This window comes from Pseudomonas sivasensis (genome assembly GCF_013778505.1).
In the GTDB taxonomy this organism is placed as follows: domain Bacteria; phylum Pseudomonadota; class Gammaproteobacteria; order Pseudomonadales; family Pseudomonadaceae; genus Aquipseudomonas; species Aquipseudomonas sivasensis.
The window spans coordinates 56,671-111,713 of the sequence record NZ_JAAOWU010000016.1; the positions used below are offsets into that span (position 1 = coordinate 56,671).

The window sequence follows — 55,043 nt, forward strand, 5'->3', positions numbered from 1 at the left end:
AGGACATCAAGAAAGTCTCCCTGGAACTGGGCGGCAACGCGCCGTTTATCGTGTTCGACGACGCGGACCTGGATAAGGCCGTCGAAGGCGCGATCATCTCCAAGTACCGCAACAACGGTCAGACCTGCGTCTGCGCCAACCGCTTGTACATCCAGGACTCGGTCTACGACGCGTTCGCCGAAAAACTGAAAGTGGCGGTGGCCAAATTGAAGATCGGCAACGGTCTGGAAGACGGCACCACCACCGGCCCGCTGATCGACGAAAAAGCCGTGGCCAAGGTTCAGGAGCACATCGCGGATGCCCTGAGCAAAGGCGCCAAGTTGTTGGCCGGTGGCAAGGTGATGGAAGGCAACTTCTTCGAGCCGACCATCCTGGTCGACGTGCCGAAAAACGCCGCTGTCGCCAAGGAAGAAACCTTCGGCCCGCTGGCGCCGCTGTTCCGTTTCAAGGACGAAGCCGAAGTGATCGCGATGTCCAACGACACCGAGTTCGGCCTGGCTTCCTACTTCTACGCCCGCGACCTGGGCCGTGTGTTCCGCGTGGCTGAAGCCCTGGAATACGGCATGGTCGGCGTCAACACCGGGTTGATCTCCAACGAAGTGGCGCCGTTCGGCGGCATCAAGGCCTCGGGCCTGGGCCGTGAAGGCTCCAAGTACGGGATCGAGGATTACCTGGAAATCAAATACCTCTGCCTGGGCATCTAGGCCCAGGTTTGGCATTGCAGTAAACGCAAAGGGCACGAGAGCGCTGACCCTTTGCGTGTTTCACACCGTTATTCGTAGTGGCCGGGAAAGCTGTGGCAGTCGATCATCGCATGCTGCCGTAGTTGCTTCCCCGCCACGTATTCCTTGGACCACGCCACCCGATGAGTGGCGAATGAGGACTTTATGAGCAAGACCAACGCATCCCTGATGAAACGCCGCGAAGCCGCTGTACCACGCGGTGTTGGCCAGATTCACCCGATCTTCGCTGAGTCGGCGAAGAACGCCACCGTGACCGACGTTGAAGGTCGCGAGTTCATCGACTTCGCCGGCGGTATCGCCGTGCTGAACACCGGCCACGTGCACCCGAAAATCATCGCCGCCGTGACCGAGCAACTGAACAAGTTGACCCACACCTGCTTCCAGGTACTGGCTTACGAGCCGTACGTAGAAGTGTGCGAAAAGATCAACGCCAAGGTGCCAGGTGATTTCGTCAAGAAAACCCTACTGGTCACCACCGGTTCCGAAGCCGTTGAAAACGCCGTGAAAATCGCCCGTGCCGCCACGGGCCGTGCTGGCGTGATCGCTTTCACCGGTGCTTACCACGGCCGTACCATGATGACCCTGGGCCTCACCGGCAAAGTCGTGCCTTACTCGGCCGGCATGGGCCTGATGCCAGGCGGCGTGTTCCGCGCGCTGTACCCGAACGAGCTGCACGGTGTGAGCGACGACGATTCCATCGCCAGCATCGAACGCATCTTCAAGAACGATGCCGAGCCGCGTGACATCGCAGCCATCATCATTGAGCCGGTGCAGGGCGAAGGCGGTTTCTACGTCGCGCCTAAATCGTTCATGAAGCGCCTGCGCGAGCTGTGCGACAAGCACGGCATCCTGCTGATCGCTGACGAAGTGCAAACCGGTGCCGGCCGTACCGGTACCTTCTTTGCCATGGAACAGATGGGCGTTGCCGCCGACCTGACCACCTTCGCCAAATCCATCGCTGGCGGCTTCCCGCTGGCCGGTGTGTGCGGCAAGGCTGAATACATGGACGCCATCGCTCCAGGCGGCCTGGGCGGCACCTACGCCGGTAGCCCGATCGCGTGCGCCGCTGCGCTGGCGGTGATGGAAGTGTTCGAAGAAGAGCACCTGCTGGACCGCTGCAAAGCAGTGGGCGAGCGTCTGGTGACCGGTCTGAAAGCTATCCAGGCCAAGTACCCGGTGATCGGTGAAGTGCGTGCCCTGGGCGCAATGATCGCGGTCGAGCTGTTCGAAGACGGCGACAGCCACAAGCCAAACGCAGCGGCCGTTGCCTCTGTAGTAGCCAAGGCGCGCGACAAGGGTCTGATCCTGCTGTCCTGCGGCACTTACGGCAACGTGTTGCGCGTCCTGGTCCCGCTGACCTCGCCGGACGAGCAGTTGGACAAAGGCTTGGCGATCATCGAAGAGTGCTTCTCGGAGCTGTAAGCGCAAGCTGACCTCTGCGACAGAAAAAACCCGCTTCGGCGGGGTTTTTTGTGCCCGTTGCCGCGTATTCAGGCCTTGTTCATTGTACGTATGGGCTTGCGTTGTCTAAGGTTGCAGCATTGCCGATGGAGCGTGCTGGATGACTGCTGTTGATTTACCGGCTGTACCCCGCGTGTTGATTGCCGAGGCGGATCCCTGGTCGCGGGATCTGCTCAAGCAAGTGCTGTTGAATGTGCGTTGCGACGCGCGGCTGGATGTGTGTGCCGATGGGCAGCACGCGGCTACGTTGCTGCGCGAAAAGGGCTACGACCTGATCCTGGCGGATTGGGAGCTACCGGGCATCGACGGCCTGAGCCTGCTGCGCAATGTCCGCCAGCAACGCCGCTCGCCCGCGTTACCGTTTATTTTGCTGAGCAGTCGCAATGACAGCGCCAGCGTGCGTGAAGCCTTGCCCCTGGCGCCCACGGCGTACCTCACCAAACCCCTGAACATGGAAAGCCTGACCCAGCGCCTGCAGGATCTGCTGCTTAATGAAGGCGAAAACGTGTACTGCGAAATTCCGCCGCTGGCGCCCGGCATGACGTTGCCCGTGTTCCTGGAGCGTCGTCGCGAAGCGTCTGATGGCGCGCCGTTGCGGGTCGATGTGAAAGCTGCCGTACAAGCCAGCCTCGGGCCTGATGGCCTGGACCTCAAACGCCTGGAAGACCTCGTGCGCATGGACCCGCAGATCACCGCCGTGCTGGTCGCTGCCGCCAACAGCGCCGGCCATCACGGCAAGCCGGTGCAGACGCTACCGTCGGCCTTGCATAAGCTCGGCGCTGGGCAAAGCATGAACCTGATCCTCGGCCTGGCTCTCAAGCACAATGTGGTGCTGGGCGAGCCGGGCTTGGAGGCCTACGCCGAGCGTCATTGGCAGGTGTCCCAGGACACCGCCGACTTTGCCGGTCGCCTGGCGCGCATGTTGGAGCTGGATCACGAGCGCTGCTACGCCGCCGGCATTCTGCATCGGCTGGGTGATTTGGCATTGCTGCGCTGCCTGGAAGACTGGCGCCAGGGCGGTGGGGCGTTGGATGACGAAGCAATTGGTGAGTCCCTTTACACCTTCGGCGCCGCCTTTGGTTCGGCGTTGCGGGCGCGCTGGCGCTTGCCGCTGGAGTTGCGCCAGCTGATCGCCGCGATTTATTCACTGGAGGGCGGGGTGTATGCCCGGGATGCGCTGGTGGTGAACCTGGCGGCGCAGATGGCACGACTGACCGAACATGAAGGTCTGGAAGAGCTGGCCGTGAGCAAAACCGCGCGCTTGCTCAAGATCGGTTTGTCTGAGCTGACGCGGGTGCGCAAGGCCTAGAGGGTGATGACATTCAAGCCCCTCCCACAGGTCATCTCTGCTGTTGCATAGAGTAGGGGATGAGCCTAACCCGCAATTACGCGGTTCTTGCCCTGGCGCTTCGCCTCATACATGGCGGCATCGGCCCGGGCGAACAGGCTGTCCAGAGTCGAGTCTTCTTCAGTGAGGCTGGCCAGGCCCTGGCTGATGGTCACGCCGAACGCTTGGCCTTCGTAGCTGAAACTCAGCTCTTGGATTTCCTTGCCCAGGCGCTCAGCCACTTGCAAGGCCATCTCCGGCGCGCAACCCGGCAGTACGGCCGCAAATTCTTCGCCGCCAATGCGCCCGAACAGATCACCACGGCGTAATACGCCACGACCACTCTCGGCGATACGCCGCAGCACCTGGTCGCCTTCCAGGTGGCCATAGGTGTCGTTGACGTCCTTGAAATCATCAATGTCCAGCAACAGGAAGGCCAGTTGCGCGCCTTGGGCACAGGCGGTGTCGAAGGCCTGGTTGGCGCATTCGAAGAAGTGTCGGCGGTTGCTGCTCTGAGTCAGAACGTCGGTGGTGGCGAGACGGTGCAGCTCCAGTTCCAGCTGCTTCTTGTCAGTGATGTCTTCGGCCATACCCACGACGATCAGCGGCTCGCCGGGCTCAGCCTGCTGGTTGATGTAGCACTTGTCGCTCAGCCAGCGGATCTGACCGTCGGCGGTGATAATGCGGTATTCGCGATCTTCCACGGCGCCCTGTTCCAGCACGCGGGCCAGGCTGTGTTCGGCGTAGTCGAGGTCTTCGGGGTGAATGCTGTTGCGCCATTCCCGATGATCGGCCAGTAACAGGCCGGTCGAACGGCCGAATATCCGCTCGTAGGCCGGGCTCACGTAGAGCACGCGGCGGGTCTCCCAATCGATGGCCCAGAGCACGGCATTCACACTGACCAGCAGTGAGCTCAGCAATTGCTCGCGCTCGCTCAACCGCTCGACTTCGCCCTGGGCATGCACCAGTGCCAGCAGGGTCGCTGCCGCAGCCGGACGCGGGGGGTCAGCGGTAGCGATGTCGGTAGGAAAGGGCATTTCGTGAACCATCGGCACAACTCTCTCTGGGCGCGCCGCAGGATTTAGCAGCGGTCACAACAAGGGGCCACCATGATGGCGAAGTGTTCATTGAGAGAGGGTAAATGCGATGAAGTTCCGTGAACGGTGCCGATTGGCGGTGCCCGGAAAATGACGCCAAAAAGAGGATGCGTGGGAGGGCAAGCCCTCCCACGGCTTTGTCAAACTACCGCAGGACGCAGCGAATAGGTCTTCAATTGGTGGGCGAAATCCCGCAGGGACTGGATGCCGCTGGCCTCGGCCTCGTGCACCCATTCCTTAATGGCGGCGAGCATATCGTGGCCGTTGGTGCTGGTCTTGAGCCAGATCTGCTGCAATGCCAGGCGCTTTTCGTAGATCACTTTCAAGGCCTGGCTGTGTTCCAACATGCTTTGGATGCGTAGGTGGTGGCGGTCATCCAGCAGGCTGGTTTCCCGCGACAGCAGGCGTTTGGCCCGGTGGAACTGGTGGCGCACCGAGTGATCGACCTTTTCCAGCTCCTGCTTGACCAGCGGGCCGATCACCAACTTGCGGTACTGGGCCATGATCTGGAAGCGGTTGTTGAGGATCGCCATGGCAGTGTCCATGTCCAGATGGCCTTTGCCCTCGACGCGATGAGCAATCGGCGCCACACGCTGGACCTTGGCCAAGCGCAGGAAACTGAACAGCTTGATCCACGCCCAGCCCAGGTCGAACTCCCACTTCTTAACCGACAGCTTGGCCGAGTTGGGATAGGTGTGGTGATTGTTATGCAGCTCTTCGCCGCCGACGATGATGCCCCACGGCACCAGGTTGGTCGCCGCGTCACGGCATTCGAAGTTGCGATAGCCCACGGCATGGCCCAGGCCGTTGATTACGCCGGCGGCCCAGAACGGGATCCACATCATCTGGATCGCCCAGATGGTGATGCCGATGGTGCCGAACAGCAGGAGGTCGATTACGCCCATGATCGCCACGCCCAGCAGCGGGTAGGGGGTGTAAATCTTGCGTTCGATCCAGTCATCCGGGCAGTTCTTGCCGTAGATGCGCAGGGTTTCGGGGTTTTCGGCCTCGGCGCGGTACAGCTCGGCACCTTTGCGCAGCACCGTGGACAGGCCCTTGATCACAGGGCTGTGCGGGTCGTCGACGGTTTCGCACTTGGCGTGGTGCTTGCGGTGGATAGCGGTCCACTCGCGGGTGTTCTGCGCCGTGGTCAGCCACAGCCAGAAGCGGAAGAAGTGTTTCAGGCCGGCATTGAGCTCCAGGGAGCGATGGGCTGAATAGCGGTGCAGATAAACCGTGACCCCAACAATGGTCACGTGGGTCATCAACAGAGTGACTGCAACCAGTTGCCAGGCTGACAGGTCAAGAAAACCGTTGTACCACATAGGCTGTTTGGCCCTCTGATAAAGAAAAAAATAGCACCCGCATTATCACTGGCTTTAAGGATAAAACCAGTCACCGTTTCAGATAAGACTTACAAGGTGTTTCCTAATCTATAATCTCGGCGCGTTGTAGGACGATTCTGTTTTTTTAGTAAGGACTACTGGCCATATGCTGTTTTCATACCGAGGTGCCCTGCGTGTGGGGCTGGTATACCTGCTGGTTTCGATTGTGTGGCTCCAGCTCAGCAATCAGATATTGATCAACTTTCTCGATGAACGGGGGGAGTTGGGGTATTGGCTGCAGATGCGCGGCTACGTGTGGGTGGCCCTGAGTGCCTTGGCCATTTACTTCTTATGCGCGCGCTTTGCCCGGGCCCAGCAGTTGCAGCAACCCCTGAAGGAAAACCTCGATCGGTTGCGCCAGGCGGCTGCGGTCTTCGACTGCACCCGTGAAGGCGTGTTGGTCACTGACACCAGGGGCCTGATCGTGCACGTAAACCGGGCATTCATGGAGATCACCGGCTACCAGCGCGCAGACGTCATGGGTCAGCAGCCCAGCCTGTTCAAGTCCGGGCGCCATTCGTCGAATTTTTACCAGCAGATGTTCCAGACCCTGGAGCGCACCGGTGAATGGAGCGGAGAAATCTGGAACCGGCGCAAAAGCGGCGAGATTTATCCACAGTGGCAAACCATCCGTGTGATTCACGATGACCAAGGCCACATCAGCCATTACGTTGCGGTGTTTTCCGACATCAGTGCCATCAAGGATTCCGAGCACGAGTTGGCGCACCTGGCGCATCACGATCCACTGACCGACCTGCCCAACCGCCTATTGTTCACCGACCGCGCCGAGCAGGCGCTGGCCTCGGCGCAACTGCACAAACGCGGCTGCGCGCTGCTGTTGTTGGACCTGGACCACTTCAAGATTATCAATGACAGCCTTGGCCATAACGTCGGCGACCAGTTGCTCAAGCTGGTGGGCGAGCGGCTCAATACGCTGTTCGGCCCCGGTGTGACCCTGGCGCGACTGGGCGGCGATGAGTTCGCGGTGCTGGCGGAAAGTTATTCACAGGTGATGCAGGCGGCGGCATTGGCGCAGCGCATGCTGGACGTGATGAAGCAACCGTTCATCTTCGACGGTCATCAACTGTTTATCAGCGCCAGCATCGGCATCAGCCTGTTTCCCAACGATGCATTGAGCGCGGAACAACTGCTGCGCAACGCCGACTCTGCGCTGTTCAAGGCCAAAAGTGTGGGCCGCGAGGGCTATGCCCTGTACACCGAAGAACTCACCGCCCACGCGCAGAACCGTGTGGAAATCGCCAGCGAACTGCGCCGCGCCCTCGACCAGCAGGAGTTGCGCGTCTACTACCAGCCTGTACACGACCTGCAAGGCAGCCGTCTGGTCGGCGTCGAAGCCTTGGTGCGCTGGCAACATCCGGAACGTGGCCTGGTGCCTCCGGGCGAGTTCATCCCCATCGCCGAACGTACCGGTTTGATCGCCGATATCGACGCGTGGGTCTTGGAGCAGGCCTGCCGCCAGATGTGCCAATGGCTGGCCGATGGCGTGCTGCTGAGTTTTATTGCGATCAACGTGTCCAGCCGTCTGTTTGCCCGTCGCGAACTGTACGAGCAAGTCGCCCAGGTGCTGCACGCCACCGGCCTGGATCCGGCTTTCCTGGAGCTGGAAGTCACCGAGAGTGCAGTCATGGACGACCCCGAGGAAGCCCTGGAGCAACTGCATCGCCTGCGTGAGTTGGGCTTGCGCCTGGCCATTGATGACTTTGGCACCGGCTATTCGTCCCTGCTGCGCCTCAAGCGCCTGCCGGTGCAGAAGCTGAAGATCGACCAGGGCTTTGTTGCCGGGGTGCCATGGGATGACGACGACGCGGCGATTGTGCGCGTGGTGATCGCATTAGCGAAAAGTATGGGCATGCAGGTACACGCTGAGGGAATTGAGCAGATGGAACAGGCGAGGTTCTTGTTGGAGCAGGGCTGCGATTTGGGGCAGGGGTATTGGTTTGGAAAGCCGGTGCCGGCGCAGGACGTTGACTGGGACCGCGCGCCCACCATCCAGACTTGAAACGCATTCCAATGTGAGAGGGGGCTTGCCCCCGATTTCGGTGTGTCAGGCCGAACATTGGTACCTGATTCACCACCACCGGTGGCAAGCCCCCACCCGCATTTTGGAACTTCACAAGGCGTTATTTCGGCGCTCGGGCGCAAAACCCTCTCGCAACCCCACGTCCCATCAGAAAATTCTTTCTGGTTATATAAACATTCTTAAATAGTATTTTTAAGAATATCTGCGCTTATCTACTATCGCCCTACGCCGCAAGCAGTGCCGCCACTGCCAGGCACTATTCATTTAAGGAGCGAGACCATGAGCGCATCTCTACGTAGCGTCGACGGCCAGGACGAAGCAGCCATTTTGCGTGAGATCCAGAGCGCCCTGCGCGATCTGCGGTTTGGCGCGGTGGAAATCACTGTGCATAACGCCCAAGTGGTCCAGATCGAACGCAAAGAAAAATTCCGTCTGCAGAACCCGGGTAACAAACCGAGCTAAGCAACCGCGGCGATAGACCCGTCACTATAAGAAAAAGCCAACACCCCAGAATTTCAGGAGCTTCTATGTCGTCGATTCGCCGTTATGCCCTGGCCGCACTGGCCAGCGCCGTGTTTGCCGGTTCCGCTGTTGCCAAGGACTACGAGTTGCTCAACGTCTCGTACGACCCGACTCGCGAGCTGTACCAGGATTACAACGCTGAGTTCACCAACTTCTGGAAGCAGTCCCACCCTGGTGACACCGTTAAGATCCAGCAGTCCCACGGTGGTTCGGGCAAGCAAGGCCGGGCGGTGATCGACGGCCTGCGCGCCGACGTAGTGACCCTGGCCTTGGCTGGCGACATCGACGAAATCGCCAAATTGGGAAAAACCCTGCCGGAAAACTGGCAGACCCGCCTGCCGGATGCGAGCACCCCGTACACCTCGACCATCGTGTTCCTGGTGCGTAAGGGCAACCCTAAAGGCATCAAAGACTGGGGCGACCTGATCAAGAAAGACGTTTCCGTGATCACGCCGAACCCGAAAACCTCCGGCGGTGCGCGCTGGAACTTCCTTGCTGCGTGGGCCTACGGCCTGAAATCCGGTGGCAGCGAAGCCAAGGCCCAGGAATACGTGAAAGAACTGTTCAAGCACGTGCCGATCCTCGACACCGGCGCGCGCGGTTCGACCATCACGTTCGTCAACAACGGTCAGGGCGACGTGTTGCTGGCCTGGGAAAACGAAGCCTTCCTGGCCCTGAAAGAAGACGGCGGCGCCGACAAGTTCGACATCGTTGTACCTTCCCTGTCGATCCTCGCAGAGCCGCCAGTGGCCGTGGTCGACAAGAACGCCGAGAAAAAGGGCAATACCGAGATCGCCACTGAATACCTCAAGCACCTGTACAGCCCGGCTGGCCAGGAGATTGCGGCGAAAAACTTCTACCGCCCACGCGATGCAAAAGTAGCCGCCAAATACGCCCAGCAGTTCCCGAAACTGGACCTGGTGACTATCGACAAAGACTTCGGCGGCTGGAAAACTGCCCAACCGAAATTCTTTAACGACGGTGGCGTGTTCGACCAGATCTACACGGCGCAGTAAGCCGAGAAATACACACCCACGGAGCCCGCATTCAACTGCGGGTTTTGTGTGTCAGTTCCGCTAACCAAGGACTCTTATGTCGCGTCGTATTTCCCCCGTCATACCCGGCTTCGGGCTGACGCTGGGCTACACCGTGGTGTACCTCAGCCTGATCGTACTCATCCCCCTCGCGGCGATGTTTGTACACGCCGCTCAACTCACCTGGGATCAGTTCTGGAACATCATCTCCGCACCCCGTGTGCTGGCGGCGTTGAAACTGAGCTTCAGCACCGCGCTGTACGCCGCCCTGATCAATGGCGTGATCGGCACGCTGCTGGCCTGGGTGCTGGTGCGCTACACCTTCCCCGGCCGCAAGATTATCGATGCGATGATCGACCTGCCGTTCGCGCTGCCCACCGCTGTGGCCGGTATCGCCCTGACGGCGCTGTACACGCCGACCGGGCTGGTGGGCCAGTTCGCCGCTGACCTGGGCTTCAAGATCGCCTACAGCCCGTTGGGCATCACCCTGGCGCTGACCTTCGTGACCCTGCCGTTCGTGGTGCGCACGGTGCAGCCGGTACTCGCCGATATCCCCCGGGAAATCGAAGAAGCCGCTGCCTGCCTGGGCGCCAAGCCGTTGCAGGTGTTCCGCTACATCCTCGTCCCCGCGCTGCTGCCCGCCTGGCTGACCGGCTTCGCCCTGGCGTTTGCCCGTGGCGTCGGTGAGTACGGCTCGGTGATCTTCATCGCCGGCAACATGCCGATGAAAACCGAGATCCTGCCGCTGCTGATCATGGTCAAGCTTGACCAGTACGACTACCGCGGCGCCACCTCCATTGGCGTGCTGATGCTGGTGGTTTCCTTTGTCCTGCTGCTGCTGATCAACTTGTTGCAGCGGCGCATCGAACGTCCATAAGGAGGCGCGGAACATGTCCCAATCGTCTATTTCCGCCGCGTCCTCGGCCAACGCTGCCCGGCGTGGCAGTGCGGTGTCGCGACGTATCCTGATCGGCCTTGGCTGGCTGGTGTTTTTCCTGTTTTTGCTGCTACCGCTGTTTATCGTGGTGTCCCAGGGCTTGAAGAACGGCCTCGGTGCGTTTTTCACCGCGATTCTTGAACCGGACGCGTTGTCCGCGCTGAAACTCACGGTGATCGCCGTGCTGATTTCGGTGCCGCTCAACCTGGTATTCGGCGTCAGCGCCGCCTGGTGCGTGAGCAAGTACTCGTTCCGTGGCAAGAGCATCTTGGTGACGCTGATCGACCTGCCGTTCTCGGTCTCCCCGGTGATCGCAGGCCTGGTCTACGTGCTGATGTTCGGCGCCCAGGGCCTGTTTGGCCCGTGGTTGCAGGAGCATGACATCCAGATCGTGTTCGCCTTGCCCGGCATTGTGCTGGCGACCATCTTCGTGACTGTGCCGTTCGTGGCCCGTGAACTGATCCCGCTGATGCAGGAGCAGGGCACCCAGGAAGAAGAGGCCGCACGCCTGCTCGGCGCCAATGGCTGGCAGATGTTCTGGCATGTGACTGTGCCGAACATCAAATGGGGCCTGATCTACGGCGTCGTGCTGTGTACCGCGCGGGCCATGGGTGAGTTCGGCGCGGTGTCGGTGGTGTCCGGCCACATTCGCGGCGTGACCAACACCTTGCCGCTGCACGTCGAGATTCTCTACAACGAATACAACCACGTTGCCGCGTTTGCGGTGGCCAGCCTGCTGCTGATCCTGGCGCTCTTCATCCTGCTGCTCAAGCAGTGGAGCGAGAACCGTATCAACCGCCTGCGCAAAAGTGCCGGTGAGGAATAAGTCATGTCGATCGAAGTCCGTAATGTCAGCAAGAACTTCAACGCCTTCAAGGCCCTGAACAGCATCAATCTGGATATCCAGAGTGGCGAGCTGGTGGCGTTGCTTGGCCCATCCGGCTGCGGTAAGACCACCCTGCTGCGCATCATCGCCGGCCTGGAAACTCCGGATGACGGCAGCATCGTGTTCCACGGTGAAGACGTCTCCGGCCACGACGTGCGCGATCGCAACGTCGGGTTTGTGTTCCAGCACTACGCGCTGTTCCGCCACATGACCGTGTTCGACAACGTCGCGTTCGGCCTGCGCATGAAGCCCAAGAACCAGCGCCCGAACGAAAGCCAGATCGCGGCCAAGGTTCACGAGCTGCTGAACATGGTGCAACTCGATTGGCTGTCTGATCGTTATCCGGAACAACTCTCCGGTGGTCAGCGCCAGCGTATCGCCCTGGCCCGCGCCCTGGCGGTCGAGCCGAAAGTGCTGCTGCTGGACGAACCGTTCGGCGCCCTCGACGCCAAGGTGCGTAAAGAACTGCGCCGCTGGCTGGCACGCCTGCACGAAGACATCAACTTGACCTCGGTGTTCGTGACCCACGACCAGGAAGAGGCCATGGAAGTTGCCGACCGTATCGTTGTGATGAACAAGGGCGTGATCGAGCAGATCGGCTCACCGGGCGACGTCTACGAAAACCCGGCCAGCGACTTTGTTTATCACTTCCTTGGTGACTCCAACCGCCTGCATCTGGGTGAAGACAAGCACGTGCTGTTCCGTCCCCACGAAGTGTCGCTGTCGCGCCATGAACTGGAAGATCACCACGCGGCCGAAGTGCGTGATATTCGTCCATTGGGCGCGACCACGCGGGTGACCTTGAAGGTCGAAGGCCAGACAGACCTGATCGAAGCCGAAGTGGTGAAAGACCACGACAGCCTGACCGGTTTGGCGCGGGGCGAAACCTTGTTCTTCAAGCCCAAGGTCTGGCAAAAAGCCTGATAACCCCGCATTACCTAATGTGAAAATAGGGCCAATGTGGGAGGGGGCTTGCTCCCGATAGCAGTGGGTCAGCTGATAAATATGTCACTGACCCACCGCCATCGGGAGCAAGCCCCCTCCCACAATTAGACCTCTCTCGGCTTCAGATCGCGTCGAACCACCGGCCCCGAGCGCTCTTCAATCTGTTGTTTCAAGCCTTGCCGCAACCCCAGCAAAAACGCCACCTCCGCCACCACAAACAACGGCCCTACGATCAATCCCGACACATCATCCACAAACGCCGGCTTCTTGCCTTCGTAGTAGTGCCCGACAAACTGAATCACCCAACCCACCACGAACATGCCGATGCCGCTGCTGAGCCACACCATCGTGCTCTGCGCCGCCAACTCATGCCCGGCCCATACCGACAAGCCCATCAGCACCGTCATCAGCACGCCCAGGGCCAGTTCCAGGCGCAGGTAAAACCACGCCGAAAACAACGCCACGATTACCGCCGGTGAAATCCATAGGCCTCCCACGGTCCATTCGGGACGCGACAGCAGCACGGCTACTGCCACCACAATCAGCGGGATACCAATAAAGTGGCTGGCGATATTGCGCGGGTCGCGGTGGTAGGCGGCGTATTGACTGAGGTGGTCGACGAGGCTTTTCATTGTTGTTCCTCCTGTAGGATGTTTGATCATGCCCTGTCAGCCTGCGCCTGACTGTCAGCTGGGCGACAATCTTCGGAGTTCTCATGGACGCAGAGAAATGGCACGCCCGCTTGGCCAGCGGCCATTGGTTCAGCCATCTGCCTGTAGATCTACAGCGTAGTCTGCTGGCGGCGGCGCGGCTGCGCACGCTCGCGGCGGGGCAGTGCCTGTTCAAGCGCGGCGACCCGCCTTGCGGCCTTTATGCGGTGCTGGAAGGTGCGGTGCGCATCAGCGCGGTGAATGCCCAAGGCAAGGAGGCAGTATTGAGCCTGGTGGAAACGCCTTACTGGTTCGGCGAAATCTGCCTGTTCGATAACCTGCCGCGCACCCACGATGCCCTGGCCATGGGGCCCTGCACGTTGTTGCAGGTGCCGCAGGCGGCGATGCTGGCCATCCTCGAAGACCATTCGGCGTATTGGCGCGATGTGGCCTTGTTGATGAGCCACAAACTGCGCCTGTCGTTGATCAATATCGAACAGATGAGCCTGATGCCCGCGGCGGCGCGTCTGGCCCATCGGCTGCTGATGATCGCGCAGGGCTACGGCGAAATAGACCAGGCGCGCCGCACCTTGCAACTGCCCCAGGAGGACTTGGCCGCGATGCTGGGCCTGTCGCGCCAGACCACCAACAGTCTGCTCAAGGCGCTGGAGCAACAAGGCCTTATCGGCCTGAGTTACGGCGCGATTGAAGTGCTGGACCTGCGCGGTTTGCAGCAGGCCGCTGGTCTATGAACTACGACCCGCGATAGGTGGAGAAACCGTAAGGGCTGAGCAACAACGGGATGTGGTAATGCTGGTCCGCCTGTTTCACCTGGAAGATCACCGGCACTTCAGGGAAGAACGTCTCGCGGTTGGCCTTTTTGTAGTAGTCGCCGGTCTTGAACACCACGCGGTACTCACCCGGCGTCATGCTGCGGTTGGCGGGGAACAGTTCGGCGATGCGCCCCTGCTGGTTGGTGACGCCTTCGGACAGCGACTGCCATTTGTCGCCTACCTGCTGTTCCAGGGTGACGCTGACACCGGCGCTCGGCAGGCCGTTTTCCAGGTTGAGCACATGCACGCTCAGAGGGTTGCCGTCGGCCAGGGCCAGGTTGCACAGGCCGCTGAGGCTGAGGGCGGCGAGGGTCATGCTGAGGGTTTTCATCGAGAGATCCTTTGGAGGGGAATCAGAGGGAAGTTTTCAGGCCCAGTTGCTCGGCGGCTTTTATTGCGCAGGACTCGTCCTGGGCTGCGCCGCCGGCACCGGCGATGCCCAGCGCGCCGACCAGTTCGGCCTCGGCAAACAGCGGCACGCCGCCGCCGAGTAACAGCAACTCGGGCAAGCTGTTAAGGTTGGCGGCCTCGGGGTTGTTACGCGCGCGCTCGGCAAACAGCCGCGTCGGGGTTTTGGTCGACAGCGCGGTGTACGCTTTGCGCTGGCTGGCGAGGCTGTTATGCGGGCCGACGCCGTCGGCACGCAGGCTCAGCAGTAGGTTGCCGCCCCGGTCCAGTACCGTCAGCGCGGCGCTGCAGTGGGCAAGGCTGGCATCGGCCAGTTGGCGTGCGGTGTGCAAATCGAGGTCGGCATGGCGTGGCAGCTGCGGTGCAGCGAACGCACCGGTGCAGACGGCGAGGCTCAAGAACAAGGCATGGCGGGACATAAAGACGACTCCGGAAAACAGGCCGCTACCGTAGCCAGTCAACAGGGTCAGAAACCGCACAATTTGATGACAGGTTTGTAATCAAACCCAGAGGTAAGGCATGCAGGTGTTGTTAGTGGAAGACCAGCCGCAACTGGCGCAGCTCATGGCTCAAGGCTTAAGCGAGGCCGGTTTCGCGGTGGAAGTCGCGGCCAATGGCATGGCGGCGCAGCGATTTGTGGAAAGCACCGAATACGACTTGGTCATTCTCGACGTGATGCTGCCGGGCTTGAATGCCTGGAAATTGCAGCAGGCGATTCGGCACAAGGGCAAGACGCCGGTGTTGTTCCTGACCACGCCGGGCGGCATCGAAGATCGCCTGCGTGGGTTGGAATTGCATGAGGATGATTACCTGCTCAAGCCGTTTGAGGCCAAGGCGTTGGTGGCGCGGGTGAGGAAGTTATTGCGGCGCGATCGCGGGCTCTGATTGCCCCGGCATGTTCAGTGCCTGAACCATTGCTATCGCGGGCAAGTCCCCTCCCACATTTGAAATGCGTTTCTCTGTGGGAGGGGACTTGCCCCGATGAGGCCTTCAGCCTCTGCGCGAATCCACCTACCGCAACCCATCGCGAAACTGCCCTGGCGTCACCCCCGTCCAACGCTTGAACGCCCGGTTAAAACTGCTGGTATCGGCAAACCCCAACAAATGGCTGATTTCTGCCAATGAGCACTGCGGGTCCCGCAGATGCTGCAACGCCAGGTTCTGTCGGCACTCGTTGAGCAACGCATCAAACCGACACCCTTCATCCGCCAGGTGCCGCTGCAAGCTGCGCAAACTCAAGTGCAGCGCCTGGGCAATCCGCTCGGCACTCGGCTCGCCGTCGGGCAATTGTGCCTCGATCGTGGCGCGCACCTTGCGCTCCCAGGTCAGCGGTTGCAGCTGGGCGAGGGTGCGTTTGAGCACAGTTTCGTTGTGTTCGGCCAACTCGGGGTTGGCGTCGTCCAGATGGCTGTCGAAGTCCTGGGCTGCAAATTCCAGGCAGTCCTCATCGGCGCCAAAAAATACCGGCGCGCGGAACACCGTGTGCCAAGGCTTGGGATCGGCCGGTTCCGGGCGCCGCAAATGCACGGCCAAGGGCGCGTAGTCACGGCCCAGGCGATTGCGGCAGGTGCGCACATAGATCGCCGCGAACGCATCGATGGCTTCCAGTGCCGGTGCGGGGCTGCCTTGGGGTTGCAGCAGGCGGAAAAGGTAGCGTTCGCCGTCCCGACTCAGCTCCAGCTTCAGCGCATCGCTGACCACTTGGTGATAACGCACGATGCGTTCGAACACTTCCCGCAGACTGCCGCTGGCCACCAGCGCGTATCCCAACGCGTGAAAAGTGGTAGGGCTGACAAACCGCGACACGCGCAACCCAATTGCCGGATCGCCGCTGGCCTGCACTGCCAGCTCCCACAGGCGCGTGGTCGCCGACAGCGGATAGCGCGCATTGGGATCTTCCATCTGCTGCGGGTCGAGCCCAGCCTCGATGCACAGCGCGGCGCTGTCGAGGCCGAGGGCGTCGAGCTGCTTGCGCAGGGCGCGGGTCCAGCTGGCGAGGGACGTGGGTTCTGTCATGGCGATTGGCGCTTGCGGTCAACAGGTTGGCGTGTGGGGCTAGCGTCCTGCATGAAGGCCTGGTGCAGGATGTAACCATCTATGAACAAGAGGATGGGAGCATGGACGGTACTTCTGCAAGTCCCCAGCAGATGAACGCACAACAGCGTTCAGCACATATCCGTGAAGTCGTACTCGCCGAAGGCGTGCGCCTGCGCCAGCAGCACCCGTGGTTGCTGCATCAAGACGCCTTGGGCGCGGGCATCCTGGCCTTCGCGCTGCTGGGCATGATTGGCTCGGCGGCGCTCTACATCACCGGTCACATGGCCTGGTGGGCGTGCCTGTTATTGAACGCCTTCCTGGCCTCGCTGACCCACGAGCTGGAACACGACCTGATCCACAGCATGTACTTTCGCAAGCAGCGCCTGCCCCACAATTTGATGATGGGCCTGGTGTGGCTTGCGCGGCCAAGCACCATCAATCCGTGGATTCGCCTGCACCTGCACCTCAACCATCACAAAGTCTCCGGCACCGAGACCGATATGGAAGAGCGCGCCATCACCAATGGCGAGCCGTGGGGCTTTGCGCGGTTGCTGATGGTGGGCGATAACGTGATGTCGGCGTTTATCCGCATGCTGCGGGCCAAAACCTGGGGCCACAAACTCAAGATCCTGAAACGCTCGCTGCTGGTCTACGCACCGCTGGCACTGCTGCATTGGGGGGCGTGGTACATCTTCCTCGGCTTCCATGCAGCCAACGGCGTCGCCAGTCTGCTGGGTGCGCCTATCGAATGGTCCGCCGGCACCTTGCAGATGATGCAGGTGATCGATATTGCCGCCGTGGTGATCATCGGGCCCAACGTGTTGCGCACCTTTTGCCTGCACTTTGTCAGCTCCAACATGCACTACTACGGCGATGTGGAATTGGGCAACGTGATCCAGCAAACCCAAGTACTGAACCCCTGGTGGATGTGGCCGTTGCAGGCGTTTTGCTTCAACTTCGGCAGCACTCACGGGATTCACCATTTTGTGGTGAAAGAGCCGTTTTACATCCGCCAGATGACCGCCAAGGTGGCGCACAAGGTCATGGCCGAGATGGGTGTGCGGTTCAATGATTTTGGGACGTTTGCGCGGGCCAATCGGCTTGGTTTTCCACCGCCAGCAGCGTTTCGATCAGTGCCTTCGCCGCAGGCGACAAGCGAACCCCAGCGCGGCTGATCACTGCGCAACGGTTGTTCAGGCTTTCCAAGGCATGAGGCACATTGCGCCAGTGCAGCACGTTCAATTCGCCGCTGGCCAAGGGGGCGGCGAAGGCTTCTTCTGCGCCCAGGCCGATGGTGTCTGACTCGCGCACGATGAGGGCCAGCGCGGCAAACTGCTCCAGCTCGATAGCGGGGGCAAAGTCGATGCGCCCACTCAGGTTCGCCAACAGTTTTCGAATGCCAGGTGCGATCAGTGGCGTGGCGAGGGGATAGTCGAACAGGTCATTGGTCGACAGGCTGTCCTTGGCCAGCAACGGGTGCCCGGCACGGCAGAAAAACACACTGCGCCGCGGCGTGAGCGCCTGAGTCTGGAAGTTTGGGTCGGCTTCGAAGTGGCGCACATCGGCGATAAAAAATTCGATCTCTTCACGGCTCAGGCTGCGCCCGAGTCTTTCCCAGTTATCCACTTGCAACGCGCTGCGTACCTTGGGGTAGGCGGTGATGAACCGTGCCATCGCTTGGGGCACCAAGTTGACCGCCGCCACCGCATCGCTGCCAAAGCGTACTTCACCGGCGTCGAGCTTGGTCATGCGTGTGACTTCATGGCTGAGCAATGCGGCGCCTTGAACCAGGCTCAAGGCATGCTGCAACACCACCTGGCCTTCGGGGGTCGGGCGCAGGTCTTTATGGGCGCGATCCACCAGCACGCAGCCGAACTCTTGCTCCAGGCCCTGGATGCTGCGGCTGAAAGCCGGCTGGGTGATGCCCATGGCTTCGGCGCCGCGCACAAAACTGCGGTACTCATTCAGCGCGATGAAATAGCGCAGTTGGCGAAGGTCCATGGTGTGCCCGGCATCCTTTAAGAGAACCGGGATTTTAAGGGCATTGCTTATGCCGTCAACGAAGCTTTATTGGTTTAATTAGATCTTAAAGGCATATCTATAGAGCGGGTGCCGTGCGGTAACTCGTCGGGCTGAACACCCGCGTCACCATCAGCATCGCCACTGCAGTCACCGTCAATACCACCCAGGCGCTGGTGAAGTTGCCGGTGATCTCGCGCAGCCAGCCGGTCATCCACGGCGAGATCGCGTTGATCAGGAAGCCTACGCCTTGTACGAAGGCCGCCAGTTGCCCGGCTTGCCGAGGGTCGCGATGGTGGTCGAGGGTCAATAGCAGGCTCAAGGCGAAACACGCGCCCAGACCGAAGCCGCACAACGCCACCCACAGATGAGGAAATTGCAGCGGCGCCAGCAGCAGACCGAGGTAACCCACCGTTTGTGCCAGCAGGCTGATCCCGAGCAGGGGGCGACGGTCGATACCGCGTTGCGCGAGCACTGGCATCAGCAGCGCGGCAATCACTTGGAAGATGGTCATGAACGCCAGCAGCGAACCGCTGGGCAGCACGCCCCAGCCCAATTGCTGATAGTAGGCCGGCAGCCACGCCACCAGGCTCATGTAGCCACAGTTCACCAGCCCGAAATACACCGCCAGCAGCCAGGCGCGACGATTGCGCAGGCCCTTGAATGCGGGCACCACCTGGGGATTTTTTGCTGCGCCCAGCGGCAGCCAGGCCCACAGCAACAAGGCGCCCAGCGCTGGCAACAGCCACACGCCCAATCCTGCCTGCCAGTCCTCGAAATGCGTGGCCACCAACGGACTGAGCAGCGCCGCCAAGCCACCACCGGCCATCAGCGAGGCCGAATAGACGCCCATCGCCACCGGCACGCGATGATGGAACTCACGCTTGATCATCGCGGGCACCAACGCCTGGATCAGCGCCACACCGGCACCGCCGAGCAACGCCGTGACCAGCAGCGCCGACGCTTGGCCCATCACCCAGCGCGCCAGGCACGCCAGCAGAATCATCATTAAACCCAGGGCGATACCGCGCCGTTCGCCCAGTTGCGCTTCCACGCGCACGCCCACCAACGCCACCAGCCCCATGCACACCACCGGCAAGCTGGTAAGCAGGGCACTGCTCTGGAAGCTGAGGCCGGTGGCCAAGCGGATTTCACCGAGCAGCGGACTGATAGAACTGAGGATCGGCCGAAGGTTGAGGCCCAGCACTACGAGCAGGCCCCAGCCGGCGAGGGATTTGTTGAGGGTCATGCAGCGTCCATGCAGTGGGTAAATGAGGCGTGAGTATGGCCATCGCCACAGGTATTCTGAAATTAAATATAACCATGCCAACCAGTGGCAAAGGGAATGATGATGTTCGATCCCGTGTTGCTCAGAAGCTTTGTCGCCGTGGTGGACTGCAGCAACTTCACCCGCGCCGCCGAGCGCCTGCATTTGACCCAATCCACCGTCAGCCAGCAGATTCGGCGCCTCGAAGACGCGGTGGCGTGCCAGTTGCTGGACCGCGACCAACGCCGCGTGGTCGCCACGGCTGAAGGTGAGCGCTTGCTGGCCTATGCGCGGCGCATCCTTGCGCTGCATGAAGAAGCCGCCGATGTGCTGATCAACCAGCAGAGTGACGGCGTGCTGCGCCTGGGGGTACCGGAAGACTTTGCCGCAGAGCGCCTGATGCCGCTGCTCTCGGCGTTTGTGTTGGCGTATCCACGGGTGCGCCTGGAGGTCACCAGCGGTCTCGGTCCCGAGTTGCAGCGCCAATTCCGCAGCGGCGAGTTCGATGTGTTGTTGGTCAAGCAGATGGGCGACAGCGATGACTGTCTGGCCTCGTGGCCCGAGCCGCTGTGTTGGGTCGATAGCCGCAGCATGCCGTCGTTGGGCCGCGACCCCTTGCCGTTGGTGGCCTTTCCGGTGGGCGGGTTGTACCGCAACGAAATGCTGCACCACCTGGAAGTCAGCGGCTGGCGCTGGCGCATCGGCTATTCCAGCGCCAGCCTGGCCAGTGTGTGTTCGGCTGTGGCGGCGGGGTTGGGCGTGAGTCTGTTACCGCGCCGGGTGGTGCAGCCTGGGCATGTGGAGTTGGGGCCGGACAGCGGTTTACCGGCGGTGCAAGGCGTGCGCCTGGCGTTATATGCGCGTCCTGGCCTGAGCGCGGCGGGGCAATGCTTGCAGGCTGAACTGTTGGATTTGTGCGCAAACAGCCCCGTCGAACCATGCCTTTACTGAATATTTTTTATGCCTGAAAAGCATTGAAAAAACACACCTCAGCGCCAGGCCTTGCAGGCTCTGGCTTGGGCGTTCGTGCCGGCTTTGTTTATTCAATTTAGATCTATGTATAACTTCAAAGATTACTTTAAGAGATAAGCGTCTGGCCCCGATGATTCAGCCCTCGACGGCCTTCCACGCAGGCCTGTCGGTTTTTGTTTTAAGACCGTAGGGAGTGAATCAATGGGCAATGTCCAGACCGCCGCCAGTGCACACGAGGCGCTATGGCGTCAGGCACCTGGTGGTGAGTTGGTCGACCTTGGCCGGCCGCACCGCGCGCCGTTGGGGCAACTGCGAACGCAGAAGACTCCAAAGCGTTTTTCTAGCCGCCACGAAGGGATAATCCTGGGGCTGCTGGTGCTGGCCCTGCACGGTGCGGTGATCTATTGGGTGAGCCAGAAGGCGACGCCAGTGCTGCCGATTGTGCCGCCGGAAATCCCACCGATGACCATCGAGTTTTCCCAGCCAGCGCCGCCAGTGGTTGAACCTCCACCGCCTGCGCCACCACCACCGCCGCCTGTGGTCGAGCCACCGCCCCCTGTGGTGGATGAGTTGGCTGCCAAGCCGGCGCCGAAAAAGATTCCGAAACCCAAGCCGGTGCCAAAACCCGTGCCCAAACCGGTCGCCAAACCGGTAGAGCAACCGCCGGCGCCACCGGTCCCTGCGCCACCTGCGCCAGCGCCGGTCGCCGCGCCTGCGCCCGCCCCGGTTACTCCGGCTTCTGCCAACGCCGCGTACCTGAAGAACCCGGCACCTGAATACCCGTCACTGGCCCAGCGCCGGGGCTGGGAAGGCACGGTGTTGTTGCGGGTTCATGTGTTGGCCAGCGGCAAGCCGGGTGAGATCCAGATCCAGAAAAGCAGCGGTCGCCAGCAACTCGACGACGCCGCACTGACCGCCGTAAAGCGTTGGAGCTTCGTGCCGGCCAAGCAGGGCGATGTGGCTCAGGACGGCTGGGTCAGCGTTCCGATCGACTTCAAGATTCACTAACTATTGCGCTTCGGTGTGTTGCACACGCCGCGACTTGTACAGAGGGAAAACATCATGGCATTAGCATCTCCACTTGAATCCATCGAAAGCGCGGTGATCTGGCTGCTGGTGGTCTTTTCGGTCGCCACCTGGGGCTTGGCCTTGCTCAAGGGCGTGCAGTTCGGTCGCCTCAAGGCCCAGGATCGCAAGTTCCACAAACAGTTCTGGGCGGCGTCGAGTCTTGATTCAGCCGCTGAATTGGCAGAGACCCAACCGGGTGCCGCTGCCCGCGTGGCCCAGGCCGGTTATGCCGCGATCCAGGTTGGCGATGCGCCTCACGCTGCCGACTTGAGCCAGGCAATCAACCATCAGGACCGCCTCGAACGCGCCCTGCGTCAGCAGATCGTACGTGAGCGTCGCTCTCTGGAGACCGGTTTGGCCGTGGTCGCCAGTATCGGCAGCACCTCGCCGTTTATCGGCCTGTTCGGCACCGTGTGGGGGATTATGGAAGCGCTCAAGGGCATCAGCGCCGCCGGTTCCGCCAGCCTGGAAACCGTGGCCGGCCCCATCGGTGCCGCACTGGTTGCAACAGGCGTGGGGATCGCCGTCGCCGTACCTGCGGTGCTGGTTTACAACTACTTCCTGCGTCGCCTCAAGCTGACTGCCGCCGACCTGGATGACTTCGCCCACGACTTCTATAGCCTGGCGCAGAAAAATTCCTTCCGTGTGCTGCTGCACCCGGCGCTCAACAAAAGCGCTGCCGGCAACCCGCAAAAAGTGAAGGAGGCGTCCTGAAATGGCCTTTTCCACGCAAGACAGCGATGAAGTGCTGAGCGAGATCAACGTCACGCCGCTGGTAGACGTGATGCTGGTGCTGCTGGTGGTGTTTATCGTCACCGCGCCGCTGTTGACCAACGCGATCCCGATCAACCTGCCCAAGACCGAGGCCGTGGCGCCGGTGGAGCAGAAAGACCCGCTGGTGGTGAGCATCGACGGCGCCGGCAAACTGTTTATCAACAAGGACGAAATCCAGCCGGACCTGCTGGAATTCAACCTGCAGGCGGCCAAGGCCAAGGACGCCGATGTGCGGGTGCAACTGCAGGCGGATGACGGAGTGAACTACGGCGAAGTGGCGCGAGCCATGGCGTCTATCGAGCGCGCGGGGATTACCAAACTGTCGGTGATTACTGCACGTTAGCTTCAAAAGCTTCGACAATTTTTTGGCCGTCTCCTTGGCAGGGTGCGGCCTTTTTTTTGCCTGGGTTTCAGCAATACCACACGTTCAAAGTGCGCCAACCCCAGCGATTTGTGGATACCGGATTTCAACTTCTCGCTGAAACGTTCTAACGCTCTCTTTTAGCCAGTTAATCAACCTGGCGATATCAGGTTCCGACTGCCGCCCATTCCGACAAATAACGTAGTACGCGGCCGGCGACATCATCACCGGGCCGCCTAGCGTGACTAATGCACCTTCTTCCAACTGGTCATACACCAACGCTGTTCTGGCCAGCGCAATCCCGCCCCCCTTCACCGCCAGGCTGATTGCCAGGCTTGAGTCCGGAAAGCGCGGCCCATGGTGATAAGGCGCAGCCGCCAAGCCCTGAAATGCAAACCAGCTTTCCCACCCCGGGCACACTTGATCGTCCACGCGGTGAATGAGCGGGTATCGCGCAATATCTGTCAGCGGAATATCGCCGTTCGCTTGTTGAAATGCCGGCGAGCAAACCGGGAACACGGCATCGCGCATAAGTAGCTCGGCATGATGATCCGGGTAGTTGCCGTATCCCATCACAATCGCAACATCGAATTGATGGGCGCCGAGATGGGTGCTGTTCATATCCGCACTGGTCAATACCAGGTCGAGATTCAATGAAGCGTCGGAGTGAAAACCATGCATCCTGGGAATCAGCCAGCTGGAACACAGAGAAGACGTGCACGAGAGGTAAAGCGGCTGGGACTTGCTCGGGTTAAGTGTGTGCAACACCGCCTCAAGCGCGTTGAAAAAACCGTCAGCCACCGGCAACAAAGCCTGTCCCGCAGCGGTGAGATTGACGCCCCGAGAGTGGCGCTCGAACAACTGCACGCCCCACCACTCCTCCAGCCCTGCAATCTGATGGCTTATCGCACTGGCGGTCAGGTTCAACTGGGAGGCGGCGCGCGCAAAACTCCCCGTTTGCGCAGCGCTGACGAAGGCTTGCAGCATGGGAGTAGGTGGCGGACGTTGGCCCATCAGGTGCTCACTTTGATCAGGATGATCCCGCAAACAATGACGAACGCCGAAAGCATCCGCCGCCAGCCGAACCGCTCGTGAAAAAACAGCGCGGCAATAATGGCGCCGATAATAACACTGGTTTCCCGCAACGCTGAGACCTTGGCCACCGCGTCCAGGGACAGCGCAAACAGCACCAATCCGTAGGAAGTGAGGTAAAGAACGCCGCCCATAACGCCGACTTTCCAATGGTTGCGAATGGCCTCGGCGAATGCCAAACGCTTCTTGAAAAACGCTAGCGCCGGAATCGGAATGCTCTGGAATACCGTCAGATAGAGGATGTATTGCAGCACCGTCTCACTGGCTCTTACCCCTTTGGCATCCACCACCGTGTATGACGCGATAAACGCACCAGCACATACGGCCATCAAGATTGGTTTGAACATGCGCGCGGTCATCCTTCGCACGAATGTCAGGCTGATGATGCCTACACAAATCAGCAACACCCCGCCCAATGCGTGGAACGACAGATGCTCATTCAGCAGGACGTAAGAAAACAGTGCGACCAGAACCGGTGGCACTCCACGCATCACCGGGTAGACCTGGCCGAAATCACCGGTTTCATACGCTTTGATCAGGAACAATCGATAGGCGGTGTTGAGCACTACGGAAACCAGCACGTAGCCCCACACCTGCAGGCTTGGCGCATTCACCAGCGGCAGCGCCGCCAGGCAGATCAGCAACGCCGTACCGTCGACCATGGCCAAGGTCATCAAGCGACTGCTCCCGGCCCGGACGACTGCGTTCCAAGTGGCGTGCATGAGGGCAGATATCAAAACTAGGGTGATCGCGATGTTGGAGTTGTCCATGGGGCTCGGGCGGGGGAGGAAATGAAGGCGGCTATTTAACGCAGTCATGTGCCATGGTCAGAAGCGAAAGCTCGTCAGTGCTGCCATTAAGAACCGTCATGGTTTTTAAAGGGCCAGCAAGTCATGTCCCTTTAAATTGCAGGACGTTTCCGAGACAATCCCCGCCGCCTTGCGGCTGTTGGAATGGATGGCTAGTCTTCGGCCCGTCGCTGGTTTCCAGTGATCGGGTTTAGCAGCCTGATTTCAATAGGCACACGGTTCACATCTCCATTTATGGTGGCTGTGCGTGGGGCACCCCCGGGTGCGCTGGTGTTCCTATTGGCCAGTCTGCTAACCCGCGTACAGCTGCCACCTATCGTTTAGCAGCGCTAGTGGTAGCTCCGGTGTTCAATAGGAGTTGCACCATGACCAAGGCACTTCCCGATCCACCCGTTGACTGTCTCGTCGCCAACGACAACCTCAGTTTCGAGGACGCCCAACTCTATATCGCCCATCTGATTCACAGCGCCTAAGCCACCGTATGGGACTGTTGTGACCACCTGCAACCGCATGACCGAGCGAAAATCCATGCGGTGTGGCATTTGCTGGAAATGGCCAAGACCGTGGTAAATCGCACCATCGACTGCATGCCTCGTACCCATCACGTCATCTAAAAACCACTGCAAATTGAATGTGAAATCGAGTCAATGTGGGAGGGGGCTTGCCCCCGATAGCGGTGGATCAGCCACCTACTTGTTGCTGACGGACCGCCATCGGGGGCAAGCCCCCTCCCACATTTTGAGCCTAGATACATTTGGTTTTTTGGTTATTAATAAATAGCTTCTTATTCCTTAACGAATATAACCCTCGTCCCTATACTGTCCTACAACGTTAAACGCTGCAGGAGGGCACACCCATGCACAGCGAGTCGATTCGTTATTTGATCGTGCCGGGCTGGCAAGGATCGCCAGAAGATCATTGGCAAACTCATTGGCAAAATAGCTTGCCCAACAGCGCGCGCGTTGAGCAGGCCGATTGGCTCACCCCGCGTCGCGAAGACTGGGTGGCTGCGTTGGCTGAAGCCATCGCTGCCGACAGCACGCCGGTAATCCTGATCGCCCATAGCCTTGGCTGCATCACTGTGGCCCATTGGGCCGCCGCTGCGCCGTTGCAGTACTTGCGGCAGGTGCGCGGTGCCTTGCTGGTGGCGCCGGCTGATGTCGAACGTCCGGCTTGCTCTCCAGCCCTGCGCAACTTCGCGCCGATCCCGACCGACTTGCTGCCTTTTCCCAGTCAGGTGGTCAGCTCCGACAACGACAGTGCCGTCAGCGCCCCGCGTGCGCTGGAACTGGCGCGCAATTGGGGCGCCGAAGCCGGCATCCTGTCCGGCGCCGGCCATATCAATGTGAAGTCCGGCCACCAGCGTTGGGAGCAGGGTTTCGCCTACCTCTATCGCCTGCAAAGCCGCCTTGAGCACCACGCCCGGCGTAGCGCATAAATTTTTTCAACGCCCCGTCCCTGAGTGGATTTGGGGCGGGAGCCTGCCATGAGTCTGCATGAAACCTTCGGCCAGCCGTTGCTGACCTTCCCCGACGCCGAAAAGAGCCCGCTGAGCATTCGTGCCAAGGCACTGGTGTTCGTCGACCCGCGTTCGCGTCAACTGCGCGAAGAGCTGGAAAGCCTCGCACCGCGTGCTTTGCCCGTGTTGATTCGCGGCGAGACCGGCAGCGGTAAAGAACTGCTGGCGCGGCATATTCACCGGGGCAGTGATCGCACCGGGCTGTTTGTCTCCGTCAATTGCGGCGCGATCAGTCCCACCTACGCCGACGCCGAGTTGTTCGGCTACGCGGCGGGTGCCCACAGCGGCGCGGCCAGCAGCCGGGCCGGGTGGTTTGGTTCGGCCAATGGCGGCACCTTGTACCTGGATGAGATCGGCGACTTGCCGCTGCCGATCCAGGTGAAATTGCTCGCTGCCCTGGAAAACCACGAAGTTACCCGCGTCGGCGCCCATCAGCCCAGCCCGGTGGATGTGCGCTTGGTAGCTGCCACCAGTATTGATCTGGCCCAGGCCGTGGCGGCGGGCAAGTTTCATGAGCGACTGTTCCATTACTTGAGCGAAGGCCGACTGGACTTGCCAGCGCTGCGCGAGCGGGTCGGCGATATCCTTTCGTTGGCCGAATATTTCCTGGGCATCTACAGCCAGCGCCTGGACCTGCCGGTACCGTTGATCAGCGACGCTGCCCAGCGAGTCCTGGAGCACCACAGCTGGCCGGGCAATACGCGCGAGCTGGAGAACGTTATTCACTTTGCCTTGCTGGTCAGCAGCGGCGACGAGATTTTGCCCGAACATTTGAACCTGCCGGTGGCGGGTTCACCGGTGGAGCAGCTGCAGCGGATTTTCAACGCTGCCAGTCCTGCCGAGCAGGAATCATTGCGAAAATTCCTGTATGAGCAAAATGGAATATCAACGTGAATAAAAGATATTGTTCGGGAATAAAAAATATAGGTATTGTCCGTTTCACGCCGCGATAGCACTTCGCTGGCACACCACATAAAAACGGTCGTCACCGACGCCCCCGGAATTCCGATAAGGACACTGCATGAAAAAGGTTCTGTTGTTTACCGCTCTGGCGGCTGCCCTGACTGCCGGCTTCGCCCAGGCCAACGAGAAACTGGTCGTAGCCGCGACCCCGGTGCCGCACGCCGAGATCCTCGAACTGGTCAAGCCAGCCCTCAAAAAGCAAGGCGTGGACCTGGAAATCAAAGTCTTCACCGACTACGTACAGCCAAACGTGCAGGTTGCCGAGAAGCGCCTGGACGCCAACTACTTCCAGACCCTGCCGTACCTGGAAAACTTCAACAAGGGCAAGGGCACCAACCTGGTTACCGTGGTTGGCGTGCACGTTGAACCCTTCGGCGGTTACTCGAAAAAGATCAAGAATATTTCTGAGCTCAAAGATGGCGCTACCGTTGCCATCCCGAACGAAGGTTCCAACAGCGGCCGTGCCCTGTTGCTGCTGCAAAAGAACGGTCTGATCACCCTGAAAGACCCGACCAACGCCCTGGCCACGCCGAAAGACATCGCCAGCAACCCGAAGAACCTGAAGTTCAAGGAGCTGGAATCGGCCCTGCTGCCACGCGTGCTGGACCAGGTTGACCTGGATTTGATCAACACCAACTACGCCCTGGAAGCTGGCCTCAACCCAGCCAAGGACGCGCTGATCATCGAAAGTGCCGACTCGCCTTACGTGAACTTCCTGGTGGCTCGCCCGGACAACAAGGACAGCGACGCTATTCAGAAACTGTCCAAGGCCCTGACCAGCCCGGAAGTGAAAGCATTCATCGAGAAGAAGTACAACGGCGCGGTCGTGCCGGCGTTCTGATGTAACTCAAAACCCCCTTCAAGGTTTCAACGCCGACGGCTTGTAGAGCGTCGGCGTTTTTTTATGCCTGGAATTTGGAATGCAATCGACATGTGGGAGGGGGCTTGCTCCCGATAGGGGTGTGTCAGTCAAAGATGTACTGACTGAACCACCGCTATCGGGAGCAAGCCCCCTCCCACACTTGATCTTCATCTTACTTTGGATTTTTCGTGGTTTTAGAGAGCTCGGCTGTTAATCGCCCTGCGCAACGCCACCAACCACTTCACCAGCTCCTGCGGATCAATCGGTTTCGCTTTGTTCATGGTTCATTCCCTCGAAAAACAGACCCCCCAACCATAGCTGCCACCTGTCCAACCCGCGAATCCGGGGGTTATCTTTTTGGGTGATATCAATATGCTATTTAGGTATTTAAATTTTGCTTTTTATACCTTTAGAGTTCGCGCTACCCGGCGTTACCCACGCCGGAACGGACTGCGCTCGCGGCATTACCCATGCGGCGATATGGACTCAAGATGACCTTCGATTTCGCATTTATCCTCAGCACCCTGCCGGCGTTTCTAAAAGCCGTTGGGGTGACACTGCAAGTAGGCTTGATCGCCATTGCCACCTCGCTGCTGGTGGCGCTGATCAACGCCGCGCTGCTGGTGTTTCGCACGCCCTACCTGTCGCGCCTGGTGGCGCTGTACGTGGAGCTGGCGCGTAACACGCCGCTGCTGATCCAGCTGTTCTTCGTGTACTTCGCCTTGCCGGCCCTGGGGTTCAATATCTCCGGGTTCTGGGCGGCGATCATCACCATGACTTTCCTGGGCGGCGCCTACCTCACCGAAGTGCTGCGCGCCGGTGTGGAAGCGGTGCCGCTGGCGCAGATCGAGTCGGGCAAGTCCATTGGCCTGTCGGACTGGCAACTGCTACGGCACGTGATCCTGCCTCAAGCGGGCATCCTCAGCCTGCCGGCGTTGTTCGCCAACTTCATCTTCTTGCTCAAGGAGACCACCGTGGTCTCTGCCGTGGCGGTGCCGGAGATTCTCTACACCACCAAGAGCTACATCGCCCTCTACTACAAGACCTACGAAATGCTCGCCGTGCTGACGCTGATTTGCGTGCTGTTGTTCTTGCCGCTATCGCTGCTGCTCAGCCGCTTGGAAAGGAGGCTCCAGCATGGCCAGTTCGGGTCTTGAGTTGTTGTGGGTGTCGTTGCCGCAATTGGGTAAGGGCGCTGCGCAAACCCTGTCGATTTCGTTTTTGAGCATCGCCTTCAGTACGGGCGGCGGCGTGTTGTATGGCGTGCTGCGCACCTTGAACAACAGGCTGATCAACGCGGTGCTACGGGGTTACCTGGAGCTGTTCCGGGCGATTCCGGTGCTGGTGTGGTTGTACCTGCTGTTCTTTGGCCTGCCGATCTTCTTTGGCCTGAGCATCCCGAGCTTCTGGTGCGCGGTGCTCGTGCTGTCGTTGTGGGGCGCCAGCGAAGTGGGCGAGGTGGTACGCGGCGCGTTGCATTCGCTGCCCCGTGGCCAGCGCGAAGCCGGCCTGTCGATTGGCTTGTCCGACCCGCAGTTATACGGCTACGTGTTGCTGCCTCAGGCCCTCAAGCGTATGACCCCGCCGACCATCAACGTCTACACGCGCATCATCAAGACCAGCTCCCTGGCGGTGCTGATCGGCGTGGTGGATGTGATCAAGGTGGGCCAGCAAATCATCGAGCGCACCTATGAGTCGGTTCTGATCTACGGCGTGCTGTTCCTGTTTTTCTTCTTTATCTGCTACCCGTTGTCGGCCGCCTCCAAGGTGCTGGAACGGCGCTGGGCCCAAGCATGAGCGCATTGATCGAGTTCCAGGGTTTCAACAAATTCTTCGGCGACCAGCAGGTGCTCAAGGGCATCGACCTGAGTGTGCAAAGCGGCGAAGTGGTGGTGATCCTCGGCCCCAGCGGCTGCGGCAAAAGCACCTTGTTGCGTTGCCTTAACGGGTTGGAAGTGGCCCACAGCGGCAGCCTGCGGTTTGCCGGCAAGGAGTTGCTGGAAAAAAATACCGACTGGCGCCAGGTACGCCAGGACATCGGCATGGTGTTCCAGAGCTACCACCTGTTCCCGCACATGAGTGTGCTCGACAACATCCTGCTCGGCCCGCTCAAAGTGCAAAAACGCGACCCCCGCGAGGCCCGCGAGCAGGCCGAGAAACTGCTGGAACGCGTGGGCCTGGCTGACAAGCGCGATGCCTTCCCGCGCCAGCTTTCCGGCGGCCAGCAGCAACGCATCGCCATCGTCCGTTCGCTGTGCATGAACCCTCAAGTCATGCTGTTCGACGAAGTCACCGCCGCCCTCGACCCCGAGATGGTCAAGGAAGTGCTGGAGGTGATCCAGGGCCTGGCCCGCGATGGCATGACCCTGCTCATCGTCACCCATGAAATGGCCTTCGCCCGCGCCGTCGCCGACCGCGTCGTGTTTATGGAGGCCGGTCGCATCCTCGAACACAACACCCCCGAAGAATTCTTTACGAACCCGCAAACCGCACGCGCGCAGCAGTTCCTGGAGAAGTTCTCCTTTGTGTCAACACTGCCCAAGAAAACCAAGGAACTGGAGTTGCTATGAAAAAGTTACTGCTGCCACTGTTGGCCGTCGCCTTACTGGCCGGCTGCGATAAGAAGGCCGAAGAGCCCGCCAAACCTGCTGCCGCCGTGAGCTACCTCGACAAGATCAAGGCGCGCGACAAGCTGATCGTTGGTGTCTTCACTGACAAACCACCGTTTGGTTTCGTGGATGAAGCTGGCCGCTACGTCGGCTTCGATACCGACATTGGCCGTCGATTCGCCAAAGACCTGTTGGGCGATGAAAACAAAGTCGAATTCGTCGCCGTCGAGCCGGCGAGCCGCATTCCGTTCCTGCAAAGCGATAAGGTCGACCTGATCCTCGCCAACATGACCGTGACCCCGGAACGCAAGGACGCCGTGGATTTCACCAACCCCAACCTGAAAGTCGCGGTACAGGCCCTGGTGCCGAACAACAGCTCGGTCAAAAGCTTGGACGATCTGGCCACCCGCACCACTATCGTCACCACCGGCACCACTGCTGACATCTGGCTGACCAAGAACCACCCGGATTGGAAACTGCTCAAGTTCGAGAAAAACTCCGAGTCGCTGCAAGCGTTGTCGGCTGGCCGTGGCGATGCCTATGCCCAGGACAACCTAGTGCTGTTCAGCTGGGCCAAGCAGAACCCCGGCTACCGCGTGCTGGAAGAGAAACTCGGCGACGAAGCGCCCATCGCGCCTGCCGTGAAGAAGGGCAACGTCGAACTGCGTGACTGGGTGAATGCCGAGTTGGCGAAGTTGGGTGAGGAGAAATTCCTGCTCAAGCTGTATGACCAATATGTGCGCAAAGAACTGAGCGATGACACCCAGCCTGAGAGTGTGATTGTTGAAGGCGGGAAGTGGCAGGGCTAGTTCTGCGCTGACTGTTATGCCGCTATCGGGAGCATGGGGTATCTACACAACTTTCAGCCCCTGACAAATCTCCCTGTGGCGAATGGGACAAGCCCGCTCGCCACAACAGCCCTATCTGCCGGACGTTCAGCGTTGAGCCAACGTTGTGTAGATACCTATGCCCCGATGAGGCCGATGACCCCCCCTCAATACGCCTTCCCCATGCAGATAAGGAACCCTGATCTAAGCTCACAGTCGCATACACACTGGCACATCGCATCGCGCACAAGGAGTCTGCATGGGCGGTCGTATTTCCATCTGTATCGTCGGTTTGGGTTTAGTGGTGTTGCTGAGCGCTTGCGGCCAGGAAAAGGCTGAACCCAAGCAGCATTCCCGAGTATTTGTGCAAACCGTGCAGCCCACGGATTTCGCCGCGGCAGTCACGCTGACCGGGGATGTCCAGGCGCGCGTGCAAACCGACTTGTCCTTCCGCGTCGGCGGAAAAATCATCCAGCGCATGGTGGATGTGGGCGACCGCGTGACCGCCCGACAAGTGCTGGCCAAGCTCGATCCCAAGGATTTGCAAACCAACGTCGATTCCGCCCAGGCCCAGGTCGTGGCGGAACAGGCGCGGGTCAAACAGACTGCCGCTGCCTTTGTGCGCCAGGAAAAACTCCTGCCCAAGGGCTACACCAGCCGCAGCGAATACGATTCTGCGCAGGCCGCGCTGCGCAGCAGCCAAAGTGCCCTGGCCGCCGCGCAGGCCCAGTTGGCCAACGCCCGTGAACAACTCGGCTATACCGCGCTGATTGCGGATGCGCCGGGAGTGATCACCGCACGCCAAGCTGAAGTCGGCCAGGTGGTGCAAGCCACCGTGCCGATTTTCAGCCTGGCCACCGATGGCGAGCGCGACGCGGTGTTCAACGTCTATGAATCCCTGTTGGTGGAGCCGCCACCTGACGCGCCGATCACCGTCAGCCTGTTGGATAACCCCAGCATCAAGGCCCAGGGCAAAGTCCGTGAAGTCACGCCCGCCGTGGCGGCCAACACCGGCACGGTGCAGGTGAAGATTGCGCTGCAATCTCTGCCTAAAGGCATGCAGCTCGGTTCGGTGGTCAGCGCCACCGCCAATGGTCCGGCCAAGCCCAGCGTCGAGCTGCCGTGGTCGGCATTGACCAAAGACTTGAGCGAACCCGCCGTGTGGCTGGTCGACGGCGACGGCAAGGCGCAGTTGCATAAAGTCACGGTGGCGCGGTACCTCACCGGTAAGGTCATCATCAGTGACGGCCTTAAAGGCGGCGAAAAAGTCGTCGTGGCCGGTGGGCAATTGCTGCATCCCGGCATGTTGGTCGAGATTGCCCAGCAGGGAGCCAAGCCATGAAGCGCCTGACGCTCATACTCGCCGCCAGCCTTTTGCTGATGGCCTGCTCCAAGGAAGAACCCGCGCCCGAGCCGGTGCGCCCAGTTCTGTCCATGGAAGTGAAGGCCGAAGACCAGGAAACCCTCGGCCGCTTCGCCGGCACCATCCAGGCGCGCTACGAAAGCAACCTGGGGTTTCGCGTGTCGGGGCGTATCGCCCGCCGCGCCGTGGATGTGGGGGCTGAAGTGCAGAAGGGGGCCTTGCTCGCTGTCCTTGACCCCACCGACCAGCAAAACCAGTTGCGCGCCGCCCAAGGCGACCTCGCTCGCGTCCAGGCGCAATTCATCAACGCCCAGGCCAACGCTCGCCGCCAGCAGGAATTGTTCAACCGTGGCGTCGGCGCCCAGGCGCAGTTGGATATCGCCCAGACCGATCTGAAAACCACTCAGGCCTCTCTCCACCAGGCCCAAGCGTCAGTCAACCAAGCCAAGGACCAGCTCAACTACGCCGAGCTTCGCACCGACCACGCCGGTATTATCACCGCCTGGAACGCTGAGGCTGGCCAAGTGGTCAGCGCCGGTCAGCAAGTGGTGACCCTGGCGCGCCCGGACATCAAGGAGGCGGTGATCGACCTGCCCGCCGGTCTCGCCGAGCGGCTGCCCCCGGACGTGGTGTTCCTCGTCGCCGGGCAACTCGACCCCAGCGTCAACACCACTGCCACCGTGCGCGAGATCGAACCCCAGGCCCAAAGCGCCACGCGCACCCGTCGCGCGCGCCTGACCCTGGCCGAAACACCGCCCGCGTTCCGCCTTGGCACGGCGATCAGTGTGACCTTGAGTTCGGCCATCGCTCCACGCATCGAGTTGCCCCTGAGCGCCTTGCAGGATGTCGACGGCAAGACCCGCATCTGGATCCTCGACACCCAAAGCCAGACCGTGCAACCGCGCGACATCACAGTGCTTAGCCGTGATGCTGATAGCGCCTTGCTCAACGGTGGGGTCAAACCCGGCGAACGTATCGTCACCGCCGGCGTAAACAGCCTGAAGCCTGGGCAAAAAGTCAAAATCGACGAGGACAGCCCGCGATGAAAGGGAGCTTCAACTTATCCGACTGGGCCCTCAAGCATCAGTCCTTCGTCTGGTACCTGATGTTCGTCGCGCTGCTGATGGGCGTGTTCTCGTACATGAACCTGGGCCGCGAGGAAGACCCCTCGTTCACCATCAAGACCATGGTGATCCAGACCCGCTGGCCGGGCGCGACCCAGGAAGAAACCCTCAAGCAGGTCACCGACCGCATCGAGAAAAAACTCGAAGAGCTCGACTCCCTCGACTACGTGAAAAGCTACACGCGACCGGGTGAATCCACGGTGTTCGTGTTCCTCAAGGACACCACCAGCGCCAAGGCCATCCCGGAGATCTGGTACCAGGTCCGCAAGAAGATCGACGACATTCGCGGTAGCTTCCCCCAGGGTTTGCAGGGGCCGTCATTCAACGACGAATTCGGTGATGTGTTCGGCTCGGTCTACGCCTTTACCGGCGACGGCCTGTCGATGCGCCAGTTGCGCGACTACGTGGAGCAGGTGCGCGCCGAGATTCGTTCGGTGCCGGGATTGGGCAAGGTCGAGATGATCGGCCAGCAGGACGAAGTGATTTACCTGAATTTCTCCACGCGCAAACTGGCAGCGTTGGGCGTTGACCAGCGCCAGGTGGTGCAGAGCCTGCAATCGCAGAACGCGGTGACCCCGGCCGGGGTGATCGAGGCCGGCCCTGAGCGGATTTCAGTGCGCACATCCGGGCAGTTTGCTTCGGAGAAAGACCTGGCCGATGTCAATTTGCGCCTCAATGACCGCTTCTATCGCCTGGCGGACATCGCCGAGATTACCCGTGGCTACGTCGACCCGGCGCGGCCGATGTTCCGCTTCAACGGCAAGCCGGCGATTGGTTTGGCCATCGCCATGCAGAAGGGCGGCAACATCCAGTCGTTCGGCAAGGCGCTGCACACGCGCATGGACGAACTGACCGCCGACCTGCCGGTGGGCGTCGGTGTGCATAAGGTCTCCGACCAGGCCGAGGTGGTGGAAGAGGCCGTCGGCGGCTTTACCAGCGCGCTGTTCGAAGCGGTGATCATCGTGTTGGTGGTGAGCTTTATCAGCCTCGGCATGCGCGCCGGGCTGGTGGTGGCGTGCTCGATTCCATTGGTGCTGGCGCTGGTGTTCGTGTTCATGGAATACAGCGGCATCACCATGCAGCGCGTGTCGCTCGGTGCGTTGATCATCGCCCTCGGCCTGTTGGTGGACGACGCGATGATCACCGTGGAGATGATGATCACGCGCCTGGAAAAAGGCGAAACCAAGGAGCAGGCCGCGACCTACGCCTACACCTCCACGGCATTCCCGATGCTTACCGGTACCTTGGTGACCGTCGCCGGTTTCGTGCCGATTGGCCTCAACGCCAGTTCGGCGGGCGAGTACACCTTCACCCTGTTCGCGGTGATTGCCGTAGCGATGCTGGTGTCGTGGGTGGTGGCGGTGCTGTTTGCGCCGGTGATTGGCGTGCACATCCTCAGTGCCAAGGTGAAACCCCACAGCGCTGAGCCGGGGCGCATCGGCCGTGCGTTCAATGGCGGCATGCTGTGGGCCATGCGCAACCGTTGGTGGGCCATCGGCATCACCGTGGGCCTGTTCGTGGCGTCGGTGTTCTCCATGCAGTTCGTGCAGAACCAGTTCTTCCCGTCGTCGGACCGACCGGAAATCCTCGTTGACCTCAACCTGCCGCAAAACGCCTCGATCAACGAAACGCGCAAGGCTGTTGATCGCCTCGAAGCGATCATCAAGGACGACCCGGACATTACGCGCTGGAGCACCTATATCGGCCAGGGCGCGATCCGTTTCTACCTGCCCCTCGATCAGCAATTGGAAAACCCGTATTACGCGCAGTTGGTGATCGTCAGCAAAGGCCTGGAAGAACGCGGTGAGCTGATCGCGCGCCTGCGAAAACGCCTGCGTGAAGACTTCGTCGGTATCGGCAGTTTTGTGCAGCCACTGGAAATGGGCCCGCCGGTGGGCCGCCCGATCCAGTATCGCGTGTCCGGAAAAGACACCGACCAAGTGCGCAAGCACGCCATCGAACTGGCGACCCTGCTGGATAAAAACACCCACCTGGGCGAGATCATCTACGACTGGAACGAGCCGGGCAAAGTGCTGCGCATCGACATTGCCCAGGACAAGGCGCGCCAGCTCGGGCTGTCATCCGAAGACGTGGCGCAGTTGATGAACAGCGTGGTCAGCGGCGCCTCGGTGACTCAGGTGCACGACGATATCTACCTGATCAACGTGGTCGGCCGCGCCGAGGACGCCGAGCGCGGTACCCCGGAAACCTTGCAGAACCTGCAGATTGTCACGCCCAACGGCACCTCGATCCCGCTGCTGGCGTTTGCCACTGTGCGCTATGAACTGGAGCAGCCGCTGGTGTGGCGTCGCGACCGCAAGCCGACCATCACCATCAAGGCCTCGGTGCGTGACGAGATGCAGCCGACCGACTTGGTCAAGCAGCTCAAGCCGGAGATCGACAAATTCAGCGACGGCCTGCCGGTGGGCTATAAGGTCGCCACGGGCGGTACCGTGGAAGAAAGCGGCAAGGCCCAAGGCCCGATTGCCAGCGTGGTGCCGTTGATGCTGTTCCTGATGGCGACGTTCCTGATGATCCAACTGCACAGCGTGCAGAAGATGTTCCTGGTGGCCAGTGTCGCGCCGTTGGGGCTGATCGGCGTGGTGCTGGCGTTGATCCCCACGGGCACGCCCATGGGCTTTGTGGCGATCCTCGGTATCCTGGCGCTGATCGGCATCATCATCCGCAACTCGGTGATCCTGGTGACGCAGATCCACGAATATGAAGTGGCCGGCTACACGCCGTGGGACGCGGTGGTGGAAGCCACCGAGCATCGGCGTCGTCCGATCCTGCTCACGGCGGCAGCGGCGAGTCTGGGCATGATCCCGATTGCCCGGGAAGTGTTCTGGGGGCCGATGGCTTACGCGATGATTGGCGGCATCATCATCGCCACCTTGCTGACGCTGTTGTTCCTGCCGGCGCTGTATGTGGCCTGGTACAAGATCCGCGAACCCCAACAGGAAGAACACGGTTAAAAATGTGGGAGGGGGCTTGCCCCCGATGGCGGTGGGTCAGTCAAAGATGCTCCAACTGATCCACTGCTATCGGGGGCAAGCCCCCTCCCACATTTGAAGTGCGTTGCCTCTAAGGTCTGCGCCAGACACTGGCCAGCCAAGGCTGCTGCTCACGCGGCAACCCCGCCGGCCGGTAGTAATGCTCCAGCTCCACAAACCCGGCGGTGGTGAGCAGTGTTTGCCACGCCTCCAGGTCGTGATAAGCCCCATAGCGCGGCCCATTCCAGCCTTCCTGGTTCTCACCCCGCGGGTTGGAGCTGAACAGCACACCCCCAGGCTTCAGCGCCCCATGCAGTTGCTTGAGCACACGTGGCAGTTCCTGCTTGGGGATATGAAACAGCACCGCATTGGCAAAGATCCCATCGAAGCGTTCAGCGGGTAAGTCCAGCTTGAGGAAATCCTGCTGCAACACCTCGCAGCCGCTGTCTTCGCGCGCCATCTGCGCAAAGCGCTCCGAGCCGTCCAGGCCGACGGCGATATGGCCCATTCGCGTAAACGTCTGCAAATCCCGTCCCGGCCCGCAACCGAAATCCAGCACGGTGAACGGCGCAGCACCTTGGATATGCCGCAGCAGTGCGTCGATATTCTGGCTTACATCGTGATCGCGAGTGCCTTCACGGAAGTCCTCGGCCACTGTGTTGTAGTGGCCGAGGGTGGTGGACGTGATCTGGTTGAGATCGTCGGGCTTGAGGGTCATGACGGTGAATACCGGGCGCTGAGAGGGCCCGACTATACCTCACCTCTTGTTCAGCACCCGCGCCAAGCGATCGCCGCTCAGTTGAATCACCGCCACCAGCACCACCAGCAGCACAATCACGGTCAGCATGATCTGTGTGTCAAAACGCTGATAGCCGTAGCGGTACGCAATGTCGCCCAAGCCGCCGGCACCAATCGCGCCGGCCATGGCCGACGAGTTGATCATGGTCACCAGCGTAATCGTAAATCCGCCGACAATTCCCGGCAGCGCTTCGGGCAACAGCACATGCCAGATGATGTGCCAACGACGGCAGCCCATGGCTTGTGCGGCTTCGATCAGCCCGTGGTCGACCTCGCGCAAACTCACTTCGGCGATCCGCGCGAAGAACGGTGTCGCGGCGATGGTCAGCGGTACAACCGCCGCCCACACACCGTAGGTGGTGCCAACGATCAGCCGGGTGAACGGGATCAAGGCCACCATCAAAATCAAAAAAGGAATCGAGCGGAACAGATTGACGAAGGCCCCCAGCACCCGGTTCAGCGCCGGCGCCTGGTAGATGCCGCCCTTGTCGCTGGTCACCAGAAACACCGCCAGTGGAATCCCCACCAGCAATGCAATCAGCGACGACACGCCGACCATCAACAAGGTGTCGATGGCGCCCTGTACTAAACGATCAAACCACATAGCCCAGCACCTCCGCCTGTTGTGCCCAATTCGCGGCGCGGTTGCGCAGTTCTTCGGCGCTGTGGGGTGAGCCATTCACCGCCAGCAGCAATTGCCCCAAGGCATGGCCCTGGATGCGTTCCACACCGCCTTGCAGCAAGCGCACGCGCCCGCCGAGAGCGCTGAACAGCGCGGCCAGGTCCGGTTCATCGCTGGCACTGCCGGTGAGCTGCAAGCGCAACACCACTGCAGCGTCCGCTGATGACGGCGAGTGCTGCAACCGGCTTTGCAGTTCTTCCGGCAGCCCATGTTGCAGCGGCGCCAGCAGGGTCTTGCTGACCTCGTGCTGCGGGTTGCCAAACACTTGCCACACCGGGCCTTGCTCGACGATGCGCCCGTGTTCCAGCACCACCACGCGGTCGCAGATGTCGCGGATCACCGCCATCTCATGGGTGATCAAGACGATGGTCAGGCCCAGGCGTCGGTTGATCTCGCGCAACAGGCCTAGGATCGATTGGGTGGTCTCCGGGTCCAGCGCCGAGGTGGCTTCGTCGCACAGCAGGATCTGCGGGTCGTGCACCAGCGAACGGGCGATGCCCACGCGCTGTTTCTGCCCACCGGAAAGCTGCGCCGGGTAGGCCTTGTGCTTGTCCTGCAAACCCACTAATTCCAGCAGCTCACGCACCTTTTGCTCACGCTGGAGCTTGGGCACGCCGGCGACTTTCAGCGGCAATTCGACGTTCTGCCACACGGTCTTGGCCGACATCAGGTTGAAGTGCTGGAAGATCATGCCGATGCGCCGACGCAGCGCTACCAGATGGTCTTCGTCGAAGTCGCCGATGTCCACCTGATCGATCAGCACGCGCCCGCTGCTCGGTTGCTCCAGCCGGTTGATGGTGCGGATCAGCGAGGATTTACCGGCACCGCTGCGGCCAATGATGCCGAACACCTCACCGCGCTGGATCGCCAGGTCGATGCCTTGCAGGGCATGCACCGTGCCGTCGTAGGTCTTGCCCAGGTTGATAAAGCGCACGTGCGCGCGGTTCAGGTCTGGATGCAGTTCAGTCTGCTCGGCGTCCCTGGGCGGTGTGCCCAGGTCGCGCAGTTGAGAGTGGGCGGCGGTCATTTTTTATCTTCCCAACCCACTTGGTAAAGCTTGCCAAGGGATTTATCCAACGCAGCGCGCACCACCGGCGAGTGCTGGTAGATGTCGACGAACTTGATCACACGCGGGTCGGTTTTGCTCTTCGGTTGGATCACGAACTGGATCACGTATTCCGGGTGGTCGAGGCCGTCGAACAGCAGCGCCGATTCCGCGTCGAAAGTCTTGGACAGGCGGATATACGCCGGGTAGCCCTGCACCAGGTCTGCATCGTCATAGGCACGTACCAGCTGCACGGCCTCGACTTGCAGGATTTTGATTTTCTTTGGGTTTGCGACGATGTCTTCTTCGGTGGCCTTGTAGCCCACACCCGGCTTGAGGGTGATCAAGCCGGCCTTGGCCAGCAGTTGCAGGCCGCGACCGCTGTTGATCGGGTCGTTGGCGATGGCCACGCTGGCGCCTTCGGGCAGCTCGTCGAAGCTTTTGTACTTTTTCGAATACAGCCCGACGTTGTTGATGATGCCCGGCGCGTAAGGCACCAGGTCAAAACCGGCGGCGGCCTTGGCGTTTTCCAGGAAGGGGATGTGCTGGAAGTAGTTCACGTCAATATCGCCGGCGGCCAGGCTGACGTTGGGCGCGATCCAGTCGGTGAACTCCACCAGCTCGACTTTCAAGCCTTGCTTGCCGGCTTCGGCGACTGCGGCTTCCAGGGGAATCGCGAAGGCCGCGGTGGTGCCGATTTTCAACGGTGCATCGGCGGCGAACACCGCCGAGCTGAACAACCCGAAGGCCAGGGCCAGTGCTTTGACTGGGTTATTGAGGAATGTCTTTTTCATAGTGGGTTTCCAGTCATAAGGTATTAGGACAAACAATGCAGATCCAATGTGGGAGGGGGCTTGCTCCCGATAGCGGAGTGTCAGCAAACCAATCCGGTGACTGATACACCGCTATCGGGAGCAAGCCCCCTCCCACATTTTTGTTCAGTGGCGGTAGGTCGAGCCGGTGTGTTGTTCAGGTAGGCGAGCACTGCCGTGGAAGACTTTTTCCCGTAGCGTGCCGTTCTCATATTCGGTCTTGTACGACCCCCGCTTCTGCAGCACCGGCACCACCAGGTCGATAAAGTCCACATAGCTTTCCGGCGTCACAATCCGCGTCAGGTTGAAGCCATCCAACCCGGTTTCGCTGATCCACGATTCCAGCTCGTCAGCGACTTGTTCGGGCGAGCCGACCAAGGTGATATAGCGTCCGCCGAGGGCGTGCTGCTCCAGCAATTTGCGCCGGGTCCAGTCGTTGTTTTGCAGGTTCTTGGTGGCCGACTGGATTGCGTTGCTCTTCACGTACTGGATCGGTTCGTCGATTTCGTACTGGGAAAAATCAATCGCGGTGGACGCCGAGAAGTGCGCCACGCCGGCCTCCGCGCTGGCATAGCTCAGGTACTCGGCATGCTTGGCCCAGGCCTGTTCTTCGGTGGCGCCGACGATTACGTTGAGGCCCATGAACACCTTGATGTCATCCGGATTCCGCCCGGCGTCGACTGCACTGGCGCGCACCTTGTCCACCTGGACCTTGGTCGACGCTTTGTTCTGCCCGCTGATAAACACGCACTCGGCATGGCGTCCGGCGAACAGCAAGCCACGGTCCGAGCTGCCGGCCTGGAACAGCACCGGCGTACGTTGCGGCGACGGTTCACACAGGTGATAACCCTCCACCTGATAAAACTCGCCATGGTGCTCGACCTTGTGCACCTTGCCCGGCTGCGCGTAGACCCGCGCTTGCGGATCGTTGAGCACCGCGTCGTCCTCCCAACTGCCTTCCCAAAGTTTGTACAGCACCTCCAGGTACTCATCGGCTTGGTCGTAGCGCCGGTCATGCTCGACCTGCTCGCTAAGGCCCATGGCTTTGGCGGCGCTGTCGAGGTAGCCGGTGACGATGTTCCAGCCCACCCGGCCACGGCTCAGGTGATCAAGCGTGGACATGCGTCGGGCGAACAGATACGGCGGCTCATACGTGAGGTTGGCGGTCAGGCCGAAGCCTAGATTCCTGGTGACCGCAGCCATGGCCGAGACCAGCAGCAACGGGTCGTTGACCGGCAGTTGGATCGACTCCTTGAGCGGCACGTCGATGGAGTTTTGATAGACGTCGTACACGCCGACGATATCGGCGATAAACAAGCCATCGAACAGCCCACGCTCCAGGGTTTGCGCCAACTCAGTCCAGTACTCGATGGTCTTGTACTGGGTGGACGTATCCCGTGGGTGGGTCCACAGGCCGTGGTTGATGTGCCCGATGCAGTTCATGTTGAAGGCATTGAGCAGGATCTTTTTCTTCGCCATCAAATGGTCCCCCGCAGTGGCGGGTTTTTAGCATTGAGGTAGTAATTGCCTACCGCGTGGTACTTCCAGCGCACCGGGTCGTGCAGGGTGTGCACCCGTGCGTTGCGCCAGTGGCGGTCGAGGCCGTGCTCGGCAAGGGTCGCCTGGCTGCCGGCGAGTTCGAATAAGGTGCTGCCGGCGGCCAGGGAGATTTCGGTGCTCAAGGCGCGTACTTCGGCCACGGCAATCGAGGCAGCCGCAACGGTCTCGGCATTGCTGTCGGCCTGGGCGCGGTCGAGGAATTCACCTGAGCGTTCCAGCAATGCCTCTGCGGCGTGCAGACGGATGCTCAAGTGGCCGAAGCTCTTCAGGGTCAACGGGTCTTCAGTGGCCTTGTCGTTGCCGGAGTCGATCCATGGGCGAGTCTTGGTGCGCACAAAGTGCAGCGCATCCTCAAAGGCGGCGCGGGCGATGCCGGTGTCGATGGCAGCATGAAGAATCTGCGCGAGCGGGCCGACGGTAGTCGGGCGTTCAAAGGCGCTTTGGAAAGGGACCACGTCGTGGGCAGCGACCCAGACGTTATCGAACACCACCGAGCCGCTGCCGGTGGTGCGCTGGCCAAAGCCGCTCCAGTCGTCAATCACGCTCAGGCCTTCGCTGTCGCGCGGTACAAACGCCAACTGCTGCACGCCGTGCTCATCCACCACTGAGGTCGGGATGCGTTGCGCGTAGATCGCACCGGTTGAGTAGAACTTGCGGCCCGTGATGCGAAAGCCGTCGCCGTCGCGTGTGATGCTCGTGACGCGATCGTGAGCGGTCTTGGTGCCCAGTTCTGCAAGGGCATTGCCGAAGCGCTGGCCGGCGAGTACTTCGGCGTACAGGCGTTGTTGCTGCGCCGGGCTGCCGTTCACGCGCAGCACTTCCAAGGCATAGAAATGGTTTTGCGGAATCTGGCCCAGGGAGGCGTCGGCCTGGGCGATCAATGCGATGACCTTCGCCAGGGTGACGTTGGACACGCCCGCACCGCCGTATGCCTTCGGCACGCTGATGCCCCACAGGCCGGAGCGGGAAAACACGTCCAACTCGGGCAGCGGCAGGCGGCGTTCGCGGTCGCGCTGGGCGCTGTCGCGGCGGAAGTCTTCGGCCAGGTCGCTGGCGACAACAAGGGCTTGTTCATCGCTGGTGATAACCGCGACGTGATGAGAAAGGGTCATGCGTATTTCTCCAGAGGTCTGGTCGGTTAAATCCAGGAGTGGCGAGCAGGCAGGGTGCCGTTTAAGCGATAGGTGCCCACCGCGTGGTACTTCCAGCGCACGGGGTCGTGCAGCGTGTGTACGCGCGCGTTGCGCCAATGCCGGTCGAGGTTGAACTCAGCGAGGGTGGCGCGACTGCCGGCCAGTTCAAAGAGCTTCTCGCTGACCAGCAACGACACTTCAGTGGTCAACACTTTGGCCTCGGCCACGGCGATTGAGGCGCGTGCAGCGGACTGCGCGGTAATCGGCGCGGCACTGACTTGATCCAGCACTTGGCCGGCCTTGCGCAAGAGTGCTTCGGCGGCGTGCAGCTCGATTTTCAGCTTGCCGATATCGGCGATTACATACAGGTCATCGCTGGCGCGTTCGACCTTGGCGTCGATCCAGGGCCGTGAGCGCTCGCGAACAAAGCTGATGGTGTCATCCAGAGCGCCGCGGGCGATGCCGGCGTCGATCGCGGCCTGGATCAATTGCGAGACGGCGCCCTGGATGTTCGGGCTGTCGCCGATACGCCAGTTGTCGACCACCAGGTCGGCGTCGACCGGCACTTGGTCGAGCAGCACCGTACCGCTGGCGGTGGTGCGTTGGCCGAAGCCTGACCAGTCATCGACGATGCGCAGCCCTTCGGTGCCACGGCGCACGAACGCCATGACCTGCTTGCCGTCATCGTTCAGCGCCTTGATCGCTACCCAGTGGGCAAACAGCGCACCGGTGGAGTAGAACTTCTGGCCGCTGATCACGTAGCCGTCGCCTTGGGCAGTGATGCGCGCCTTGAGCTCCAGGGTGTTTTTGGTGCCGCGTTCCGGGCCGCCATTGCCGATGCGCCAGCCGTCGAGCACGCTCTGGAACAACTGTTTTTTCTGGCGTTCGGTGGCAGCGCCCTGCAACAGGTGCAGGATGCCGAAATGGTTCTGCGGGATCTGCCCGAGGGCCGGGTCTGCCGCGCTGATGATTGCGAACACGTCGGCCAGAGTCACGAATGACACTTGCGGGCCGCCGTACTCGCGGGGAATGGAAATACTGCCCAGCCCGCTGCGGGTGAACTGCTCGATCTGTGCCCATGGCAGCTTGCGTTGCTGATCGCGCGTGGCGGCTTGCAGGCGCGCGGCCTCGGCCAGCTCATGGGCGGCGTTCAGCGCCTCGGCGTCGTTGCGCAGCACGGCGGCCGGCAACAGCAGCGGTGCTACGTCCAGATCACGTTGGGGGGGTGTTAGAGCCAAGTTAGACATCAGCGCCGCTCCTTGGCTGCACGTAATGCCCTGGCGTTGTGCACCGGGGTAATTCTGACCATACCGACCTCGCATTCAATGAAATGAAAACAGAAAAATCAAAGATGTCCGGTGGTCCGGTGCATATACCCTAAGCTTGTTAAATATTTAAATAAACTAACTTTTGGGAATATGCATAGAAGGGCGATCAACCGGGTTCACAGGGTGAGCCCAGAGGGCGTGGCTGATAGACCGGCGCGGTGCCGGTCGGACGGGTGATCGCGCTGGCGGCAATACGTAGCGTCCGGGCTGGCGCCCAGCGCGAATTGTTGCCGACCCGGTCCAGAATGCAGTAAGTCACCTCCAACCGGCTGTCGTCGCCGGCCTCGACTATCAACGTCGGCGGCACCCAAACCTGCACCGCCTGGCCGACGGCCTTGGCCTGTATCTTCGGCAGGTCCATGCGTGCGTCGCCCCAACGCAGGGTGATGGCATCGCCGGTGGTCATGTTCAGGTAGGGCTCGATGGTCAGCGGAATCCCCCGCCGCACCTGGCTGGCATTCACGCCGTAGCGGCGAATGGTGTCCGGCAGACCCACCGGGGCAAGGTTCTGGTTTTCACCGCTGTAGAGGGCGCAGGGCAGGCCTCCGGGGGAGTTGGTTTTCACACGCAGGTGCGTCATGGCCGAACGTGCTGGGGCGCGGCCGACCTGCATGATTTGGTAATGAACCTGAGCGACACCCTCCTGCACAAAACTTTCCGGAACACGCAGTCGGGTAGGCATGCCGACTTCGCAGGCAGTCACCCGCCGTGAGGCCGCAAAACAGTTGTTCCAGAACAGCTCGATCAGATCGCCGTCATCCATGCCAGGGTAGGGTGCGATATCGACCAGCAGCTGTGCGGCTGCCAGGGCATTGATGCCGTTTCGAAGGGCCTGTGGCAACGTCGGGGCGGTGAGCAGGGCCGGGGTTGCAGTGCACGTCATAAGTAATCTCCTTGATGCAGCCAGCAGCAATCGTTCCGACCCTTAGGCGCAGGTGCGCAGCGGGGCTGAAAGGAACGATTCAGTGAATAGCCGGGATAGGATCCAATCCTCTGGGCCTTAGATAAGAGGGTTGGCCAAGGGGCGTCAATGGCGGCAAAAGGCTAAACGGCGGGTTCGGTGATATTCAGACGGGTCTGACTGGGCGGGGGATTTTAAGGCGCAATAGCGAGCGTGTTTTACAGCTGTGGGCGAGGACTTCTTGTAGGAATACTAATGGTGGCGAGGGAACAAGCTCCCTCGCCACAAATGCTCAATCGTAGGGTGCAGTTAATGCGCGAGGAATTTGCTCAAAAACTGCCGCGTGCGTTCTTCCTTGGGGTTGGCAAACAATGCCTTGGCTTCGCCCTGTTCCACGATCACGCCCTTGTCGAAAAAGATCACCCGGTTGGCAACGTCTCGGGCAAAGCTCATTTCGTGGGTGACGATGACCATGGTGCGATTCTCCTCAGCCAGGCTGCGGATGGTCGCCAGCACTTCACCCACCAGTTCCGGATCGAGTGCCGAGGTGGGTTCGTCGAACAGAATCACCTCCGGCTCCATGGCCAATGCACGGGCAATCGCCACGCGCTGTTGCTGACCACCGGACAGACGCCGTGGGTAGGCGTCTTCCTTGCCCGCCAGGCCGACCCTGGCCAGGAGCTTGCGCCCCAGGGCAATAGCGTCTTCGCGCGGCATCTTCTTGACCACGGTGGGGCCTTCGATGACGTTTTCCAGCGCAGTGCGATGGGGGAACAAGTTGAAGTTCTGGAACACAAAACCCACGTGTTGGCGCAGGCGTCGCACCAGGTTCTGTTGCTGGTTGAGCGGTTTGCTGCCGTCGATCTGGATATCGCCCACCTTGATGCGGCCGCTGGTGGGTTCTTCAAGGAAATTCAGGCAGCGCAGGAAGGTGGTCTTGCCGGAACCGCTGGGGCCGATGATGGCGACAACTTCGCCTTCCTTGACCTCAAGGTCGATGCCGTTGAGCACCACCTGACCGTTGAATTGTTTGGTCAGTTTTTCAACCACGATCATGCTTCAAGACTCCAGGTCATGCCGGTTGACCCGGTCTTCCAGACGATTTTGAAAATGCGCCAGGATGCTCGCCAGTACCCAGTAGATCAGAGCGGCGGACAGATACATGGTGAAAATTTCGAAGGTACGCGCCGACACCAGTTGCGCCTGGCGAAACAGCTCCGGCACCTGAATGGTGGCGGCCAGCGCCGTGTCCTTGACCAGCGAAATAAAGCTGTTGCCCAGCGGCGGCAGCGCGGTGCGCATCGCCTGCGGCAGGATGGCCCGGCGCAGGGTCTGCGCGCGGGTCATGCCGATACTGGCAGCGGCCTCCCACTGGCCACGCTCGATAGACGCGATGGCGGCCCGCAGGATTTCACACGCGTAGGCGGCCATGTTCAGCGAAAAGCCGATCATGGCTGCCGGGATCGGATCCAGCTCGATGCCCACTTGCGGCAAGCCGTAGTAGATCAAAAACAGCTGTACCAGCAAGGGCGTGCCGCGAAAGAACGACACATAGACACGGGCAGTCCAGCTCAGCAGCTTGAAGCGCGACAGACGCATCAAGGCCAGGCCGAAGCCCAGCAGCAAGCCGAAGAACATGCCGCCAAGGCTGAGAATCACCGTGTAATACGCACCCTTGAGCAGAAAGGGCGCGGAGTCCAGCGCGAGTTGGAAACCTGCTTCCATTATTGAGTGACGTCAGCGTTGAAGTACTTCTCGGACAGCTTCTTCAAGGTGCCATCGGCGCGCAGCTTGTCGAGGGCCTTGTTCACCGCTTCCAGCAATTCAGGCTCGCCTTTGCGCAGCGCGATACCGGCTTCCTGGCGGGAGAAGGCATCGCCTGCAGCGGCGGTGTCCGGGGCTTTCTTGGCGTATTCCAGGGCGGCCAGGCGGTCGATCAGAATCGCGTCGATACGGCCGATGCGCAGGTCCTGGAACTTGGTCGGATCATCGTTATAGGTCTTGATGATGGCTTTGGGTTGGTTGTCCTTGAGCCATTGCTCGTAGTTGGTGCCCAGGCCCACACCAACTTTTTTGCCGGCCAGGTCGTCGGCGGTCTTGATGGTGTCAACGTTCTTCTTCAGCACCAGCGCCTGGATACCGGAAACGGTGTAAGGCGTGGAGAAATCGTACTTCTTCTTGCGCTCTTCAGAGATGGTCACTTGGTTGACCACTGCGTCCAGGCGCTTGGATTCCAGGGCGGCGAGGATGCCATCCCATGGCGTGGCCTGCAGCTTGACCTTGACGCCCAGCTCCTTGGCCAGCGCTTCGGACAGCTCGACTTCGAAACCGCTGAGCTTGCCGCTTTCATCGACGAAGCTGAACGGCGGATAGGTGCCTTCCAGGCCGATTTTGATCTCGCCGACCTTTTTGATGTTGCCCAGTTGCTCGCCGGCAACGGCCTGGCCCAGCAGGCTGGCACCGAGAGCCAAACCCAAAGTACCGACCAGCAAAGTGCGACGGAATGCGGAAATAGTCATGAAGAGCCCCTGTGTTTTTATGTTGAGCGAAGCAGGTGACGCGGTAGTCGTATCCTGCCTTAAAGCGCGAAGCGCGTCTTCGCCTTCGGCGCGATGATAAAGCCCGGTTTTAAGACTTGAAAATAATATAAAACTCAATTGATATTCTTTTTATGAATATGCGTTGAGTCTAATGTGGTAAGGGGCTTGCCCCCGATAGCGGTGTATCAGTAACAGATGAGCTGGCTGACACTCCGCTATCGGGGGCAGGCCCCCTTCCACATTTAGCCCGCGTTTATTCAGTTGAAAACCGAGTCATAGGCAAACAACGCCGGTGCCCCACCGGTATGCAGGAAAATAATCGGGCCATCTTCAAAGCGCTGGCGCCCGATACCGTCCAGCAAGCCGGCCATGGCCTTGCCAGTGTAGACCGGGTCCAGCAGCAGGCCTTCCTGGCTCGCCAATAGCTTGACCGCCGAAAGGGTCCCGGCGTTCGGTTCGCCATAACGTGGGCCGAAGTATTCGTCCCACAGGATCACCTTGAAGGCTTCGGGGATATCCACGCCGAGCAACTCGGCAGTGCGTTCGGCCAGGCCCTGTACTTTGGGGCGCTGGGCTTCGTCGGTGCGCGATACGGTGACGCCGACTACCGGTAAGTTCGGCAGTACTTCACTCAACGCCAAGGCCAGGCCGCTGTGGGTGCCCGCACTGCCGGACGCCAGTACCACGGCGGCGAATTCGATGCCGCTGTCTTCGATCTGCGCGGCCAGTTCCAGCCCGGCGCGCACATAACCTAAGGCGCCGAGGGCATTGGAGCCGCCGATGGGCACCAGGTACGGCTTCTTGCCGTTGCTGCGCAGGCGATCGGCGAGGGCGTTGAGTTGGTCGTCGACGTTATCGAGGTTTTCCACCAATTCCACCTTGGCGTCGAACAGCTCCAGCAGCAGGCGATTGCCGTTGCCCAGGTAGTTGGGGTCTTCGGTACCGGTGGGGTTTTCCAGCAGGGCCACGCAGCCTAGGCCGAGCTTGGCGGCAAGGGCGGCAGTCTGGCGTACGTGGTTGGACTGGATGGCACCGGCGGTCACCAGGGTGTCGGCCCCCTGAGCGATGGCGTCGGCGGCCAGATATTCGAGTTTGCGCAGTTTGTTGCCGCCCATCGCCAGTGGCGTGGTGTCGTCGCGCTTGACGTAGATGTCCCGTCCCAACCAGGTCGACAACCGTTCGAGTTTTTCCAGGGCGGTGGCACCGCCGAGCAGGTCCAGGCGGTTAAAACGGTCGAGCTGTTGCTTGATCATGGCTACGCACGGTGGCTAAGGGATGAAGCGACTATAGGCAGGCACTTTTCATCGGGCAACCGTCAATCGCTTATGCCCGATGGTTCTTAGCATCACACCATTGGTTCTTAATGGCGGCCAGGGTGCATACCGTAAAGTGATGGCCATTACGTCAGGAGTAAATACTGTGAGTGAGCGTTCCAGTCATTGGCAATTGCAGACCATTGTCAGCCAGTTGCGCGGCGCCCGGGACCAGTGGCGAACGCGCAATGGCCGCTTGAGCGGCGAGCATGGCGGACGCGAATTGCCGTCCCGAGAAGCCGTTGCACAAATCCTCGAAGCGCTGTGCGGCGCGCTGTTCCCGATGCGCTTGGGGCCGGCGGATTTGCGTGAAGAAAGTGAAGATTTTTACGTCGGTCATACCCTCGACGTCGCGCTCAATGCGTTGCTCGCTCAGGCGCGTCTTGAGCTGCGTTATGCCGCGCGACAGGGCGGGCAGGATGACAGCCAGATCGATGCCCACGCCATCCGCCTGATCCAGGGTTTTGCCCTGGCCTTGCCGTCTCTGCGAAGCCTGCTGGACACCGACGTACTCGCCGCTTACCACGGCGACCCGGCCGCGCGCAGTGTGGATGAAGTGTTGCTGTGCTATCCGGGGATCCTGGCGGTGATTCACCACCGTCTGGCCCACCACTTGTACCGCGCCGGCTTGCCGCTGCTGGCGCGGATCATTGCGGAAATCGCCCACTCGGCCACCGGCATCGACATCCACCCCGGCGCGCAGATCGGCCCGAGCTTCTTTATCGACCATGGGACCGGTGTGGTCATTGGTGAAACCGCGATCATCGGCGAGCGGGTGCGCATCTACCAGGCCGTGACGTTGGGCGCCAAGCGCTTCCCGGCAGATGAAGATGGGCAGTTGCAGAAAGGCCATCCGCGTCACCCGATCGTCGAGGATGATGTGGTGATCTACGCCGGGGCGACGATCCTCGGGCGGATCACCATCGGCAAGGGCTCGACCATTGGCGGTAATGTGTGGCTGACGCGCAGTGTGCCGGCTGAGGCGAACATTACTCAGGCGAATCTGCAGCATGATGACGGGGCGCAGAAGTAAAACCTTACGCAGATCCCCTGTGGGAGGGGGCTTGCTCCCGATAGCGCGTGTCAGTTGGTACATTCATTGACTGATATGCCGCCATCGGGAGCAAGCCCCCTCCCACATTGTTAGCCTCACTCCAGATTTACCCCGCAATCGCTGAACGATTTGCCTCTCGCACCCGTCATACCAATCCTTGAGCTAGTGTAGGAATAACCGACCACTCAGCCCTGCGATTAGTCCAAAACCGCCTATCCATGTTTAACTTGAATGTTCGTTCAAGTTAAACCCGGTGGTTCGCTGCCCGCTCACAACAGGAGGCTTACCTTTGCTGAGTCCGTTATTTACAGCCACATGCTCCAACCTCGGGGTGCATCGCTCATGAGTGCATCGTCCACCCCAGCCAGCGGCCAAGTGCGCATGAATGCGCCGGTTTTCTACTTCGCCGCGACCTTCATCCTGCTGTTCGGCATCACTGTCATCGCTATCCCGCAACAGGCCGGTGCCTGGTTGCTGGCAGCGCAAAACTGGGCGGCCAATACGGTCGGCTGGTACTACATGCTGGCGATGACCCTGTATCTGGTCTTCGTGGTGGTCACCGCGCTATCGGGCTACGGCAAGATAAAACTCGGTGCCGACCACGACGAGCCCGAATTCAGTTATCTGTCCTGGGCCGGCATGCTGTTCGCCGCAGGGATCAGCATTACGCTGTTCTTCTTCTGCGTCTCCGAGCCGCTGACGCACTTGGTGCAGCCGCCCCAAGGCGCGCCGATGAACGCCGATGCCGCGCGCCAAGCCATGCAGATTCTGTTTCTGCACTGGGGCCTGCACGGTTGGGGTGTGTTTGCGTTTGTCGGCATGGCGCTGGCGTATTTCGCCTACCGGCATAACCTGCCACTGGCGTTGCGTTCGGCGCTGTACCCGCTGATCGGTAAGCGCATCAACGGCCCTATCGGCTACGCGGTGGATGGCTTCGGCATCATTGCCACGGTGTTTGGTCTTGGCGCCGACATGGGCTTCGGCGTGCTGCACCTAAACTCCGGCCTCGACTACTTGTTTGGCATTGCCCACACCCAGTGGATTCAGGTCGGTTTGATCACCCTGATGATGGGCGCGGCGATCCTTGTTGCAGTGGCCGGCGTCGATAAGGGCGTGCGGGTGATGTCCGACATCAACATGCTGCTGGCCTGCGCGCTGCTGCTGTTTGTGTTGTTTGCCGGGCCTACCCAGCACTTGCTCAACACCTTGATCCAGAACATCGGTGACTACCTCGGCGCGCTGCCGACCAAGAGTTTCGACGTCTACGCCTACGACAAGCCGAGCGACTGGCTGGGCGGTTGGACGGTGTTCTACTGGGCCTGGTGGATCGCATGGTCACCGTTCGTGGGCCTGTTTATCGCGCGGATTTCCCGTGGCCGCACCATCCGCGAATTCGTGTTCGGCGTGCTGCTGATCCCGCTGGGCTTTACCCTGGCGTGGATGTCGATCTTCGGCAACAGCGCCATCGACCAAGTGCTCAACCACGGCATGACCGCGCTCGGCCAGTCGGCCATCGATGACCCGTCGATGAGCCTCTACCTGCTGCTGGAAACCTATCCGTGGAGCAAAACCGTTATCGCGGTGACCGTGTTTATCAGCTTCGTGTTCTTCGTCACCTCGGCGGATTCGGGCACGGTAGTTTTGTCGACGCTGTCGTCCAAAGGCGGCAACGCCGATGAAGACGGGCCGAAATGGCTGCGGGTGTTCTGGGGTGCGATGACCGCGCTGGTCACCAGTGCGTTGCTGTTTGCTGGCAGTATCGACTCGCTGAAATCGGCGGTGGTGCTGACCTCGCTGCCGTTCTCACTGATTTTGTTGCTGATGATGTGGGGGCTGCACAAGGCTTTCTATCTGGAGTCGCAAAAGCAGATCGCCCAGTTGCATTCCTTGGCGCCGATCTCGGCTTCGCGTAAAGGCAAGGGCGGCTGGCGCCAGCGCTTGAGCCAGGCGGTGCATTTCCCATCGCGCGATGAGGTGTACCGCTTCCTTGAATCGACGGTGCGCCCGGCGATTGAAGAAGTGACGGCGGTGTTTGTCGAGAAGGGACTTTCGGTGGTCACCCAACCGGATCCATCCAACGACAGCGTGAGCCTGGAAATCGGCCATGGCGAGGAGCATCCGTTCATCTACCAGGTGCAAATGCGCGGCTACTTCACGCCGTCGTTTGCCCGTGGCGGCATGGGCTCCAAAGAGATCAACAACCGCCGCTATTACCGGGCGGAAGTGCACTTGAGTGAGGGCAGCCAGGACTACGACCTGGTGGGCTACACCAAGGAGCAGATCATCAACGACATCCTCGACCAGTACGAGCGGCACCTGCAGTTCCTGCACCTGGTGCGCTAGGTTTTGCGCAGGCCGGCGGTGACGTTGGGCTTGCGTGAAATTGCAGTTTTTTATGAGTCTTATCGTTCCTCTGGCGTAGGACTTTGCTGTACAACGAAAGGGCAGACTTAAGCGATTCAGCTGGTTAAAAGGCCTGGGAATAACCTTATTCCCAGGCCTTATTTGCCCTAGACCCAGAGAGGATTCGATGACGTACATTGCTGCCGAAAACCGCTATGAATCTATTCCGTATCGCCGCGTAGGCCGAAGTGGATTGGTGCTGCCTGCACTGTCCCTAGGGCTGTGGCACAACTTTGGCGACAGCACCCCGATCGACACCCAGCGCGCCCTGTTGCGCACGGCGTTCGACCTGGGTATCAACCACTTCGACCTGGCTAATAACTACGGCCCGCCTTACGGCAGCGCCGAGATCAATTTCGGTCGTTTGCTGCGTGAAGACTTCAAGCAGTACCGCGACGAATTGATTATCTCCAGCAAGGCCGGTTGGGACATGTGGCCCGGCCCTTACGGCCAGGGCGGCGGTTCGCGCAAATACGTGCTGGCCAGCCTGGACCAAAGCCTGCAGCGCCTGGGCGTCGACTATGTGGATATTTTCTACTCCCACCGCTTTGACGCCGACACCCCGCTTGAAGAAACCGCCAGCGCCCTCGCCACCGCCGTGCAACAAGGCAAGGCGTTGTACATCGGCATTTCGTCGTATTCCGGCGTGAAGACTCGCGAAATCGCTGCGCTGCTCAAGGAGTGGAAGGTACCGCTGCTGATCCACCAGCCGGCCTACAACCTGCTCAACCGCTGGGTGGAAAAAGACCTGCTCGACACCACCGAGGAACTCGGCGCCGGCGTGATCGCTTTTACGCCACTGGCTCAGGGTTTGTTGACCGACAAGTACCTCAACGGTGTGCCGGCTGATGCACGGGTCAATCGCCCGGGCGGTGGTTCGTTGCAGGCCAAGCACTTGTCCGACGCCAACATCGCCCATGTGCGTGCGCTGAACGAAATCGCCCAGCGCCGTGGTCAGAGCCTGGCGCAGCTGGCACTGGCGTGGACGCTGCGTGATCCACGGGTCACCAGTGCGCTGATCGGCGCGAGCCGGCCGGAGCAGATTATCGAGAACGTCGGAGCGTTGAAGAACTTGAGCTTCACTGCGGAAGAACTGGCGGAGATTGATCGGTTTGCGCAGGAAGGCGGGATAAACCTGTGGGAAAAGCCATCGACCGCTGAATAATTTGGTATGACTCGGTCAATGTAGGAGGGGGCAAGCCCCCTCCCACATTTGATGTGCTGTGTGGTTTAGAACGGCACGTCCCCAAGAATCGTCGCCCGATGCATCACCCGCCGCTGCGGCCGGTAGTCATCCACCGCGTAATGCTGGGTCACGCGGTTGTCCCAGAACGCCACGTCGTTCTCCTGCCAGCGCCAGCGGATAGTGAATTCGGGGCGCGTCGCGTGGGCGAATAACAGCTTAAGAATCGCCTCGCTTTCCGCCGGTTCCAGTTCATTGATCCTGGTCGTGAACCCGTCGCTGACAAACAGCGACTTGCGTCCACTCACCGGGTGAGTACGCACCACCGGGTGGGACAGCGGCGGGTTCTTCTTACGGGTTTCTTCCCAGCGCAACAGGTCTTCGGCGGTGTTGCCGAAGCGCTCCAGCGGAAAAGACTTGGTGAAATCGTGGGTGGCGGTGAGGCCGTTGAGCAACGCCTTAAACGGCTCGGACAACGCCTCATACGCCGCAATACCACTGGCCCACAACGTGTCGCCACCAAACGCCGGCAGCAGCTTGGCGCTAAGCACCGCGCCGAGCGCCGGGGTGGGCAGGAAGGTCACGTCGGTGTGCCACACGGCGTTGTCGCGTACGTCGGTGACGGCGGTGTCGAGGATCAGCACTTCGGGCTGTTCCGGCACGTTGGGGTAGATCGGGTGGATGTGCAGGTCGCCGAAGTTCGCCGCGAACCGCGCCTGTTGCTGCGGGGTGATCGGCTGGTCACGGAAGAACAGCACCGAGTGGCGGAGTAACGCCTGCTCGATGGCATCGCGGTGTTCGGCGCTCAGCGGCTGGGTAATATCGACGCCACTGATCTGGGCGCCCAAGGCAGTGCTCAATGGGGTAACGGTCAGGCTGCTCATGCGGTTCTCACTCAATGTGCCTGGCCATGCCAAGGCACTAACTTACGCTGCAGGGCACGCAGGCCCATTTCCATGGCGAAGGCGATCAGAGCGATCACCAGGATCCCCAGCACCACCACATCGGTGACCAGGAACTGCGCCGCCGACTGCACCATAAAGCCCAGGCCGCTTGTGGCGGCGATCAGCTCGGCAGCGACCAAGGTCGACCAGCCCACACCCAGTCCGATGCGCACGCCGGTGAGGATGTCAGGCAGGGCGCTTGGCAGGATCACATGGCGAATCAGCTGGGCGCGGGTGGCGCCCAACGACTGCGCGGCGCGCAATTTGGCCGGGTCGACGGTGCGTACGCCGGTCGCGGTGGCGATGGCAATCGGTGCGAAGATCGCGAGGTAAATCAGCAGCACTTTAGACAGCTCACCGATGCCGCACCAAATCACAATCAGCGGCAGGTAGGCCAAAGGTGGAATCGGTCGGTAGAA

General features: G+C 60.6%; 53 protein-coding genes and 1 pseudogene (2 of these 54 only partly in view). 30 read left to right on the forward strand and 24 right to left on the reverse strand.

From position 1 onward, the window contains the following. The 3 genes from gabD to G9Q84_RS22610 form a co-directional block, all read left to right on the forward strand. Positions 1–704: the 3' end of an NADP-dependent succinate-semialdehyde dehydrogenase gene (gene gabD, locus G9Q84_RS22600; RefSeq protein ID WP_095186318.1), read on the forward strand. 739 nt of this gene lie to the left of the window's left edge; the window shows 704 of its 1,443 coding nt (coding positions 740–1,443); its start codon lies off the left edge, out of view; its stop codon occupies positions 702–704. 183 nt (positions 705–887) lie between these two features. Then, on the forward strand, positions 888–2,165 hold the full coding sequence (gene gabT, locus G9Q84_RS22605; RefSeq protein WP_032884867.1) for a 4-aminobutyrate--2-oxoglutarate transaminase: 1,278 nt from the start codon (positions 888–890) through the stop codon (positions 2,163–2,165). A 139-nt stretch (positions 2,166–2,304) separates the two neighbouring features. Further along, a complete protein-coding gene (locus G9Q84_RS22610) occupies positions 2,305–3,513 on the forward strand; it encodes an HDOD domain-containing protein (RefSeq protein WP_181644125.1) in 1,209 nt (402 codons plus the stop codon). Between the two features lie 65 nt (positions 3,514–3,578). On the opposite strand, the gene G9Q84_RS22615 is transcribed toward G9Q84_RS22610, so the two are convergent. Continuing rightward, the gene (locus G9Q84_RS22615) at positions 3,579–4,580 is read right to left on the reverse strand and encodes a sensor domain-containing diguanylate cyclase (RefSeq protein WP_032884871.1); all 1,002 of its coding nucleotides are present in this window, start codon (positions 4,578–4,580) and stop codon (positions 3,579–3,581) included. Between the two features lie 188 nt (positions 4,581–4,768). After that, a complete protein-coding gene (gene desA / locus G9Q84_RS22620; RefSeq protein WP_181644126.1) occupies positions 4,769–5,953 on the reverse strand; it encodes a delta-9 fatty acid desaturase DesA in 1,185 nt (394 codons plus the stop codon). A gap of 166 nt (positions 5,954–6,119) precedes the next feature. Between desA and dibA the strand changes: the two genes are divergently transcribed. From dibA to G9Q84_RS22650, 6 genes are all read left to right on the forward strand, one after another. After that, complete coding sequence (gene dibA, locus G9Q84_RS22625; RefSeq protein WP_181644127.1) at positions 6,120–8,033, forward strand: phosphodiesterase DibA; 1,914 nt, start codon at positions 6,120–6,122, stop codon at positions 8,031–8,033. Positions 8,034–8,333: 300 nt separating this feature from the next. Beyond that, complete coding sequence (gene oscA / locus G9Q84_RS22630) at positions 8,334–8,516, forward strand: sulfur starvation response protein OscA (RefSeq protein WP_003170956.1); 183 nt, start codon at positions 8,334–8,336, stop codon at positions 8,514–8,516. A gap of 65 nt (positions 8,517–8,581) precedes the next feature. After that, positions 8,582–9,592 carry a sulfate ABC transporter substrate-binding protein gene (locus G9Q84_RS22635; RefSeq protein WP_027607869.1) on the forward strand — a complete coding sequence of 337 codons (1,011 nt, stop codon included), beginning with the start codon at positions 8,582–8,584 and terminating at the stop codon, positions 9,590–9,592. 76 nt (positions 9,593–9,668) lie between these two features. Next, complete coding sequence (cysT, locus tag G9Q84_RS22640; protein ID WP_027607868.1) at positions 9,669–10,487, forward strand: sulfate ABC transporter permease subunit CysT; 819 nt, start codon at positions 9,669–9,671, stop codon at positions 10,485–10,487. A gap of 13 nt (positions 10,488–10,500) precedes the next feature. Next, entirely contained in the window at positions 10,501–11,373 is an 873-nt protein-coding gene (cysW, locus tag G9Q84_RS22645) for a sulfate ABC transporter permease subunit CysW (RefSeq protein ID WP_032884876.1), read from the forward strand. Positions 11,374–11,376: 3 nt separating this feature from the next. Continuing rightward, positions 11,377–12,357: a sulfate/molybdate ABC transporter ATP-binding protein gene (locus tag G9Q84_RS22650; protein ID WP_032884878.1), complete on the forward strand. Its 981-nt coding sequence runs from the start codon at positions 11,377–11,379 to the stop codon at positions 12,355–12,357. A 125-nt stretch (positions 12,358–12,482) separates the two neighbouring features. On the opposite strand, the gene G9Q84_RS22655 is transcribed toward G9Q84_RS22650, so the two are convergent. Next, positions 12,483–13,010: an Mpo1 family 2-hydroxy fatty acid dioxygenase gene (locus tag G9Q84_RS22655; protein WP_122756748.1), complete on the reverse strand. Its 528-nt coding sequence runs from the start codon at positions 13,008–13,010 to the stop codon at positions 12,483–12,485. An 83-nt stretch (positions 13,011–13,093) separates the two neighbouring features. Here G9Q84_RS22655 and G9Q84_RS22660 point away from each other — a divergent pair, with 83 nt between their 5' ends. After that, the gene (locus G9Q84_RS22660) at positions 13,094–13,780 is read left to right on the forward strand and encodes a Crp/Fnr family transcriptional regulator (RefSeq protein ID WP_181644128.1); all 687 of its coding nucleotides are present in this window, start codon (positions 13,094–13,096) and stop codon (positions 13,778–13,780) included. 1 nt (position 13,781) lies between these two features. Here G9Q84_RS22660 and uraH read toward each other — a convergent pair whose 3' ends face one another. Both uraH and G9Q84_RS22670 read right to left on the reverse strand, forming a co-directional pair. Continuing rightward, a complete protein-coding gene (gene uraH, locus G9Q84_RS22665; protein ID WP_032884882.1) occupies positions 13,782–14,192 on the reverse strand; it encodes a hydroxyisourate hydrolase in 411 nt (136 codons plus the stop codon). A 22-nt stretch (positions 14,193–14,214) separates the two neighbouring features. Next, positions 14,215–14,688 carry a GlcG/HbpS family heme-binding protein gene (locus G9Q84_RS22670; RefSeq protein WP_032884884.1) on the reverse strand — a complete coding sequence of 158 codons (474 nt, stop codon included), beginning with the start codon at positions 14,686–14,688 and terminating at the stop codon, positions 14,215–14,217. A gap of 100 nt (positions 14,689–14,788) precedes the next feature. On the opposite strand from G9Q84_RS22670, the gene G9Q84_RS22675 reads away from it, so the two are divergent. Further along, positions 14,789–15,154 (forward strand): response regulator, encoded by a 366-nt coding sequence (locus G9Q84_RS22675; RefSeq protein ID WP_032884886.1) that lies wholly within the window; start codon positions 14,789–14,791, stop codon positions 15,152–15,154. A gap of 126 nt (positions 15,155–15,280) precedes the next feature. On the opposite strand, the gene G9Q84_RS22680 is transcribed toward G9Q84_RS22675, so the two are convergent. Beyond that, positions 15,281–16,285 carry an AraC family transcriptional regulator gene (locus G9Q84_RS22680; RefSeq protein ID WP_122764492.1) on the reverse strand — a complete coding sequence of 335 codons (1,005 nt, stop codon included), beginning with the start codon at positions 16,283–16,285 and terminating at the stop codon, positions 15,281–15,283. Positions 16,286–16,386: 101 nt separating this feature from the next. Here G9Q84_RS22680 and G9Q84_RS22685 point away from each other — a divergent pair, with 101 nt between their 5' ends. Continuing rightward, a complete protein-coding gene (locus G9Q84_RS22685) occupies positions 16,387–17,481 on the forward strand; it encodes a fatty acid desaturase (protein ID WP_181644129.1) in 1,095 nt (364 codons plus the stop codon). Here the strand turns inward: G9Q84_RS22685 and G9Q84_RS22690 are convergent. Beyond that, positions 17,372–18,307 (reverse strand): LysR family transcriptional regulator, encoded by a 936-nt coding sequence (locus G9Q84_RS22690; protein ID WP_081797602.1) that lies wholly within the window; start codon positions 18,305–18,307, stop codon positions 17,372–17,374. The genes G9Q84_RS22685 and G9Q84_RS22690 overlap by 110 nt on opposite strands. Before the next feature lie 97 nt (positions 18,308–18,404). Beyond that, positions 18,405–19,574, reverse strand: coding sequence for a CynX/NimT family MFS transporter (locus G9Q84_RS22695; RefSeq protein WP_095186310.1), 1,170 nt, complete (start codon positions 19,572–19,574; stop codon positions 18,405–18,407). A gap of 102 nt (positions 19,575–19,676) precedes the next feature. Between G9Q84_RS22695 and G9Q84_RS22700 the strand changes: the two genes are divergently transcribed. The 4 genes from G9Q84_RS22700 to G9Q84_RS22715 all read left to right on the forward strand — a co-directional run bounded on the left by G9Q84_RS22700 (position 19,677) and on the right by G9Q84_RS22715 (position 22,749). Beyond that, complete coding sequence (locus G9Q84_RS22700) at positions 19,677–20,543, forward strand: LysR family transcriptional regulator (RefSeq protein ID WP_032884891.1); 867 nt, start codon at positions 19,677–19,679, stop codon at positions 20,541–20,543. A gap of 222 nt (positions 20,544–20,765) precedes the next feature. Next, on the forward strand, positions 20,766–21,572 hold the full coding sequence (locus tag G9Q84_RS22705) for an energy transducer TonB (protein WP_181644130.1): 807 nt from the start codon (positions 20,766–20,768) through the stop codon (positions 21,570–21,572). Between the two features lie 51 nt (positions 21,573–21,623). Further along, the gene (locus tag G9Q84_RS22710) at positions 21,624–22,346 is read left to right on the forward strand and encodes a MotA/TolQ/ExbB proton channel family protein (RefSeq protein ID WP_099602154.1); all 723 of its coding nucleotides are present in this window, start codon (positions 21,624–21,626) and stop codon (positions 22,344–22,346) included. 1 nt (position 22,347) lies between these two features. Further along, positions 22,348–22,749 carry an ExbD/TolR family protein gene (locus G9Q84_RS22715; RefSeq protein WP_181644131.1) on the forward strand — a complete coding sequence of 134 codons (402 nt, stop codon included), beginning with the start codon at positions 22,348–22,350 and terminating at the stop codon, positions 22,747–22,749. Positions 22,750–22,833: 84 nt separating this feature from the next. Here the strand turns inward: G9Q84_RS22715 and G9Q84_RS22720 are convergent, their stop codons facing one another. Then, positions 22,834–23,781 (reverse strand): LysR substrate-binding domain-containing protein, encoded by a 948-nt coding sequence (locus tag G9Q84_RS22720; RefSeq protein WP_181644132.1) that lies wholly within the window; start codon positions 23,779–23,781, stop codon positions 22,834–22,836. After that, on the reverse strand, positions 23,781–24,629 hold the full coding sequence (locus tag G9Q84_RS22725) for an EamA family transporter (protein ID WP_032884895.1): 849 nt from the start codon (positions 24,627–24,629) through the stop codon (positions 23,781–23,783). Before G9Q84_RS22725 ends, G9Q84_RS22720 begins: the two co-directional genes overlap by 1 nt. Before the next feature lie 404 nt (positions 24,630–25,033). Between G9Q84_RS22725 and G9Q84_RS22730 the strand changes: the two are divergent. From G9Q84_RS22730 to G9Q84_RS22780, 11 genes and pseudogenes are all read left to right on the forward strand, one after another. After that, positions 25,034–25,282: pseudogene (locus tag G9Q84_RS22730) on the forward strand (hypothetical protein). Between the two features lie 242 nt (positions 25,283–25,524). Next, positions 25,525–26,106 (forward strand): alpha/beta hydrolase, encoded by a 582-nt coding sequence (locus G9Q84_RS22735; RefSeq protein ID WP_032884898.1) that lies wholly within the window; start codon positions 25,525–25,527, stop codon positions 26,104–26,106. A gap of 48 nt (positions 26,107–26,154) precedes the next feature. Continuing rightward, a complete protein-coding gene (locus G9Q84_RS22740; RefSeq protein ID WP_032884899.1) occupies positions 26,155–27,081 on the forward strand; it encodes a sigma 54-interacting transcriptional regulator in 927 nt (308 codons plus the stop codon). A gap of 127 nt (positions 27,082–27,208) precedes the next feature. Continuing rightward, a complete protein-coding gene (locus tag G9Q84_RS22745) occupies positions 27,209–27,991 on the forward strand; it encodes a MetQ/NlpA family ABC transporter substrate-binding protein (RefSeq protein ID WP_095186308.1) in 783 nt (260 codons plus the stop codon). A 512-nt stretch (positions 27,992–28,503) separates the two neighbouring features. Then, the gene (locus tag G9Q84_RS22750; protein WP_003187615.1) at positions 28,504–29,169 is read left to right on the forward strand and encodes an amino acid ABC transporter permease; all 666 of its coding nucleotides are present in this window, start codon (positions 28,504–28,506) and stop codon (positions 29,167–29,169) included. Continuing rightward, a complete protein-coding gene (locus G9Q84_RS22755) occupies positions 29,150–29,809 on the forward strand; it encodes an amino acid ABC transporter permease (protein ID WP_181644133.1) in 660 nt (219 codons plus the stop codon). The genes G9Q84_RS22750 and G9Q84_RS22755 overlap by 20 nt, the downstream gene beginning before the upstream one ends. After that, entirely contained in the window at positions 29,806–30,582 is a 777-nt protein-coding gene (locus G9Q84_RS22760; protein ID WP_099602124.1) for an amino acid ABC transporter ATP-binding protein, read from the forward strand. The genes G9Q84_RS22755 and G9Q84_RS22760 overlap by 4 nt, the downstream gene beginning before the upstream one ends. Then, on the forward strand, positions 30,579–31,430 hold the full coding sequence (locus G9Q84_RS22765; RefSeq protein WP_181644134.1) for a transporter substrate-binding domain-containing protein: 852 nt from the start codon (positions 30,579–30,581) through the stop codon (positions 31,428–31,430). Before G9Q84_RS22760 ends, G9Q84_RS22765 begins: the two co-directional genes overlap by 4 nt. Positions 31,431–31,707: 277 nt before the next feature. Then, positions 31,708–32,790 (forward strand): efflux RND transporter periplasmic adaptor subunit, encoded by a 1,083-nt coding sequence (locus G9Q84_RS22770; protein ID WP_181644135.1) that lies wholly within the window; start codon positions 31,708–31,710, stop codon positions 32,788–32,790. Then, the gene (locus G9Q84_RS22775) at positions 32,787–33,857 is read left to right on the forward strand and encodes an efflux RND transporter periplasmic adaptor subunit (protein ID WP_095186304.1); all 1,071 of its coding nucleotides are present in this window, start codon (positions 32,787–32,789) and stop codon (positions 33,855–33,857) included. Before G9Q84_RS22770 ends, G9Q84_RS22775 begins: the two co-directional genes overlap by 4 nt. After that, a complete protein-coding gene (locus G9Q84_RS22780) occupies positions 33,854–36,910 on the forward strand; it encodes an efflux RND transporter permease subunit (protein ID WP_181644136.1) in 3,057 nt (1,018 codons plus the stop codon). Before G9Q84_RS22775 ends, G9Q84_RS22780 begins: the two co-directional genes overlap by 4 nt. Before the next feature lie 109 nt (positions 36,911–37,019). Here the strand turns inward: G9Q84_RS22780 and G9Q84_RS22785 are convergent, their stop codons facing one another. The 12 genes from G9Q84_RS22785 to G9Q84_RS22840 form a co-directional block, all read right to left on the reverse strand. Further along, positions 37,020–37,646: a class I SAM-dependent methyltransferase gene (locus G9Q84_RS22785; RefSeq protein ID WP_122682173.1), complete on the reverse strand. Its 627-nt coding sequence runs from the start codon at positions 37,644–37,646 to the stop codon at positions 37,020–37,022. A 39-nt stretch (positions 37,647–37,685) separates the two neighbouring features. After that, positions 37,686–38,330 carry a methionine ABC transporter permease gene (locus G9Q84_RS22790; protein WP_003187635.1) on the reverse strand — a complete coding sequence of 215 codons (645 nt, stop codon included), beginning with the start codon at positions 38,328–38,330 and terminating at the stop codon, positions 37,686–37,688. Further along, positions 38,320–39,435, reverse strand: a complete 1,116-nt coding sequence (locus tag G9Q84_RS22795) for a methionine ABC transporter ATP-binding protein (protein ID WP_122682171.1) — start codon at positions 39,433–39,435, stop codon at positions 38,320–38,322. Before G9Q84_RS22795 ends, G9Q84_RS22790 begins: the two co-directional genes overlap by 11 nt. Then, positions 39,432–40,247 (reverse strand): MetQ/NlpA family ABC transporter substrate-binding protein, encoded by an 816-nt coding sequence (locus tag G9Q84_RS22800; RefSeq protein ID WP_181644137.1) that lies wholly within the window; start codon positions 40,245–40,247, stop codon positions 39,432–39,434. Before G9Q84_RS22800 ends, G9Q84_RS22795 begins: the two co-directional genes overlap by 4 nt. 144 nt (positions 40,248–40,391) lie before the next feature. Further along, complete coding sequence (locus G9Q84_RS22805; RefSeq protein ID WP_181644138.1) at positions 40,392–41,744, reverse strand: LLM class flavin-dependent oxidoreductase; 1,353 nt, start codon at positions 41,742–41,744, stop codon at positions 40,392–40,394. Further along, the gene (locus G9Q84_RS22810; RefSeq protein WP_181644139.1) at positions 41,744–42,937 is read right to left on the reverse strand and encodes an SfnB family sulfur acquisition oxidoreductase; all 1,194 of its coding nucleotides are present in this window, start codon (positions 42,935–42,937) and stop codon (positions 41,744–41,746) included. Before G9Q84_RS22810 ends, G9Q84_RS22805 begins: the two co-directional genes overlap by 1 nt. A 26-nt stretch (positions 42,938–42,963) precedes the next feature. After that, a complete protein-coding gene (locus G9Q84_RS22815; RefSeq protein ID WP_122682167.1) occupies positions 42,964–44,205 on the reverse strand; it encodes an SfnB family sulfur acquisition oxidoreductase in 1,242 nt (413 codons plus the stop codon). Between the two features lie 187 nt (positions 44,206–44,392). Continuing rightward, on the reverse strand, positions 44,393–45,169 hold the full coding sequence (locus G9Q84_RS22820) for a hypothetical protein (RefSeq protein WP_181644140.1): 777 nt from the start codon (positions 45,167–45,169) through the stop codon (positions 44,393–44,395). Positions 45,170–45,496: 327 nt separating this feature from the next. Then, positions 45,497–46,243, reverse strand: coding sequence for an L-cystine ABC transporter ATP-binding protein TcyN (gene tcyN, locus G9Q84_RS22825; protein WP_032884920.1), 747 nt, complete (start codon positions 46,241–46,243; stop codon positions 45,497–45,499). A gap of 3 nt (positions 46,244–46,246) precedes the next feature. Beyond that, positions 46,247–46,912, reverse strand: a complete 666-nt coding sequence (gene tcyL / locus G9Q84_RS22830; RefSeq protein WP_032884921.1) for a cystine ABC transporter permease — start codon at positions 46,910–46,912, stop codon at positions 46,247–46,249. Continuing rightward, positions 46,912–47,706 (reverse strand): cystine ABC transporter substrate-binding protein, encoded by a 795-nt coding sequence (gene tcyJ, locus G9Q84_RS22835; RefSeq protein ID WP_181644141.1) that lies wholly within the window; start codon positions 47,704–47,706, stop codon positions 46,912–46,914. The genes tcyL and tcyJ overlap by 1 nt, the downstream gene beginning before the upstream one ends. A 278-nt stretch (positions 47,707–47,984) precedes the next feature. Continuing rightward, a complete protein-coding gene (locus G9Q84_RS22840; protein ID WP_032884924.1) occupies positions 47,985–48,980 on the reverse strand; it encodes a D-cysteine desulfhydrase in 996 nt (331 codons plus the stop codon). A gap of 166 nt (positions 48,981–49,146) precedes the next feature. On the opposite strand from G9Q84_RS22840, the gene epsC reads away from it, so the two are divergent. From epsC to mgrA, 3 genes are all read left to right on the forward strand, one after another. Beyond that, on the forward strand, positions 49,147–50,073 hold the full coding sequence (gene epsC, locus G9Q84_RS22845) for a serine O-acetyltransferase EpsC (protein ID WP_095186296.1): 927 nt from the start codon (positions 49,147–49,149) through the stop codon (positions 50,071–50,073). Between the two features lie 402 nt (positions 50,074–50,475). After that, complete coding sequence (betT, locus tag G9Q84_RS22850; protein WP_163033287.1) at positions 50,476–52,437, forward strand: choline transporter BetT; 1,962 nt, start codon at positions 50,476–50,478, stop codon at positions 52,435–52,437. Positions 52,438–52,624: 187 nt separating this feature from the next. Beyond that, positions 52,625–53,662 (forward strand): L-glyceraldehyde 3-phosphate reductase, encoded by a 1,038-nt coding sequence (gene mgrA / locus G9Q84_RS22855; RefSeq protein WP_032884927.1) that lies wholly within the window; start codon positions 52,625–52,627, stop codon positions 53,660–53,662. A 65-nt stretch (positions 53,663–53,727) separates the two neighbouring features. Here the strand turns inward: mgrA and tauD are convergent, their stop codons facing one another. Continuing rightward, the gene (gene tauD, locus G9Q84_RS22860; RefSeq protein ID WP_181644142.1) at positions 53,728–54,564 is read right to left on the reverse strand and encodes a taurine dioxygenase; all 837 of its coding nucleotides are present in this window, start codon (positions 54,562–54,564) and stop codon (positions 53,728–53,730) included. A gap of 11 nt (positions 54,565–54,575) precedes the next feature. Then, positions 54,576–55,043, reverse strand: partial view of a taurine ABC transporter permease TauC gene (tauC, locus tag G9Q84_RS22865; RefSeq protein ID WP_181644143.1) — the 3' portion only. 369 nt of this gene lie beyond the right edge of the window; 468 of the gene's 837 nt are visible here — the last part of the coding sequence; its start codon lies off the right edge, out of view — the gene reads right to left on this strand; it ends in the stop codon at positions 54,576–54,578.

What these genes read in the sequence shown, in the direction of transcription:
- G9Q84_RS22695 (WP_095186310.1), bottom strand. Translation starts at nt 19,574, where the DNA reads ATGACCCTCAACAAATCCCTCGCCGGCTGGGGCCTGCTCGTAGTGCTG.
- G9Q84_RS22765 (WP_181644134.1), top strand. Translation starts at nt 30,579, where the DNA reads ATGAAAAAGTTACTGCTGCCACTGTTGGCCGTCGCCTTACTGGCCGGC.
- G9Q84_RS22755 (WP_181644133.1), top strand. Translation starts at nt 29,150, where the DNA reads ATGGCCAGTTCGGGTCTTGAGTTGTTGTGGGTGTCGTTGCCGCAATTG.
- tcyL (WP_032884921.1), bottom strand. Translation starts at nt 46,912, where the DNA reads ATGGAAGCAGGTTTCCAACTCGCGCTGGACTCCGCGCCCTTTCTGCTC.
- G9Q84_RS22655 (WP_122756748.1), bottom strand. Translation starts at nt 13,010, where the DNA reads ATGAAAAGCCTCGTCGACCACCTCAGTCAATACGCCGCCTACCACCGC.
- G9Q84_RS22745 (WP_095186308.1), top strand. Translation starts at nt 27,209, where the DNA reads ATGAAAAAGGTTCTGTTGTTTACCGCTCTGGCGGCTGCCCTGACTGCC.
- G9Q84_RS22720 (WP_181644132.1), bottom strand. Translation starts at nt 23,781, where the DNA reads ATGGGCCAACGTCCGCCACCTACTCCCATGCTGCAAGCCTTCGTCAGC.
- G9Q84_RS22670 (WP_032884884.1), bottom strand. Translation starts at nt 14,688, where the DNA reads ATGTCCCGCCATGCCTTGTTCTTGAGCCTCGCCGTCTGCACCGGTGCG.
- G9Q84_RS22725 (WP_032884895.1), bottom strand. Translation starts at nt 24,629, where the DNA reads ATGGACAACTCCAACATCGCGATCACCCTAGTTTTGATATCTGCCCTC.
- G9Q84_RS22810 (WP_181644139.1), bottom strand. Translation starts at nt 42,937, where the DNA reads ATGACCCTTTCTCATCACGTCGCGGTTATCACCAGCGATGAACAAGCC.
- G9Q84_RS22715 (WP_181644131.1), top strand. Translation starts at nt 22,348, where the DNA reads ATGGCCTTTTCCACGCAAGACAGCGATGAAGTGCTGAGCGAGATCAAC.
- gabT (WP_032884867.1), top strand. Translation starts at nt 888, where the DNA reads ATGAGCAAGACCAACGCATCCCTGATGAAACGCCGCGAAGCCGCTGTA.
- G9Q84_RS22805 (WP_181644138.1), bottom strand. Translation starts at nt 41,744, where the DNA reads ATGGCGAAGAAAAAGATCCTGCTCAATGCCTTCAACATGAACTGCATC.
- G9Q84_RS22785 (WP_122682173.1), bottom strand. Translation starts at nt 37,646, where the DNA reads ATGACCCTCAAGCCCGACGATCTCAACCAGATCACGTCCACCACCCTC.
- G9Q84_RS22635 (WP_027607869.1), top strand. Translation starts at nt 8,582, where the DNA reads ATGTCGTCGATTCGCCGTTATGCCCTGGCCGCACTGGCCAGCGCCGTG.
- G9Q84_RS22700 (WP_032884891.1), top strand. Translation starts at nt 19,677, where the DNA reads ATGTTCGATCCCGTGTTGCTCAGAAGCTTTGTCGCCGTGGTGGACTGC.
- G9Q84_RS22760 (WP_099602124.1), top strand. Translation starts at nt 29,806, where the DNA reads ATGAGCGCATTGATCGAGTTCCAGGGTTTCAACAAATTCTTCGGCGAC.
- tauD (WP_181644142.1), bottom strand. Translation starts at nt 54,564, where the DNA reads ATGAGCAGCCTGACCGTTACCCCATTGAGCACTGCCTTGGGCGCCCAG.
- cysT (WP_027607868.1), top strand. Translation starts at nt 9,669, where the DNA reads ATGTCGCGTCGTATTTCCCCCGTCATACCCGGCTTCGGGCTGACGCTG.
- G9Q84_RS22705 (WP_181644130.1), top strand. Translation starts at nt 20,766, where the DNA reads ATGGGCAATGTCCAGACCGCCGCCAGTGCACACGAGGCGCTATGGCGT.
- dibA (WP_181644127.1), top strand. Translation starts at nt 6,120, where the DNA reads ATGCTGTTTTCATACCGAGGTGCCCTGCGTGTGGGGCTGGTATACCTG.
- tcyN (WP_032884920.1), bottom strand. Translation starts at nt 46,243, where the DNA reads ATGATCGTGGTTGAAAAACTGACCAAACAATTCAACGGTCAGGTGGTG.
- G9Q84_RS22615 (WP_032884871.1), bottom strand. Translation starts at nt 4,580, where the DNA reads ATGGTTCACGAAATGCCCTTTCCTACCGACATCGCTACCGCTGACCCC.
- G9Q84_RS22675 (WP_032884886.1), top strand. Translation starts at nt 14,789, where the DNA reads ATGCAGGTGTTGTTAGTGGAAGACCAGCCGCAACTGGCGCAGCTCATG.
- G9Q84_RS22815 (WP_122682167.1), bottom strand. Translation starts at nt 44,205, where the DNA reads ATGTCTAACTTGGCTCTAACACCCCCCCAACGTGATCTGGACGTAGCA.
- G9Q84_RS22650 (WP_032884878.1), top strand. Translation starts at nt 11,377, where the DNA reads ATGTCGATCGAAGTCCGTAATGTCAGCAAGAACTTCAACGCCTTCAAG.
- G9Q84_RS22780 (WP_181644136.1), top strand. Translation starts at nt 33,854, where the DNA reads ATGAAAGGGAGCTTCAACTTATCCGACTGGGCCCTCAAGCATCAGTCC.
- G9Q84_RS22735 (WP_032884898.1), top strand. Translation starts at nt 25,525, where the DNA reads ATGCACAGCGAGTCGATTCGTTATTTGATCGTGCCGGGCTGGCAAGGA.
- G9Q84_RS22680 (WP_122764492.1), bottom strand. Translation starts at nt 16,285, where the DNA reads ATGACAGAACCCACGTCCCTCGCCAGCTGGACCCGCGCCCTGCGCAAG.
- G9Q84_RS22660 (WP_181644128.1), top strand. Translation starts at nt 13,094, where the DNA reads ATGGACGCAGAGAAATGGCACGCCCGCTTGGCCAGCGGCCATTGGTTC.
- mgrA (WP_032884927.1), top strand. Translation starts at nt 52,625, where the DNA reads ATGACGTACATTGCTGCCGAAAACCGCTATGAATCTATTCCGTATCGC.
- G9Q84_RS22685 (WP_181644129.1), top strand. Translation starts at nt 16,387, where the DNA reads ATGGACGGTACTTCTGCAAGTCCCCAGCAGATGAACGCACAACAGCGT.
- oscA (WP_003170956.1), top strand. Translation starts at nt 8,334, where the DNA reads ATGAGCGCATCTCTACGTAGCGTCGACGGCCAGGACGAAGCAGCCATT.
- G9Q84_RS22740 (WP_032884899.1), top strand. Translation starts at nt 26,155, where the DNA reads ATGAGTCTGCATGAAACCTTCGGCCAGCCGTTGCTGACCTTCCCCGAC.
- G9Q84_RS22840 (WP_032884924.1), bottom strand. Translation starts at nt 48,980, where the DNA reads ATGATCAAGCAACAGCTCGACCGTTTTAACCGCCTGGACCTGCTCGGC.
- G9Q84_RS22820 (WP_181644140.1), bottom strand. Translation starts at nt 45,169, where the DNA reads ATGACGTGCACTGCAACCCCGGCCCTGCTCACCGCCCCGACGTTGCCA.
- G9Q84_RS22775 (WP_095186304.1), top strand. Translation starts at nt 32,787, where the DNA reads ATGAAGCGCCTGACGCTCATACTCGCCGCCAGCCTTTTGCTGATGGCC.
- cysW (WP_032884876.1), top strand. Translation starts at nt 10,501, where the DNA reads ATGTCCCAATCGTCTATTTCCGCCGCGTCCTCGGCCAACGCTGCCCGG.
- G9Q84_RS22750 (WP_003187615.1), top strand. Translation starts at nt 28,504, where the DNA reads ATGACCTTCGATTTCGCATTTATCCTCAGCACCCTGCCGGCGTTTCTA.
- G9Q84_RS22770 (WP_181644135.1), top strand. Translation starts at nt 31,708, where the DNA reads ATGGGCGGTCGTATTTCCATCTGTATCGTCGGTTTGGGTTTAGTGGTG.
- G9Q84_RS22790 (WP_003187635.1), bottom strand. Translation starts at nt 38,330, where the DNA reads ATGTGGTTTGATCGTTTAGTACAGGGCGCCATCGACACCTTGTTGATG.
- betT (WP_163033287.1), top strand. Translation starts at nt 50,476, where the DNA reads ATGAATGCGCCGGTTTTCTACTTCGCCGCGACCTTCATCCTGCTGTTC.
- G9Q84_RS22795 (WP_122682171.1), bottom strand. Translation starts at nt 39,435, where the DNA reads ATGACCGCCGCCCACTCTCAACTGCGCGACCTGGGCACACCGCCCAGG.
- tcyJ (WP_181644141.1), bottom strand. Translation starts at nt 47,706, where the DNA reads ATGACTATTTCCGCATTCCGTCGCACTTTGCTGGTCGGTACTTTGGGT.
- uraH (WP_032884882.1), bottom strand. Translation starts at nt 14,192, where the DNA reads ATGAAAACCCTCAGCATGACCCTCGCCGCCCTCAGCCTCAGCGGCCTG.
- G9Q84_RS22690 (WP_081797602.1), bottom strand. Translation starts at nt 18,307, where the DNA reads ATGGACCTTCGCCAACTGCGCTATTTCATCGCGCTGAATGAGTACCGC.
- G9Q84_RS22610 (WP_181644125.1), top strand. Translation starts at nt 2,305, where the DNA reads ATGACTGCTGTTGATTTACCGGCTGTACCCCGCGTGTTGATTGCCGAG.
- G9Q84_RS22800 (WP_181644137.1), bottom strand. Translation starts at nt 40,247, where the DNA reads ATGAAAAAGACATTCCTCAATAACCCAGTCAAAGCACTGGCCCTGGCC.
- desA (WP_181644126.1), bottom strand. Translation starts at nt 5,953, where the DNA reads ATGTGGTACAACGGTTTTCTTGACCTGTCAGCCTGGCAACTGGTTGCA.